43 protein-coding genes and 1 pseudogene are annotated in these 45,979 nt (G+C 69.8%); 37 read left to right on the top strand and 7 right to left on the bottom strand.

Going from position 1 to position 45,979, the window contains the following annotated elements:
- Positions 1-56: 56 nt before the first annotated feature.
- The 9 genes and pseudogenes from ACK4TH_RS08275 to ACK4TH_RS08235 all read left to right on the top strand — a co-directional run.
- Positions 57-1,034 (top strand): annotated as a pseudogene (locus tag ACK4TH_RS08275) (glutamine synthetase family protein); the annotation flags it as partial.
- Between the two features lie 29 nt (positions 1,035-1,063).
- Positions 1,064-2,479 (top strand): aspartate aminotransferase family protein, encoded by a 1,416-nt coding sequence (locus ACK4TH_RS08270; protein WP_409624944.1) that lies wholly within the window; start codon positions 1,064-1,066, stop codon positions 2,477-2,479.
- 128 nt (positions 2,480-2,607) lie between these two features.
- A complete protein-coding gene (locus ACK4TH_RS08265) occupies positions 2,608-3,774 on the top strand; it encodes an extracellular solute-binding protein (RefSeq protein WP_409624941.1) in 1,167 nt (388 codons plus the stop codon).
- A 117-nt stretch (positions 3,775-3,891) separates the two neighbouring features.
- Positions 3,892-5,007 carry an ABC transporter ATP-binding protein gene (locus tag ACK4TH_RS08260; RefSeq protein ID WP_409624938.1) on the top strand — a complete coding sequence of 372 codons (1,116 nt, stop codon included), beginning with the start codon at positions 3,892-3,894 and terminating at the stop codon, positions 5,005-5,007.
- A gap of 23 nt (positions 5,008-5,030) precedes the next feature.
- Positions 5,031-5,960: an ABC transporter permease gene (locus tag ACK4TH_RS08255; protein WP_409624935.1), complete on the top strand. Its 930-nt coding sequence runs from the start codon at positions 5,031-5,033 to the stop codon at positions 5,958-5,960.
- Positions 5,961-5,978: 18 nt separating this feature from the next.
- Entirely contained in the window at positions 5,979-6,815 is an 837-nt protein-coding gene (locus ACK4TH_RS08250) for an ABC transporter permease (protein WP_409624932.1), read from the top strand.
- A 50-nt stretch (positions 6,816-6,865) separates the two neighbouring features.
- Positions 6,866-8,545, top strand: a complete 1,680-nt coding sequence (locus tag ACK4TH_RS08245) for a protein adenylyltransferase SelO (protein WP_409624929.1) — start codon at positions 6,866-6,868, stop codon at positions 8,543-8,545.
- Positions 8,546-8,711: 166 nt separating this feature from the next.
- Complete coding sequence (locus ACK4TH_RS08240; protein WP_409624925.1) at positions 8,712-10,193, top strand: aldehyde dehydrogenase; 1,482 nt, start codon at positions 8,712-8,714, stop codon at positions 10,191-10,193.
- 2 nt (positions 10,194-10,195) lie between these two features.
- Positions 10,196-11,536 (top strand): type III glutamate--ammonia ligase, encoded by a 1,341-nt coding sequence (locus ACK4TH_RS08235; RefSeq protein ID WP_409624922.1) that lies wholly within the window; start codon positions 10,196-10,198, stop codon positions 11,534-11,536.
- Between the two features lie 19 nt (positions 11,537-11,555).
- On the opposite strand, the gene ACK4TH_RS08230 is transcribed toward ACK4TH_RS08235, so the two are convergent.
- Positions 11,556-12,707, bottom strand: a complete 1,152-nt coding sequence (locus tag ACK4TH_RS08230) for an alkene reductase (RefSeq protein WP_409624919.1) — start codon at positions 12,705-12,707, stop codon at positions 11,556-11,558.
- 112 nt (positions 12,708-12,819) lie between these two features.
- Here ACK4TH_RS08230 and ACK4TH_RS08225 point away from each other — a divergent pair, with 112 nt between their 5' ends.
- The gene (locus tag ACK4TH_RS08225) at positions 12,820-13,713 is read left to right on the top strand and encodes a lysophospholipid acyltransferase family protein (protein ID WP_409624916.1); all 894 of its coding nucleotides are present in this window, start codon (positions 12,820-12,822) and stop codon (positions 13,711-13,713) included.
- Positions 13,714-13,841: 128 nt separating this feature from the next.
- Here the strand turns inward: ACK4TH_RS08225 and ACK4TH_RS08220 are convergent, their stop codons facing one another.
- Positions 13,842-15,338, bottom strand: coding sequence for an IS5 family transposase (locus tag ACK4TH_RS08220; RefSeq protein WP_409624913.1), 1,497 nt, complete (start codon positions 15,336-15,338; stop codon positions 13,842-13,844).
- A gap of 147 nt (positions 15,339-15,485) precedes the next feature.
- Here ACK4TH_RS08220 and ACK4TH_RS08215 point away from each other — a divergent pair, with 147 nt between their 5' ends.
- On the top strand, positions 15,486-17,057 hold the full coding sequence (locus ACK4TH_RS08215) for a methyl-accepting chemotaxis protein (protein WP_409624911.1): 1,572 nt from the start codon (positions 15,486-15,488) through the stop codon (positions 17,055-17,057).
- A gap of 27 nt (positions 17,058-17,084) precedes the next feature.
- A complete protein-coding gene (locus ACK4TH_RS08210; protein WP_409624908.1) occupies positions 17,085-18,866 on the top strand; it encodes a putative bifunctional diguanylate cyclase/phosphodiesterase in 1,782 nt (593 codons plus the stop codon).
- A 43-nt stretch (positions 18,867-18,909) separates the two neighbouring features.
- Here ACK4TH_RS08210 and ACK4TH_RS08205 read toward each other — a convergent pair whose 3' ends face one another.
- Positions 18,910-19,107 (bottom strand): DUF2892 domain-containing protein, encoded by a 198-nt coding sequence (locus ACK4TH_RS08205; RefSeq protein WP_409624905.1) that lies wholly within the window; start codon positions 19,105-19,107, stop codon positions 18,910-18,912.
- Positions 19,108-19,352: 245 nt separating this feature from the next.
- Here ACK4TH_RS08205 and vapB point away from each other — a divergent pair, with 245 nt between their 5' ends.
- Positions 19,353-19,586, top strand: a complete 234-nt coding sequence (vapB, locus tag ACK4TH_RS08200) for a type II toxin-antitoxin system VapB family antitoxin (RefSeq protein ID WP_409624902.1) — start codon at positions 19,353-19,355, stop codon at positions 19,584-19,586.
- A 17-nt stretch (positions 19,587-19,603) separates the two neighbouring features.
- Entirely contained in the window at positions 19,604-20,017 is a 414-nt protein-coding gene (gene vapC, locus ACK4TH_RS08195; RefSeq protein WP_068608044.1) for a type II toxin-antitoxin system tRNA(fMet)-specific endonuclease VapC, read from the top strand.
- Positions 20,018-20,028: 11 nt separating this feature from the next.
- Here vapC and ACK4TH_RS08190 read toward each other — a convergent pair whose 3' ends face one another.
- Positions 20,029-20,322 carry a YkgJ family cysteine cluster protein gene (locus tag ACK4TH_RS08190; protein ID WP_409624898.1) on the bottom strand — a complete coding sequence of 98 codons (294 nt, stop codon included), beginning with the start codon at positions 20,320-20,322 and terminating at the stop codon, positions 20,029-20,031.
- A gap of 106 nt (positions 20,323-20,428) precedes the next feature.
- Between ACK4TH_RS08190 and mnmG the strand changes: the two genes are divergently transcribed.
- The 7 genes from mnmG to ACK4TH_RS08155 all read left to right on the top strand — a co-directional run bounded on the left by mnmG (position 20,429) and on the right by ACK4TH_RS08155 (position 26,963).
- The gene (gene mnmG, locus ACK4TH_RS08185; protein ID WP_409624895.1) at positions 20,429-22,435 is read left to right on the top strand and encodes a tRNA uridine-5-carboxymethylaminomethyl(34) synthesis enzyme MnmG; all 2,007 of its coding nucleotides are present in this window, start codon (positions 20,429-20,431) and stop codon (positions 22,433-22,435) included.
- The gene (rsmG, locus tag ACK4TH_RS08180) at positions 22,432-23,130 is read left to right on the top strand and encodes a 16S rRNA (guanine(527)-N(7))-methyltransferase RsmG (RefSeq protein ID WP_409624892.1); all 699 of its coding nucleotides are present in this window, start codon (positions 22,432-22,434) and stop codon (positions 23,128-23,130) included. Before mnmG ends, rsmG begins: the two co-directional genes overlap by 4 nt.
- Before the next feature lie 66 nt (positions 23,131-23,196).
- Complete coding sequence (locus tag ACK4TH_RS08175; protein ID WP_409624889.1) at positions 23,197-23,811, top strand: LysE family transporter; 615 nt, start codon at positions 23,197-23,199, stop codon at positions 23,809-23,811.
- Positions 23,812-23,842: 31 nt separating this feature from the next.
- The gene (locus tag ACK4TH_RS08170; RefSeq protein WP_409624886.1) at positions 23,843-24,613 is read left to right on the top strand and encodes a ParA family protein; all 771 of its coding nucleotides are present in this window, start codon (positions 23,843-23,845) and stop codon (positions 24,611-24,613) included.
- 12 nt (positions 24,614-24,625) lie between these two features.
- Positions 24,626-25,174: an RBBP9/YdeN family alpha/beta hydrolase gene (locus tag ACK4TH_RS08165; RefSeq protein ID WP_409624883.1), complete on the top strand. Its 549-nt coding sequence runs from the start codon at positions 24,626-24,628 to the stop codon at positions 25,172-25,174.
- A 26-nt stretch (positions 25,175-25,200) separates the two neighbouring features.
- Positions 25,201-26,184 carry a ParB/RepB/Spo0J family partition protein gene (locus tag ACK4TH_RS08160; protein ID WP_409624880.1) on the top strand — a complete coding sequence of 328 codons (984 nt, stop codon included), beginning with the start codon at positions 25,201-25,203 and terminating at the stop codon, positions 26,182-26,184.
- The gene (locus ACK4TH_RS08155) at positions 26,181-26,963 is read left to right on the top strand and encodes a class I SAM-dependent methyltransferase (protein ID WP_409624877.1); all 783 of its coding nucleotides are present in this window, start codon (positions 26,181-26,183) and stop codon (positions 26,961-26,963) included. Before ACK4TH_RS08160 ends, ACK4TH_RS08155 begins: the two co-directional genes overlap by 4 nt.
- On the opposite strand, the gene ACK4TH_RS08150 is transcribed toward ACK4TH_RS08155, so the two are convergent.
- Genes ACK4TH_RS08150 through ACK4TH_RS08140 form a run of 3 tightly spaced genes read right to left on the bottom strand, consistent with a single transcriptional unit; the run spans position 26,921 to position 31,615 of the window.
- A complete protein-coding gene (locus tag ACK4TH_RS08150; RefSeq protein ID WP_409624874.1) occupies positions 26,921-29,779 on the bottom strand; it encodes a putative bifunctional diguanylate cyclase/phosphodiesterase in 2,859 nt (952 codons plus the stop codon). The two genes, ACK4TH_RS08155 and ACK4TH_RS08150, sit on opposite strands and share 43 nt — an antisense overlap.
- A 45-nt stretch (positions 29,780-29,824) precedes the next feature.
- Positions 29,825-30,175: a hypothetical protein gene (locus tag ACK4TH_RS08145; RefSeq protein WP_409624871.1), complete on the bottom strand. Its 351-nt coding sequence runs from the start codon at positions 30,173-30,175 to the stop codon at positions 29,825-29,827.
- A gap of 15 nt (positions 30,176-30,190) precedes the next feature.
- Complete coding sequence (locus ACK4TH_RS08140; RefSeq protein ID WP_409624868.1) at positions 30,191-31,615, bottom strand: FAD-binding oxidoreductase; 1,425 nt, start codon at positions 31,613-31,615, stop codon at positions 30,191-30,193.
- Positions 31,616-31,705: 90 nt separating this feature from the next.
- Here ACK4TH_RS08140 and ACK4TH_RS08135 point away from each other — a divergent pair, with 90 nt between their 5' ends.
- From ACK4TH_RS08135 to ACK4TH_RS08060, 16 genes are all read left to right on the top strand, one after another.
- Positions 31,706-32,272: a cob(I)yrinic acid a,c-diamide adenosyltransferase gene (locus tag ACK4TH_RS08135; protein ID WP_409624865.1), complete on the top strand. Its 567-nt coding sequence runs from the start codon at positions 31,706-31,708 to the stop codon at positions 32,270-32,272.
- Between the two features lie 302 nt (positions 32,273-32,574).
- Positions 32,575-32,928 (top strand): flagellar transcriptional regulator FlhD, encoded by a 354-nt coding sequence (gene flhD, locus ACK4TH_RS08130; protein WP_068608075.1) that lies wholly within the window; start codon positions 32,575-32,577, stop codon positions 32,926-32,928.
- Between the two features lie 47 nt (positions 32,929-32,975).
- Positions 32,976-33,539 carry a flagellar transcriptional regulator FlhC gene (gene flhC, locus ACK4TH_RS08125; protein ID WP_409624861.1) on the top strand — a complete coding sequence of 188 codons (564 nt, stop codon included), beginning with the start codon at positions 32,976-32,978 and terminating at the stop codon, positions 33,537-33,539.
- Between the two features lie 31 nt (positions 33,540-33,570).
- Positions 33,571-34,581: a phenylacetic acid degradation operon negative regulatory protein PaaX gene (gene paaX, locus ACK4TH_RS08120; protein ID WP_409624858.1), complete on the top strand. Its 1,011-nt coding sequence runs from the start codon at positions 33,571-33,573 to the stop codon at positions 34,579-34,581.
- A gap of 114 nt (positions 34,582-34,695) precedes the next feature.
- Complete coding sequence (gene paaI, locus ACK4TH_RS08115) at positions 34,696-35,187, top strand: hydroxyphenylacetyl-CoA thioesterase PaaI (protein WP_409624855.1); 492 nt, start codon at positions 34,696-34,698, stop codon at positions 35,185-35,187.
- Positions 35,188-35,230: 43 nt separating this feature from the next.
- Entirely contained in the window at positions 35,231-36,556 is a 1,326-nt protein-coding gene (paaK, locus tag ACK4TH_RS08110) for a phenylacetate--CoA ligase PaaK (protein WP_409624853.1), read from the top strand.
- A 33-nt stretch (positions 36,557-36,589) separates the two neighbouring features.
- Positions 36,590-37,600, top strand: coding sequence for a 1,2-phenylacetyl-CoA epoxidase subunit PaaA (gene paaA, locus ACK4TH_RS08105; RefSeq protein ID WP_409624850.1), 1,011 nt, complete (start codon positions 36,590-36,592; stop codon positions 37,598-37,600).
- A 46-nt stretch (positions 37,601-37,646) separates the two neighbouring features.
- Entirely contained in the window at positions 37,647-37,985 is a 339-nt protein-coding gene (paaB, locus tag ACK4TH_RS08100; protein WP_409624847.1) for a 1,2-phenylacetyl-CoA epoxidase subunit PaaB, read from the top strand.
- Complete coding sequence (paaC, locus tag ACK4TH_RS08095) at positions 37,985-38,788, top strand: 1,2-phenylacetyl-CoA epoxidase subunit PaaC (RefSeq protein ID WP_409624845.1); 804 nt, start codon at positions 37,985-37,987, stop codon at positions 38,786-38,788. The genes paaB and paaC overlap by 1 nt, the downstream gene beginning before the upstream one ends.
- Positions 38,789-38,802: 14 nt before the next feature.
- Complete coding sequence (paaD, locus tag ACK4TH_RS08090; RefSeq protein ID WP_409624842.1) at positions 38,803-39,345, top strand: 1,2-phenylacetyl-CoA epoxidase subunit PaaD; 543 nt, start codon at positions 38,803-38,805, stop codon at positions 39,343-39,345.
- Between the two features lie 25 nt (positions 39,346-39,370).
- Positions 39,371-40,468, top strand: coding sequence for a 1,2-phenylacetyl-CoA epoxidase subunit PaaE (gene paaE, locus ACK4TH_RS08085; protein ID WP_409624839.1), 1,098 nt, complete (start codon positions 39,371-39,373; stop codon positions 40,466-40,468).
- Positions 40,469-40,551: 83 nt separating this feature from the next.
- Positions 40,552-41,700, top strand: a complete 1,149-nt coding sequence (locus ACK4TH_RS08080) for an ABC transporter substrate-binding protein (RefSeq protein WP_409624836.1) — start codon at positions 40,552-40,554, stop codon at positions 41,698-41,700.
- A 99-nt stretch (positions 41,701-41,799) separates the two neighbouring features.
- The gene (locus ACK4TH_RS08075; protein ID WP_409624833.1) at positions 41,800-42,825 is read left to right on the top strand and encodes a branched-chain amino acid ABC transporter permease; all 1,026 of its coding nucleotides are present in this window, start codon (positions 41,800-41,802) and stop codon (positions 42,823-42,825) included.
- Positions 42,822-44,702 (top strand): ABC transporter permease subunit, encoded by a 1,881-nt coding sequence (locus ACK4TH_RS08070; protein WP_409624830.1) that lies wholly within the window; start codon positions 42,822-42,824, stop codon positions 44,700-44,702. Before ACK4TH_RS08075 ends, ACK4TH_RS08070 begins: the two co-directional genes overlap by 4 nt.
- Positions 44,699-45,478 (top strand): ABC transporter ATP-binding protein, encoded by a 780-nt coding sequence (locus ACK4TH_RS08065; RefSeq protein ID WP_409624827.1) that lies wholly within the window; start codon positions 44,699-44,701, stop codon positions 45,476-45,478. Before ACK4TH_RS08070 ends, ACK4TH_RS08065 begins: the two co-directional genes overlap by 4 nt.
- 78 nt (positions 45,479-45,556) lie before the next feature.
- Positions 45,557-45,979 (top strand): aldehyde dehydrogenase family protein (locus ACK4TH_RS08060; RefSeq protein WP_409624824.1); only part of this gene is annotated, 423 nt, incomplete at its 3' end.

Raw genomic sequence — 45,979 nt, 5'->3', positions numbered from 1 at the left:
CACCGAGCCGATGCCGCCGATCACCACCACGACGAAGCACATGATCAGCACCGGGCCTGTACGAGGCGATGGGCCTGGAGCCGGTCGTCGCGCCCGAGCTGGAGTTCTACCTCACCGCGCGCAACACCGACCCCAACACCCTGCTGCACCCGCCCATCGGCCGCAGCGGACGCGCCGAAACCTCGCGCCAGGCCTACTCCATCGACGCGGTCAACGAGTTCGATCCCCTGTTCGAGGAGATCTACGACTACTGCGACAAGATGGAGCTCAACGTCGACACCCTGATCCACGAGGTCGGCGCCGGGCAGATGGAGATCAACTTCTTCCACTCCCACCCGCTGGCGCTGGCGGACGAGGTGTTCCTGTTCAAGCGCACCGTGCGCGAGGCCGCCCTGCGCCACGACATGTACGCCACCTTCATGGCCAAGCCGATCGCGGGCGAGCCGGGCAGCGCGATGCACATCCACCAAAGCATCGTGGACAAGGCCACCGGGCGCAACATTTTCAGCAACGAGGACGGCTCGCCGTCCGAGGCCTTCGGACACTACATCGGCGGGCTGCAGCGCTACATCCCGGCCGCGATGGCGCTGGTGGCCCCCTACGTCAACAGCTACCGGCGGCTGGCGCGCCACACCGCCGCGCCGATCAACATCGAGTGGGGCCACGACAACCGCACGGTCGGCATCCGCTCGCCGATCGCGCCGCCGCAGGCGCGCCGCATCGAAAACCGCGTCATCGGCGCCGACGCCAACCCCTACGTCGCCATGGCCATGACGCTGGCCTGCGGCTACCTCGGCCTCGTCAACAAGATCAAGCCCAAGCCCGAGATGCGCGGCGATGCCTACCTCTCGGCCTATGCGCTGCCGCGCAGTTTGGGCGAGGCGCTGGACTGGCTGCGCCGCGAGCCCGACCTGCACCATGTGCTCGGCGAGGAGTTCATCACGATTTACACCGAGATCAAGGAACTCGAGTTCGAGGAGTTCATGAAAGTGATCTCGCCCTGGGAGCGTGAGCACCTGCTGCTGCACGTCTGACCGCACCGACCGTCCCGAGGAGTCCACCCATGAACGCCCCCGCCGACCGCCTGCCCCAGCCCAGCGCGCACACCCGCGAGCTGCAGGCGCTGGACAGCGCGCACTTTTTGCACCCCTTCACCGACCACCAGGCGCTGGCGGCCAAGGGCGCGCGCGTGATCACCCGCGCCGAGGGCATCTACATCTGGGACTCCGAGGGCCACCGCATCCTGGACGGCATGAGCGGCCTGTGGTGCGTCAACGCGGGCTACGGCCGGCGCCCGCTGGCCGAGGCCGCCTACCGCCAGATGCTGGAGCTGCCCTTCTACAACACCTTTTTCCAGACCACCACCGAGCCGGCGGTGCGGCTGGCGGCGCGGCTGTCCGAACTGGCCCCGCCGGTGGACGGGCGGCGGTTTTCGCATGTCTTTTTCACCAGCAGCGGCTCGGAAGCCAACGACACCAATGTGCGTCTGGTGCGCCGCTACTGGGATCTGATGGGCCAGCCGCAGCGCAAGGTCATCATCAGCCGCTGGAACGCCTACCACGGCTCCACCGTCGCTGCGGCGTCGCTCGGCGGCATGGGGGGCATGCACGAACAGGGCGACCTGCCCATCCCCGGCATCGTCCACATCCAGCAGCCTTACTACTGGGATCTGCGCGAGCCGGGCGAGACGCCCGCCGAGTTTGGCGTGCGCGCCGCCCGCTGGCTGGAGGACAAGATCCTCGAGGTCGGCCCGGACAAGGTCGCGGCCTTCATCGCCGAGCCGGTGCAAGGCGCCGGCGGCGTCATCATCCCGCCCGAGACCTACTGGCCCGAAATCCAGCGCATCGTCGACCGCTACGGCATCCTGCTCATCTCCGACGAGGTGATCTGCGCCTTTGGCCGCTTGGGTCACTGGTTTGCCTATGAGCGTTTTGGCAGCAAACCCGACCTCGTGACGTTTGCCAAGGCGGTGACCAGCGGCTACATCCCGCTGGGGGGGGTGCTGGTCAACGAGCGCATCGCCCGCGTGCTGCACAGCGGCGGCGAGTTCACCCACGGCTACACCTACAGCGGCCACCCGGTCGCGTGCGCGGTGGCGCTGGCCAATCTGGACCTCATGGCCGCCGAGGCGCTGCCGCAGCGCGTGCGCGAGGACACCGGCCCGTACCTGGCGCAGCGCTTTGCCGAGCTGACCGACCATCCGCTGGTGGGCGTGGCCGAGACCTGCGGCCTGGTGGCGGGGCTCATTTTGGTGCGGGACAAGGCGACGTTGGCGCGCTTCCCCGAGGAGTGGGCCGTGGGCATGACCTGCCGCGGCCACTGCTTCGACAGCGGTGTCGTCATGCGCGCCGTCGGTGACCGCATGATCATCGCCCCGCCGCTGGTCATGACCCGTGCCGATATCGACGAGATGATCCGCCTCATTCGCACCGCGCTCGACGCCACGCTGGCAGATTTGCGACGGCAGGGCAAAACCTGAGCGGGGGGTGCCCTAGAATCCCACGCGAGCATTCAGGGGCGTCGTGGTGGGCCAAGTCCGCACCGGCCTGTTTGTTGCTTGGCAATCGTTCTCCGTTTACCCCTCAAACTCTCGACAGGAGTGTGGACATGAAGAAGCGCTTGTTGGCCTTGGCCCTGGCCGCCGCGTTCGTCGCCGGCTGCGGCAAGAAGGAAGAACCCGTCGCCCAACCCGCCCCCGCACCGGCCCCTGCCTTCGCCCAGGCCCCCGCCGGCCCGGTGCTGGACGACGAGAAGGTGCTCAACATCTACAACTGGCCCGACTACATCCCCGAGGGCATGCTGGAGGCCTTCGAGAAGGAAACCGGCATCAAGGTCAACTACGACACCTTCGAAACCAACGAAGCCTTGCACGCCAAGCTGGTGGCCGGCAACACCGGCTACGACATCGTCGTGCCGGGCAGCGTGTTCGCCAAGCCGCAAATCGAGGCTGGCCTGTTCCAGCCGCTGGACAAGGCCAAGATCCCCAATTACGGCAACCTCGACGCCGGCGTCATGAAAGTGCTGGACAAGGTGGATCCGGGCAATCAGCACCTCGTGCCCTGGGCGTGGAGCTTCACCACCGTCGGCATCAACAAGACCAAACTCACCAAGGCGCTGGGCAACATGCCCATGCCCGACAACGCCTGGGACCTGGTGTTCGACCCCAAGTACACCGCCAAGGTCAAGAGCTGCGGCATCGCCTACCTCGATTCGCCGACCGAGATCATCCCCGTGGCGCTGCACTACACCGGCAAGGACGCCTACTCCAACGACCCGGCCGACTACAAGGCGGCGGTGGACATGCTGCTGAAGGTGCGCAAAGACATCCGCATCTTCAGCTCGACGATGATCGATGACGTCGCCAGCGGCAAGGCCTGCGCGGTCATCGGCTGGGCTGGCGACATCAACATTGCCGCCGCTCGCGCCGCCGAGACCGGCTCCAAGGACGAAATCGTCGCGCTGCTGCCCTCCACCGGCGCGCTGGCGTTCTTCGACACGATGGCGATCCTGAAGGACGCCAAGCACCCGAACAACGCGCACGCGTTCATCAACTTCTTCCTCAAGCCGGAGAACGCCGCCGCGATGGCCAACGAGATGGGCTACAACGCCGGCAACACCCAGGGCAAGGACCAGATCAAGCCCGAGGTGGTCAACAACCCGTCGATCTTCCCGCCGGCCGACTACATGCCCAAGCTGATCCAGCCGAGCAGCTACACCAACGAGGCGCGCGAGGCCATGGCTTCGGCCTACAACGCGTTCAAGCGCGGCAAGTGATGCCAGGCGGTGTCCTCCCGCACCGCCGATGAGCCCGGGCTGTTCGTGCCACCGTGTATGAACAGCCCGTTTTATTTGTCCGTCGGCCCCGGCCGACCTGCAGGAGTGTGATCCGTCATGGCTGAAGCTCCCCGTGCTCCAGGCGAGCAGGAGAACTATCTGGTCACCGAGAAACTCGTCAAACGCTTTGACGAGGCGGTGGCGGTCGACGAGGTGTCGCTGTCGGTGCGCAAGGGCGAGATTTTTGCCCTGTTGGGCAGCTCGGGGTGTGGCAAGTCCACCCTGTTGCGCATGCTGGCGGGTTTCGAGACGCCGACCTCGGGCCGCATCCTGCTCGGCGGGCAGGACGTGGCGGGCCTGCCGCCGTACGAGCGGCCGGTCAACATGATGTTCCAGAGCTATGCGCTCTTTCCGCACCTGGACATCTGGGAGAACATCGCGTTTGGTCTCAAGCGCGAGGGCCTGCCCAAGGCCGAGATCGCCAAGCGCGTGGACGACATGCTGGCGCTGGTGCAGCTCACGCCGTACGCGCGGCGCAAGCCGCACCAACTCTCGGGCGGGCAGCAGCAGCGCGTGGCGCTGGCGCGCAGCCTGGCCAAGCGGCCCAAACTGCTGCTGCTGGACGAGCCGCTGGGCGCGCTGGACAAGAAGCTGCGCGAGCAGACGCAGTTCGAGCTGGTCAACATCATCGAGCAGGTCGGCGTGACCTGCGTGATGGTGACGCACGACCAGGAAGAGGCGATGACCATGGCCAGCCGCATCGCCGTCATGAGCAAGGGCCGCGTGCTGCAGGTCGGCACGCCGCAAGAGATGTACGAATTCCCGGCCAACCGGTTCGTGGCGGACTTCATCGGCAGTGTCAATCTGTTCGACGGCACCCTCAGCGTCGACGAGCCGGACCACTGCGCCGTCACCACGCCGCTGGGCGACATCCATGTCGGCCACGGCACCACGGGCACCGTCGGCATGCCGCTGTGCGTGGCCGTGCGGCCGGAGAAGATCGAGATCGCCAAGCAGCGCCCCGACGACGTGCCGTGCAACCTGTTCCAAGGTCGGGTCAAGGAGATCGCCTACTTCGGCTCCTACAACAGCTACATCGTCGTCACGGCCGCGGGCAAGAAGGTGCGCATCACCGAGGCCAACACCTCGCGCCACGACCTGTCGGACATCACCTGGGACGACGAAGTCTGGTTCTGGTGGAGCGACACCGCCGGTGTCGTGCTGCGCGACTGAGGGCACCCGCCCGGAGAACCGCCATGGCCCGAAACCCCGCCTCGTCGCTGCTGTCCGTGCCGGGACGCCGCTTCGTCATCGCCGTGCCGTTCGGTTGGCTGACGGTGTTCTTCTTCCTGCCCTTCCTGATTCTGCTGTACATCAGCTTCGTGGACATGGGCACGGGGATCGATCCGTTCCAGCCCTTGTGGGATGCCACGGCCGGCGTGCTGCGCCTGAAGTACGAGAACTACTGGACCATTTTCAAGGCCGAGTGGGACGGCCCGCTGTTCCAGACGCTCTACATCGAGGCCTATGTCCGCTCGCTGCTGTATGCGGCCATCACCGCCACGCTGTGCCTGGTCATCGGCTATCCGTTCGCCTACTTCATCGCGCGCAGCCCGGCCTCGGTGCGCCCGGCGCTGCTGCTGATGGTGATGCTGCCGTTTTGGACCTCGTTTTTGCTGCGCGTTTACGCGTGGAAGGGGATACTCGCCGACGCCGGCATCCTCAACCGCCTGTTGATGGCGCTCGGCGTCATCGACGAGCCGCTGCACCTGCTCTACACCAACGTCTCGATGCTGGTGGGGATGACCTACGTCTATCTGCCGTTCATGGTGCTGCCGCTGTACGCCAACCTGGTCAAGCTCGACTGGCGGCTGCTCGAGGCGGCCTACGACCTCGGCGCTACACCCTGGCGCGCCTTCTGGCTGGTGACGGTGCCGCTGTCCAAGGCCGGCATCATCGCTGGCTTCATGCTGGTGTTCATCCCTTCGGTGGGCGAGTTCGTCATCCCTTCGCTGCTGGGCGGCCCGGAAAACCTCATGATCGGCCGCGTGGTGTGGGACGAGATGTTTGCCGCCAACAACTGGCCGCGCGCCGCGGCCCTCGCCGTGGTCATGATCGGGCTGATCGTCGTGCCGCTGGCCATCTACTACCGCTACAGCGGCGAGCGCGCCGCGGCGCAGTCCTGAGGACCGGAGGGCCGCACCATGGGCAACATCCTCACCCGCCACTTCGGCAAGGGCTGGCTGCTGCTGGTCTACGTGTTCCTGTACGCGCCGCTCGTGTTCATGATCGTGTTCTCGTTCAACAGCACGCGGCAGGACGCGGTGTTCACCGGCTTTTCGCTGCGCTGGTACCAGGCGCTGCTGGACGACACCAAGATCGTCAACGGCTTTTTCGTGTCGTTGAAGGTCGCGCTGACCACCGGCGTGCTGTCGGCGGTGCTGGGCACGTTCGCCGCCTTCGTGCTGGTGCGCTACCGGCGCTTCTGGGGGCGCACCGTGTTCTCGGGCATGGTCAACGCGCCGCTGGTGATGCCGGAGGTCATCATCGGCCTGTCGCTGCTGCTGCTGATGGTGGGGGCGCAAAACGTCTTCGGCTGGCCGCAGCGTGGGATGCTGACGATCATCCTCGGCCACACGCTGATGGGCATGGCCTACGCGATGGTGGTGGTGCAGTCGCGCCTGCTGGAGATGGACCGCCGCATCGAGGAGGCGGCGATGGACCTCGGCGCGCGGCCGCACCAGGTGTTTTTCCTGGTGACGCTGCCCAACATCGCGCAGGCGGTGCTGGCGGCGTTTTTGCTGTCGTTCACGCTGTCGTTCGACGACGTGGTGATCTCCGAATTCCTCTCCGGCCCCGGCGTCAACACGCTGCCGCAGGTGATCTTTACCTACGCGCGCCGCGGCATCAACCCCACCATCTACGCCGCCGCGACCATCCTGATCGTCGTCGTCACCACCGTCATCGTCAGCTACGCCGTGTGGGTGGCGCGCGCCACGCGCCGGCGCGAGCGCGAAATGGCCGCGGCCCTCAAGGGGTGAAGCACGGCGGCGTCGGCGCAGCGGCGCGCGCGCCGCTACGCTGACGCACCATGAACGATCCGCGTCCCGCCCCCGCGCTGCTGGCCACCCGCGACGCCGGCCCCGACCCGCGTCCGAGCGTCCCGCCGTCGCTGGGCGCCGACTTCGCCACCGCGCTGCCGGAGTTGGCCGTCCCGTGGTCCGCGCGGCGCTGGTCGGCCGCCGCGCTGCTGACGCTCGACGAGCCGCTGGCGCAGGCGCTGGGCTGGTCGCCGGCGTGGCTGCGCGGCGCGGACGGCCTGGCGTTCCTTGCCGGGCAGGCCCTGCCACCGGGCGCGCGGCCGGTGGCGCAGAGGTACGCCGGGCATCAGTTCGGCGGCTGGGCGCCGCAGTTGGGCGACGGGCGCGCGCTGCTGCTCGGCGAGGCCGAGCTGGCCACGCCCGCCGGGCCGCGTCGGGTGGACGTGGCGCTCAAGGGCAGCGGGCCGACGCCGCTGGCGCGCGGCGGCGACGGGCTTGCGGCGCTCGGGCCGATGCTGCGCGAGGCGCTCGTCAGCGCGGCGATGCACGCGCTGGGCATCCCGACCACGCGCGCGCTGGCGGTGCTGGCCACCGGCCAGACCGTCTGGCGCGACGGCGAGCCGCTGCCCGGCGCGCTGCTGGTGCGCGTGGCCGCGAGCCACCTGCGCGTCGGCACCTTCCAGTGGGTGGCGGCGCACGGCGACGGCGCGCTGCAGCGCCGGCTGCTGGCGTTCGCGCTGCGGCGCCACGACCCCGATCTGGCCGCGGCGCTGCCGCCGGTGCCCGATGGCGGGGTGCCCGAGGTGCCCGCCGACGTGGCGCTGGCGTGGCTGCGCGCGGTGGTGGCGCGGCAGGCGCGCCTGGTGGCGCAGTGGATGGCGGTGGGCTTCATCCACGGTGTCATGAACACCGACAACATGGCCCTCGGCGGCGAGACGATCGACTACGGCCCGTGCGCGTTCATGGAGGGGTTCGATCCCGCCACCGTGCACAGTTCGATCGATCACGGCGGGCGCTACGCCTGGGGCAACCAGCCGCGCATCGCGGCGTGGAACCTGGCGCGGCTGGCCGAGACGGTGCTTCCGCTGCTGCACGCCGACGACGAACAGGCCGTGGTACTGGCCACCGAGGCGGTGCGCGGCTTCACGCCGGCATGGCAGCGCGCCTGGCGCGCGGCCATGCGCGCCAAGCTGGGGCTGGCGCCGCCCGGGGCGGCCCCCGCCGAGGGCCCGTGGGCGTGGCTGGTGGACGGGGGGCCGGACGACGCCTGGGCGGCCGAGGATGACGCGCTGATCGCCGACTGGCAGGCGTGGCTGCAGGCGCAGGAGGCGGACTGGACGCTGGCGCACCGGCGGCTCGCGGAGGTGGCCGCCGCCGTGGACGAGGGCGATGCGGCGGTGCAGGCCGCGGCCCGCGCGGGACTGGCGCCGCTGCTGCGCGAGCCGGCGGCGCTGGACGGGTGGCTGACCCGCTGGCGTGAGCGGCTGGCGCGCACGGGGGTGCCGGCGCAGCAGCTGGCCGCCGCGCTGCGCCGCGCCAACCCGGTGGTGATCCCGCGCAACCTGCGCGTGGAAGAGGCGCTGGCCGCCGCGCACCAGGGTGACCTGGGCCCGTGGCGCGCGCTGCACGCCGCGCTGCAGCGTCCCTTCGACGAGCCCGCCGACCCGCGTCTGGCCGAGCCGGCCCCGCGCGAGTGGGCCAGGCGCTACGTCACCTTCTGCGGCACTTGAGAAAGGGGCCGACCGTGCGCCGCGGCATGCGGCGCCAACTGGCCCCCCGAGCCGGTGAACCAGTGGACGCACGACGGCCGGTGTCGTGGGGCTAAGATGGTTGCCGAACAGGGCGGTGTGTGCGGTGTGTGTCCGTGGCCGGCGCCCCCCAAGGAGATCCGTGACCATGAGCCTTGTCGACATGCAGCTCTCTTTCGACGGCCGCGCCTTCATCGACGGTCGCCGCGTCGAGGCGGCCGATGGCCGCACCTTCGACTGCCACTCGCCCGTGGATGGCCGGCTGCTGACGGCCGTGGCGCGCGGCGGGCCCGCCGACATCGACGCCGCGGTGGCCGCCGCGCGCGCCGCGTTCGAGGACCGGCGCTGGGCGGGCAAGCCCCCGGCGGCGCGCAAGCGCGTGCTCATCCGCTTCGCGGAGCTGATCCTGGCCCACGGCGACGAGCTGGCGCTGACCGAGACGCTGGACATGGGCAAGCCCCTGCGCTACGCCAAGGGCGTGGACGTCAACAGCGCCGCCAACTGCATCCGCTGGTATGGCGAGGCGGTGGACAAGGTGTACGACGAGATCGCGCCGACGCCCGACACGGCCCTGGCGCTGATCACGCGCGAGCCGGTCGGCGTGGTGGGGGTCATCGTGCCGTGGAACTACCCCATGATCATGGCGGCGTGGAAGATCGCGCCCGCCCTGGCCGCGGGCAATTCGGTCGTGCTCAAGCCCAGCGAAAAGTCGCCGCTGACGGCGCTGCGGCTGGCCGAGCTGGCGCTGGAAGCGGGCATTCCGCCGGGCGTGTTCAACGTCGTGCCGGGCTACGGGCCGGAGGCGGGCAGCGCGCTGGCGCTGCACATGGACGTGGACTGCATTGCGTTTACCGGCAGCACGCGCGTGGGCAAGCAGATCCACGTGATGGCCGGGCAGAGCAACCTCAAGCGCGCCTGGACCGAGCTGGGCGGCAAGTCCCCCAACATCGTGTTCGCCGACTGCCCGGATCTGGACCGCGCGGTCGAGGTGGCCGTGGGCAGCATCTTTTTCAACCAGGGCGAGAGCTGCAATGCCCCCTCGCGTCTGTTTGTCGAGGCGTCGATCAAGGACGCCTTCCTGGAAAAAGCCCTGGCCCTGGTGCCGCGCTACCAGCCCGCCAATCCGCTGGACAAGAACACCGTCATGGGCGCGATCGTGGACCGCATCCAGCTCGACACCGTGCTGCGCTACATCGAGCAGGGCCAGGCCGAGGGCGCCCGGCTGCTCGTCGGCGGGCAGGCCGTGGAGCCGGTGCCCGGCGGCTGCTATGTGCAGCCGACCATCTTCGACGGCGTGACCAACGACATGACCATCGCGCGCGAGGAGATCTTCGGCCCGGTGCTGTCGGTGATCACCTTCACCGATGCGGCGGATGCGGTCCGCCAAGCCAACGCCAATGTTTACGGCCTGCAGGCGGCGGTGTGGACGCGCGACCTGAACAAGGCGCACGGCGTGGCGCGGGCCCTGCGCGCGGGCACGGTGCACGTCAATCAGTACGACGAGGACGACATCACCGTGCCGTTTGGCGGCTTCAAGCAAAGCGGGGTGGGGCGCGACAAGTCGCTGCACGCCTTCGACAAATACACCGAGCTCAAGACGACCTGGATTCGCATCGACAGCCCGGTGTGATCGTGGACCGCGACGCTGCCCTGCATGCCACGGTCGAGCGGCTGTCCGCCCAGGGCATCCACTCGATCCTGGCCACGTTCACCGACCTGTTGGGGGCGCCCAAGGGCAAACTCGTGCCGCTGGCGGCATTGCCCAAATGGGTGCGCGAGGGGGCCGGTTTTGCCGGCCCCAGCATCTGGGGAACGGGCCTGCCGCGCCTGGGGGCGCGCAGCGAGTATTTTGGCCGCGTGCAGCCCGACAGCCTGCGCCCGCTGCCCTTCATGCCCGGGGTGGCGCATGCCGTTTGCGACGGCTATGCGGGGGGCGAGCCGCTGGCGACCTGCTCGCGTCAGGTGCTGCGCCGGCAGTTGGACCGGCTGCGCGCGCGGGGTTGGACGGCGTGGGTGGGCATCGAGCCCGAGTTTTTTCTGCTCCAGCGCCGCCCGGACGGCGGCTGGCGCGCGGGCGATGGCCTCGACCGACTCGACAAGCCGTCCTACGACCTGCAGGCCATCCATCGCCAGCGGGGGTTTCTGGACGACATGCGCACGGCGTTGGGCGCGCTGGGTTTCGAGATCGAGCAGATCGACCACGAGGACGCCAACGGCCAGTACGAGATCAACTACCGCCACGACGAGGCGCTGCTGGCGGCCGACCGCTATCAGCTCTTCAAGCTCACCGCGCATGCGGTGGCGGACCGGCACGGCTTCGTCTTCAGCACCATGCCCAAGCCGCTGGCCAATGCCCCCGGCAGCGGGCTGCACTTTCACTTGAGTCTGACGGATGCCGAAGGGCGGGCGCTGATGGCCGATCCCACGGCGCCGCTGGGTCTGAGCCCGCTGGGGGCGCACTTTGCGGCCGGCTTGCTGCACCACGCCGATGCGTTGGCGGCGTGGTGTGCGCCCACCGTCAACAGCTACAAGCGGTTGGCGGCCGGGCGCAGCGCCTCGGGCACCACCTGGGCCCCGGTGTGGAAGGCGATCGGCGACAACAACCGCACCTGCCTGCTGCGTGCCGTGGCCGGGCGGCTGGAGTGGCGCTTGCCGGACCCCGCTTGCAATGTGTATCTGGCGCTGGCCGCAACGCTTGCCGCCGGCCTGTCCGGCATCGACCAGGCGCTGCCGGCCCCGACTCCGTGCGCGGACGATTTGTACGACCGCCACCGCGCGGGCGTGCCGCTGCCCGACCGCCTGCCGCGCGACCTGGCCACCGCGCTGGAGGCGCTGACGCTCGACGCCCCGCTGCGCCGCGCCGTGGGCGAGGCGGTGTGCGAGCAGTGGTTGGCCCTGAAGTGGGCCGAGTGGGACGCCTGGGCCGCTGCCGTGACCGACTGGGAATGGGCGCGCTACGCCGAGGCGCCCTGACCGTGGCATCGTCCGCGGCTCACGCGGCGAACGGGTAGTCCGTGTAGCCCTCGGCCCCGCCGCCGTACAGCGTGGCGCGCTGCAGGGGGTTCAGCGGCAGGCCCTCGGGCAGGCGGCGCGTGAGGTCCGGGTTGGCGATGAACGGCCGGCCAAAGGCCACCAGATCGGCGCCCTGGGCCAGGGCCTGTTCGGCCAGGGCGCGGTCGTAGCCGTTGTTGACCATCCAGGCCCCCCTTCCCCCCGCGTCGCGGTAGGCGCGGCGCAGCGCGGCGTAGTCGAAGGGCTGAGGCCCTTGCTGGTAGTCGCGCGCGCCCCCGGTCTGGCCTTCGATCACATGCACATACGCCAGACCCAGCGGGGCGAGCTGGCGCACCACGTACTCGAACAGCGGCTGCGGATCGTCGTCCTGGGCGTCGTTGGCCGGCGTCACCGGCGACAGGCGGATGCCCACCCGCTCGCCGCCGATGGCCTGCGTCACGGCGGTCATCACCTCCCCCAGCAGCCGCGCCCGGTGCTCGATGGGGCCGCCGTAGGCGTCGGTGCGGTGGTTGCTGCCCCGGCGCAAAAACTGGTCCAGCAGGTAGCCGTTGGCAGCGTGGATTTCGATGCCGTCGAAGCCGGCCTCGATGGCGTTGAGGGCGGCCTGGCGGTAGGCGGCGACGATGCCGGGCAGCTCGTCCAGCCGCAGCGCCCGCGGCTCGGAGACGTCGACGAAGCCGCCCACGCGCCGGCCGTCCACGTCCTGCACCAGATACGTCTTGGCGGCGGCGCGGATGGCCGAAGGCGCCACCGGCGGCTGGCCACCCGGCTGCAGCGCCACGTGCGAAATGCGTCCCACGTGCCAGAGCTGCACCACGATGTGCCCGCCCTCGGCATGCACGGCGTCGGTGACGGCGCGCCAGGCGCGCACCTGTTCCGGCGTGTGCAGCCCCGGTGTGTCGGCATAGCCGTGCCCTTCCGGGCAGACCGGCGTGGCCTCGGCGATGATCAGGCCCGCGCCGGTGTCGGGCCGGGCCCGCTGGGCGTAGTAGGTGGCCATCAGCGCGGTGGGCACTTGGCCTGGGGCGCGGTTGCGGGTCAGCGGCGCCATCACGACGCGGTTGGGCAGCGTCCAGGCGCCGACGCGGATCGGGTCGAACAAAGAGGGGGACAAAGAGGCGGTCGGTTCCATGCCCGCCATGGTACTGGCGAGGGCCGCGTCTGTCGCGCGGCCGCTGTCGCCGCCGTGGCAGGGCGCGGCCGCGCCGGTCGAAGCTGCCGGGGCGGCTATCATGCGCCCGCGCATGAACACCCCGCCCACCCCCTCTGGTATCGAGACGGCCCCCGGCCCCTGGTGGTTGCGCTGGGTGGCGCGGCTGCCCCTGCCGTGGTTGCGCGCGGCGGGCGCGGCGCTGGGCGCCGTGTTGTATTTGGGGGCCGTGCGGCGGCGTGCGGTGGTGCGCCGCAATCTGGCGCTGTGCTTTCCCCAGGCCAGCCCGGCGCAGCGCCGCCGTTGGGCGTGGCAGACGTTTTGTCACTTTGGCCAGGCTTTCGTGGACCGGGTGTGGCTGTGGCATGCCCCGCCCGCGGTTATTACCCGGCGCGTGCGGCTGGAGGGCGCTTGGGCCGCGCTGTCCGAGCCCGGCCCCCGGCTGCTGTTCGTGCCGCATTTCGTGGGGCTGGACGCGGCCTGGTCCCGGATGACGCTGGCATTCGATCGCCCGTGGGCCACGCTGTACGCCCCCCAGTCCCACCCCGCACTGGACGCCTGGGCCCGCCGTGGGCGCGGGCGGTTTGGGGCCCCGCGGATCGTGTCGCGGCGCGACGGGGTGCGTGGCGTGGTGCGTGCGCTGCGCGAAGGGGCGGCGGTCTGCCTGCTGCCCGACATGGACCTGGGCGCCGCGCAGTCGGTGTTCGTACCGTTTTTTGGGGTGCCGGCGGCCACGGTCACCTCGCTGCCCCGGCTGGCGGCGGCCGCGCATGCGCCGGTCATCCCGGTGGTGGCGCGGCTGGATGCCCAGGGGTATCGGGTCTGGGTGGGCCCCGCCTGGGCGGACTATCCCAGCGGCAACGACGAGGCCGACGCCGCCCGCATGAATGCGGAGCTGCAGCGCTGGATTGCCGAAACCCCGGGCCAGTACCACTGGCTGCATCGGCGCTTCAAGACCCGGCCGCCGGGGCACGCGGGGTTGTATTGACCTGGGTTTGACGCGACCGGGCTCGAGGTGCCATCCAGCGTGATAAATGTCACGCAAAATATCAATTCCCCCCCCCACTTTTTCTAGAGCTATTACATGTTATATAGTCGTCCCTGAAAAATTCATTTTCACGCCGCCCTTAGCCGCAGCTGGGCAGGGTTGGCGCCACTGGACTCGGTTGGCCGCCGCTGGGCGAGCCACCGGCCGATGAGGCGCACGGCCGCAATGAGGCGCAAAAAGACTCTCCTCAAGAAGGGCACGCCCTTGTTGGCGATCATGCGCAGCAGCCAGCGGATGTTGTAGCCCGCCGCGCACAGCACCGCGTGCAGCCGGTCACCCTGCTCGCCCTTGAGATGGCACCTGTCCATGCGGTGATCCTGCTTCAAGTGCCCGATGACCGGCTCGATGGCCTGGCGGCGCTTGAGCAGCTTGCGCTCCTGCTGCGTGAGGCGCTTGATCTTGCCGCGGTGCACCAGGCGCACATCCGCAATGTCGGCCTCCACCCCGCGGTAGCCCAAGTCGGCATAGGCCGTGTTGGGCTTGATGCCGCTGTCCTGCATCAGGATCGTGGCCTGCTCCAGCTGCGCTTGCAGCGTGTGCCCGTCGTAGGGGTTGCCATGGAAGGCCCGGGCTCCGACGATGAGGCTGTGCTTCAGGGTGCTGGCAATGCCGACCTTGACGCCGAACTCGTAAGGGCAGCGGGCCTTGCCCTTGTTGATGCACTCCACCTCCGGCGCGTGCCAGGCGTAGAGCTTTCGAGTCCCGTCGGCGGTCTTTCGGTTGGCAGTCTGCGCCACCAGACGCGCTGCCTTGTTGAGGGTGTGGCCAAGAGCGCTCTGGATGGCCTGCCCCAGGCGGCTGGCCTTGCGCTCGATCTCCCGCTGCAGCCTGGCCACGATGGTGCGCTGACGCTTGATGACCCGGCGCATGCGCGCAAACTGCCGCGCGTGCGCATAGCGCCCAGCCTTGCGGGCCAGCTCCTTGCCTTCCTTGGCAAAGGTCTGCTTCAAGGCGATGCCGGCGGCCTTGGCCGCCTCCACCAGCTTGGTGCGTGCCGTCTCCAGCAGCCGGCTGTCGGTCGGATGGGCCACCGCCTTGGGTTGTACGGTGGTGTCCACCACCACGCGCTTGAGTTCCTGCGGCTTGATGAGTCCGGTTTCCACCGCCACGTTGATCGTCTGCGCCAGGAGTTCTTCCACCCCCTCCTCGCCCAGCAGCCGGCGAAACTTCACCAGCGTCGTGGCGTCGCACGGCCGGCGATGTTCAAAGTACGCCCGCCCCGAGAAGAACTGCCATGTGGGGGTTTCGCCCCAGCGCTCGACCACCCCTTCGTCCGACTCGTTGAAGGCGTGCTTCAGATACAGCAGCGCGATCATCACGCGCAGCGGCACGCGGGGTCGGCCTGCGTTGGACGCCCGAGCTGCGCGCACCGGAGATTCGCCAAAGAGGTCCAGATCGGGCATGGCCACCCCAGAGCGGGCTTTGCGCATGAACAGGTGCGACAGCCTTGCTTCCAACTCCTGCCACGGCATGCGTGAGGACAACACCGCCAGCGGATGGCGCAGGTCGATCATCTGATCGAGCCGGGCGCGGAAGAAGTCCTCGGTGGCGGGGCAGGCAAACATCGCAAAACTCCCAGAAAACGGCGCATCAGACCATCAAATCTGGGGGAAATTGTACTCGCAAACAGACAATAACACAAGAAAAATCATGCGGTTATGAATATTTCAGGGGCGACTATATATTTGGGTATTTCAAACCGGGGGGGTTCCATGCGCCAAAATCTGCCTGTCACCCAACGTGAATACAGCTTCGACGGCCGTCAGACCCTGCTGTCCACCACCGACCCGAAGGGCCGCATCACCTACGCCAACAGCGCGTTCGTGGCGGTCAGTGGTTTCACGGCCGAGGAGCTGCAGGGCCAGCCGCACAACCTGGTGCGGCACCCCGACATGCCGCCCGAGGCCTTTGCCGACATGTGGAAGACCATCCAGTCTGGCGTGTCCTGGACGGCGTTGGTCAAAAACCGCCGCAAAAATGGCGACCACTACTGGGTGCGGGCCAACGCCGCGCCCATGGTGCGCGACGGACAACTGGTGGGCTATCTGTCGGTGCGCACCGCGCCCGAGCGGGCCGAGATCGACGCCGCCGAGCGCCTGTACGCCGCGTTCCGTGAGGGGCGCGCGCGCGGCTGGGCCTTCCACCGCGGGTTGGTGGTGCGCACCGGCTGGTTCGCTGCGGGGCGCCGGCTGTTGCAGTGTGCCAGCACGGCCACCCGCGTGCGGCTAGCCGTCTGGGGCGCGGCGCTGCTGCCTGCGGGGGGTGCCGTCGCCTGGGCGGCCCTGGGGGCGGGCGGCTGGCCGGCGTGGGCGCTGGGCGCCGCCGCGGTGGTCGGCGCGGCGCTGGCCGATGCTTTCCTGTCGTGGCAGATGGTGCATCCGCTGCACGCCATCCGGACCCACGCGCAAGCGGTGGCGGCCGGCAACCTCTACACCGAGCCGCCCCTCGACCGGGTGGACGACATCGGCTTGCTCGCGCGTTCCATCAACCAGGCCGGCCTCAATCTGCGCGCGCTGGTGGACGACGTCGCCGCCCAGGTGGCCGGGGTCAGTGCGGCCAGCGAGCAGATTGCCCAAGGCAACGACGACCTGTCTCAGCGCACCGAGCAGTCCGCCGCCAGCCTGGAGGAGACGGCCGCCTCCATGGAGCAAATCACTTCCACCGTCCAGCAAAACGCCGACAACGCCCAGTCCGCCAGCGACCTGGCCCGCCGCACCATGGCCGCGGCCGAGGCCGGCGGGCGCGAGATGAACGACGTGGCGCAGACCATGGACCGCATAGCCGCCGGCTCGCAGCGCATTGCGGACATCACCTCCGTCATCGACTCCATTGCGTTCCAGACCAACATCCTGGCGCTCAACGCCGCGGTGGAGGCGGCTCGCGCCGGCGAGGCCGGGCGGGGCTTTGCCGTGGTCGCGGGCGAGGTGCGCGCGCTCGCCCAGCGCAGCGCCGAGGCCGCCAAGGAGATCAAAACCGTCATTCAGGGCAGCGTGGAGCAGGTGGGGGCCGGAGTCGCGCAGGCCCAGCAGGCGGGCGCGCGCATTGCCGCCATCGTGGAGCAGATCAAGGGGGTGGCGCAGCTCATCAACGACATCTCGGCCGCCAGTGGCGAGCAGTCGGCAGGCGTCGGCCAGATCGGCGAAGCCGTGGCCATGCTGGACCAGGGCACGCAGCAGAATGCCGCGCTGGTAGAGGAGCTCTCCGGCGCCGCGCGCAGCCTGCATGCGCAGGCCGAGCGGCTGGCCGGTGCCGTGTCCGTCTGGCGCACCGGCGCCCGCGGCTGATTGGAGCGCCGCACCATGCCGATGTCGATGCCCGTATCCGCGAACTCGGCGCACGATCCGGGCATCCCCGCTGTGCTGATCGAGCAGGCCGAACACGCCCTGCAACAGGAGTTTGGCCCCCTGGAGCGGGCCGTGTTCGATGCCGCGCCGGATGGCATTCTGGTCGTCGATCACCTGGGCATCATCGTTGGCGCCAACCCGGCCCTGCTGCGCCTGACCGGTTATGCCGAGTCCAGCTTGTTGGAGCGGCCGCTCGACATCCTGCTGCCCGATTCGGCGCGCAGCAGCCACGGTCGGCAGGTGCAGCGGTTTTTCGCGCATCCCCATGAGCGGCCGATGGGCCGGATCGACGATTTGGCGCTGCGCCGTGCCGACGGCACCCTGGTGCCGGTGGACATCGCGCTGGGCCTGGGCACGTGGCGTGACGGGCCCTGCGTGGTGGCTTTCGTGCGCGATGTGACCGAGACGCGCCGTCTGACCGAGCGGCTGCGCCACCTGGCCGCGCACGACGTGCTGACCGGGCTGGCCAACCGCGGGCACCTGATGCTGCAGCTGCGTCAAGCGGTGGCGGCCGCGGTGCGCCACGGCCACACGGCGGCGCTGCTGCTGTTGGATCTGGACGACTTCAAGGGCATCAACGACACCCATGGCCACCCGGTCGGCGACCGCGTGTTGCAGCAGGTGGCGCAGCGCCTGCGCGAGACCGTGCGCACCGACGACGTGGTCGCGCGGCTGGGGGGCGACGAATTTGCCGTGCTGCTGCCGCGCGTGGATTCGCCGCCCGACGCGCTGCGCGTGGCGGACAAGCTGCTGCTGGCGCTGGCACGGCCGATGCACATCGACGGCCTGCAGTTGGCTGTCGGCGGATCGATCGGGGTGGCTTGCAGCCCGCAGGACGCCCGGGACGCCGATGCGTTGATGCGCGACGCCGATCTGGCCTTGTACGCCGCCAAGGCCGATGGGCGCCAGCAGCCCGCGCGCTATGCGCCGGCGCTCTCCCACGCCATGGACGAGCGCGCGCGGTTGACGGACCGCCTGCAGCACGCCCTGCGCCATGGCGGGCTGGCGCTGCATTACCAGCCCCAAGTGGATGTGCGCAACGGCGCGGTGGTGGGGGTGGAGGCCCTGCTGCGCTGGACCGATCCCGAGTTGGGGGCCGTCCCGCCGGCGCGCTTCATCCCCGTGGCCGAGGCCACCGGCCTGATCCTGCCGCTGGGGGATTGGGTGTTGCACGAGGCCTGCCGCCAACTGCGCGTCTGGGTCGATCAGGGCCTGCACCTGCGCGTGGCGGTCAATCTGTCGCCGCAGCAGTTTCGCCAGCCGGGTTTGGCGGCGCAGGTGCGCGATGTGCTGCGCGGGCACGGGGTGCCCCCCGCGTTGCTGGAGCTGGAAATCACCGAATCCCAGGCCATGACCGACCCCACCCAGGCGCGCCGCACGCTCACCGCGCTCGCCGACGAAGGGGTGACCATCGCACTGGACGATTTCGGCACCGGGCATTCGTCGTTGGCGGTGCTCAAGCAATTGCCGGTGCAGCGGCTCAAGATCGACCGCGCCTTCTTGCAGCACATCCCCGAGGACACCACCGACGGCGTGCTGGTGCGCGGCGTGTTGGCGCTGGCGCGCACCCTGCGGCGGGACGTGGTCGCCGAAGGGGTGGAAAACCCCGCGCAACTGGACTTTCTGCGCCGCTGCCGCTGCCCCGCGTATCAGGGCTGGCTGTTTGCCCCGGCGCTGCCGCCGGAGGCGCTGGCCGCCCGGTTGTCAGGCGAGGCGGCGGCCGGGGCGATGGGCTGCCATTCGGCGTAGCGGGTGCGCCCAACGGGCCGCCTATCGGCTACCCGGGAAAGGGTCACCGATCCTGCGGCGCCTTGCAGGTGTTGATGCCGAAGATGGCATAGGGCGGGCACCAGCCGATCAGGCCGGTGGCCAGCGGCACCACGCCGATCCAGCCCCAAAGACCGACGGTGCCCGTGGCCGCCAGTGCGATGAGCACCAGGCCAAGCGCGATGCGCAGGACGCGGTCGATACCGCCAACGTTACGGGTCATGGTGAAACCTCCTGTGGGATTGACGAAATCACCAACGATACCCCCGACTGTACGACGGCGGCTTGACAAATGGCAAGCATTGCAGGGGCGCTGACCGGTTCTGTTGCCGGAGCGTTCCACGTGAAACCCGGTATCCAATGAGGGGCGGGTGCGGATTGGGTTGCTCACCCACCTCTGTTGACCTTCTTGACAAGCCTGCGGGTGGTGCGATATACAATGAAGATATGGCACACAGGGGGCTTTCTATGTCGATCGGGACCGTTTTCGTGACCAATCGTAGCCAGGCGGTTCGCATTCCGCTGGACGTGCGGCTGCCTGAAGGGGTCCATAAGGTGAGTGTTCGGGCCAACGGGCTGGAGCGCATCATTGCGCCCGTGGGGCACACGTGGGACAGTTTCTTCCTCGACGGACTGCCCGTCAGCGAGGATTTTCTGGCCGATCGACCCGACCAACATCAGGCACAGCGGGAAGCGCTCTGACGGCGAGGGGCTGCCTGATGCTGCGTTATCTGTTGGATACCAATATCGTCATCTATGTATTGAAACGCCGCCCCCGCGGGCTGCTGCCCATCTTCAACGCCAACGCGGGCCGCATGGCCATCTCTGCCATTACTTTGGCGGAGCTGCTGCATGGTGCAGAGAAAAGCCAACGCGTGCACGAAAACCTGTTGGCCATCGAGGACTTCTGCAGTCGCTTGCAGGTTTTGCCCTATGGCTTCAAGGCCGCCCAGCATTACGGCGCGATCCGGGCAGCACTCGAAAAGAATGGTACGCCCATCGGGGTCAACGACTTGCACATCGCCGGACATGCCCGCAGCGAGGGCTTGGTGCTCGTCACGAACAACGTGGCGGAATTCGAGCGCGTGCCAGCGCTGGAAGTACAAAACTGGCTGCCCGCGGACGCGGCCTGACGGTGTCCACGCTAGCCGCACGACCGCTCGGCGCCGGGCCGGGTGGCGTGTTCCAGCCGGGTCAGCCAGGCCAGCGCGTGCTGCGGCCCGTCGCCACACATATCGGTGCTGGGTTGCAGTCCCTGGCAGACGGCGGGCCGTTCCGGTCGGCCGAACAGCCGGCAGCGGCGGGCGTCGTCCAGATGCGGGCAGGGCACACCGGCCGGTTTGCCGCGCGGCAGGCCAGGCATCGGGCTGCTGATCGACGGCGCGATGCAGCAGGCGCCGCAGCCTGGGCGGCAGGCAATCGGGGTGTCGGAGCGCATGATGTGTGCAGGGTTGGGGTGAACATGGGACAATTTCACCCTTTGCCGATTCTAGGGGCCGGGCCTGTGGTGGGTCGCGGCCCGCTGTCGCTGGAGCCTTCGGTCCATGCTGTATCCCCAAGAGTTCGATGTCATCGTCGTCGGCGGCGGCCACGCCGGGACCGAGGCCGCGCTGGCCGCGGCCCGCATGGGCTGCCGCACGCTGCTGCTGACCCACAACATCGAGACGTTGGGGCAAATGAGCTGCAACCCCAGCATCGGCGGCATCGGCAAGGGGCACTTGGTCAAGGAGGTGGACGCCCTGGGCGGCGCGATGGCCATCGCGACCGACGAGGGGGGCATCCAGTTTCGCATCCTCAACGCCAGCAAAGGCCCGGCCGTGCGCGCCACCCGGGCGCAGGCCGACCGCAAGCTGTATAAGGCCGCGATCCGACGCCGGCTGGAAAACCAGCCCAATCTGTGGCTGTTCCAGCAGGCCGTGGACGACCTGATGGTGGAAGGCGACCGGGTGGTCGGGGCGGTGACGCAGATCGGATTGCGCTTTCGCGCCCGCGCCGTCGTGTTGACCGCCGGCACCTTTCTGGATGGCAAGATTCACGTCGGTTTGCAGCACTACAGCGCGGGCCGCGCGGGCGATCCGCCGGCGATCAGCCTGTCCGCGCGCCTCAAGGAGCTGCAACTGCCCCAGGGGCGGCTCAAGACGGGCACGCCGCCCCGGCTGGATGGCCGCACCATCGACTGGTCGCGCTGCACGGTGCAGCCCGGCGACGGCATGCCGGGTTCCGACACCGAGGACCAACCGGTGCCGGTGTTCAGCTTTCTGGGGCGACCCGAGATGCACCCCGCGCAGGTGCCGTGCTGGGTCACGCACACCAATGCCCGCACGCACGAGATCATTCGCAGCGGGTTTGATCGCAGCCCGATGTTCACCGGCAAGATCGAGGGCGTCGGGCCGCGCTATTGCCCCAGCGTGGAGGACAAGATCAACCGCTTTGCGGACAAGGACAGCCACCAGATCTTTCTGGAGCCGGAGGGGCTGGACACGCACGAGGTGTACCCCAACGGCATTTCCACCAGCCTGCCTTTCGATATTCAGTATGCGCTCGTGCGCTCCATCGCGGGGCTGGAGAACGCGCACATCCTGCGCCCCGGCTACGCGATCGAGTACGACTACTTCGACCCGCGGGCGCTGCGCTCGACCTTCGAGACCAAGGCCATCCGGGGGTTGTTTTTTGCCGGGCAGATCAACGGCACCACCGGTTACGAGGAGGCCGCCGCGCAGGGTCTGTTTGCTGGCGTGAACGCCGCGCTGCAAGTGCTGGAGCGCGAGCCGTGGGTGCCGGGGCGCGACGAGGCCTACCTGGGCGTGCTGGTGGACGACCTGATCACCAAGGGCGTGACCGAGCCGTACCGCATGTTCACCAGCCGGGCCGAGTTCCGGCTGCAACTGCGCGAAGACAACGCCGACCTGCGCCTGACGGAGACGGGGCGCCGCCTGGGGTTGGTGGACGATGCCCGCTGGGACGCTTTTTGCCGCAAGCGCGATGCGGTTTCACGTGAAACCGAGCGGCTGAAGTCCACCTGGATCAACCCGCGCATCGTCTCGGCGGCGGAGGCCGAGCGCGTGCTGGGCAAAGGCATCGACCACGAGTACAACTTGTTCGACCTGCTGCGCCGACCCGGCGTGAGCTACGCGGCGCTGATGTCGCTGGGAGGCGGGCGCTTTGCCGGCGGAGATGTTTCACGTGAAACGCTGGCCGATCTGTATCCCGCGGTGGTCGAGCAGGTGGAGATCGGCGCCAAGTACGCTGGCTACATCGAGCGCCAGCGCGACGAGGTGCAGCGCACCGCCGCCTACGAGCATCTGAAGCTGCCCGCTGACCTGGACTACATGCAGGTGACGGCGCTGAGCATCGAGGTGCGGCAAAAGCTGCAGAAGCATCGGCCGGAAACCCTGGGGCAGGCGGCGCGCATTTCAGGCATTACACCGGCAGCGATTTCGCTGCTCTTGATCCATTTGAAGCGCGGTCGCTTCAAGGGCTTTGAGGGGGCGTTCGCTGCCGGGCCGCAGGACGCGCCCGAGGTGGCGTCCGGCGAGGCGCGCGCCGCATGACGTCGGATGCGCTGGAATCCGCCCTGCGGGAGGGGTTGGCGGCTTTGGGCCTGGTCCTGCCGGATGCGGCTGTGCGCCAGTTGCTGGACTACATGGAGGCTTTGGCGCGGTGGAACCGGGTGTACAACCTGACTGCCGTGCGCGCGCCGGCCGAGATGCTGACCCACCACCTGCTGGACAGCTTGGCGGTGGTCGCGCCGTTGCGGCGCCGGCTGAGCCTGCCGCCGGTGCCTGATCAGGCACCGGCAGGGGCGCAGGCGGCGCCGGTTCGCGTCCTCGACGTCGGGTCCGGTGGCGGGTTGCCCGGTGTCGTGCTGGCCATTGCCTGCCCCGATCTGCAGGTGACCTGCGTGGACGCCGTGGCCAAAAAGGCGGCGTTCGTCAGCCAGGTGGCGGCCAGTCTGCGCCTGTCCCACTTGCGCGGGGTGCATGCCCGCGTGGAGTCGTTGACAGGGCCGTTCGACCTGATCTGCTCGCGCGCTTTCGCGTCGCTGGCCGATTTCGCGGCCTGGTCGCGCGCGGCGCTGGCCCCGCGAGGGGTCTGGATGGCGATGAAGGGGCGCGTCCCCCGCGACGAGATGGCTGCTCTGCCGGCCGATGTCGAGGTGTTTCACGTGGAACCGCTGATCGTGCCGGGGCTGGATGCCGAGCGCTGCCTGGTCTGGATGCGGCCCGTGCGCACAGAATCCCCGTAAACTCCGACCCTCCGGCGCGGTGCGTGTGGCATCGCCGCCTTGCCTGTTCAGCCTGCGGGATCAGCCATGTTCGGTATTGCCGATTACGGTGCCTTCGTCGTCGCCATTTTGGTGTTTCTGGCCATCCCGGGACCGGGCAATCTGGCGCTCGTCACCGCCACCGGCAAAGGGGGCGTTCGGGGTGGGCTGGCCGCCACGCTTGGTGTCATCGCCGGGGACCAGGTGCTGATGTGGCTGGCCGTGGCCGGTGTGGCGGCGCTGTTGCTGGCCTATCCGGCAGCTTTTGAGGCCGTGCAGTGGCTGGGGGCGGCCTATCTGGCCTGGTTGGGGGTGCGCATGCTGCGCGCGCGGCCGGGTGCGGCGCCGGTGCTGCACCTGCGCGCTGGGCAGTACTTTCGGCAAAGCCTGATGATCACCCTGCTCAACCCCAAGGCGATCGTGTTCTACATGGCTTTTTTTCCGCTGTTCGTCGATCCCGCGCGGCACCAGGGGCTGGTGACCTTTGGCGTCATGGCGGCCACGATCGCGGCGCTGACGTTCGCCTATGGGGTGGTCGTCGTGGGCTTGACGCACCGGCTGGCCGAGCGGTTGCGCGCCAGTCCGCGGCTGTCCTCGTGGCTCAATCGGGTGGCGGGCACGCTGCTCGTGGGTTTTGGTTTGAAGCTGGCGCTGTCCAAATGAGCGGTGACCGGAAGGGGGAGGAGGGCTGAGCATGGCGCGTGTGTTCTGCATTGCCAACCAGAAAGGCGGGGTCGGCAAGACGACGACCACGGTCAATCTGGCGGCCGGGCTGGCCCAGGTGGGCCAGCGGGTGCTGATGGTGGATCTGGATCCCCAGGGCAACGCCACCATGGGTTCGGGCGTGGACAAGCGCACCCTGGCGCCGACCGTGTACGAGGTGCTGCTGGGCACCGCCACCGTGCGCGATGCCGCACGCCGCAGCGAGGCGGCCGGCTACGACGTGCTGGGCGCCAACCGCGAACTGGCCGGCGCCGAGGTCGAGCTGGTGGCGCTGGAACAGCGCGAACACCGCCTGCGCGACGCCCTGGCCGCGGTGCAAGGCGACTACGACTTCGTGCTCATCGACTGTCCGCCGTCGCTGAGCCTGCTCACCCTCAACGGCCTGTGCGCGGCGCACGGCGTCATCGTGCCCATGCAGTGCGAATACTTCGCGCTGGAGGGCTTGTCCGATCTGGTCAACAGCATCAAGCAGGTGCATGCCAACCTGAACCGCGACCTCAAGCTGATCGGTCTGCTGCGGGTGATGTTCGATGCGCGCATCACGCTGCAGCAGCAGGTCAGCGAGCAGCTCAAGGGGCACTTTGGCGACAAGGTGTTCGACACCGTCATTCCGCGCAATGTGCGGCTGGCCGAGGCGCCGAGCTACGGCATGCCCGGCGTGGTGTTCGACCCGTCGGCCCGTGGCTCCAAGGCCTTCGTCGACTTTGCCCGCGAGATGGTGGCGCGGGTCGAACGGTTCTGACCCGGGGCGAACATGGCAGTGCAGGTGTTGACCCTGCCGGGATGGCTGAGCAGCGGCCCGCAACACTGGCAGACCCTCTGGGAGCAGCGGCACGGCTTTGTGCGCGTGCAGCAGCACGATTGGCGGACGCCCCGGCGCGGCGACTGGATGGCGCGGCTGGAAGATGTGGTGGGCGATGCGCCCGGGCCGGTGGTGCTGGTGGCGCATAGCCTGGGCTGCATTCTGACGGCGGCGTGGGCGGCGCACTCGCGCCATACCGGCCGCGTGCGCGGTGCGCTGCTGGTGGCGCCGGGGGACGTGGAGCAGCCCGATTTGGCCGCGCACCTGCCCGGCTGGGCGCCGATCGTGCGCCGGGCGTTGCCGTTTCCCAGCGTGTTGGTGGCCAGCCGCGACGATCCCTATTGCCGCTTCGCGCGCGCGCAGGCCCTGGCCGCGGATTGGGGCAGCCGTTTCATCGACGCCGGCGCGCGCGGCCACCTGAACGCCGAATCCGGCCTGGGCGACTGGTCCGAGGCCCTGGACTGGATCGCCCCGTGGCGCAATGCCGCGCCCGGGGCCTGACACCCTGTATGACACGGACACGAACCATGGTGAATAAAAAACCCAAAGGACTGGGTCGCGGCCTGGAGGCGCTGCTCGGCCCCACGGTCGAGGCCGAGGCTCCGCGCGCCGACACCCCGCGCCAGTTGCGCTTGAGCGATCTGGTGCCCGGCGCGTACCAACCCCGCACGCGCATGGACGAGGGCGCGCTGTACGAACTGGCCGAAAGCATCCGCGCCCAGGGGGTGATGCAGCCGGTGCTGGTGCGCCGACTCGCCGACGATGTGGGGGCGCAGCGGCTGGCGGCCTGGCATGCCAGCGTGGCCGGGCAGCCCTTCGCGGAGGACGGCACGCGCGGCGCGCGCCCGGTGTACGAAATCATCGCCGGCGAGCGGCGCTTTCGGGCCGCGCGACTGGCGGGGCTGGAGGAGGTGCCCGTCCTGGTGCGCGAGGTGCCCGACGAGGCGGCCGCGGCGATGGCGCTCATCGAAAACATCCAGCGCGAGGACCTCAACCCGCTGGAGGAGGCGCAGGGCCTGCAGCGCCTGATCAAGGAGTTTGGCCTGACCCACGAGCAGGCGGCGCAGGCCGTCGGCCGCTCGCGCAGCGCGGCGACCAACCTGCTGAGACTGCTGCAGTTGACCGAGCCGGTGCAGACCATGCTGATGGCCGGCGACCTGGACATGGGCCATGCGCGCGCCCTCCTGAGCCTGGACCGCGCGACGCAGATCACGGCAGCGCACCAAATCGCCGCCAAGGGCCTGTCGGTGCGCGAGGCCGAGTCGCTGGTCAAGCGCCTGGCGGCCGAGTTTGCGCTCACGCCTCCGCGCCCCAAGGCCGAAAAATCGCGCGACGTGCGCCGGGTGGAGGAGGAGCTGTCCGAACTGCTGGCCGCCGAGGTCGAGGTCCGGGTGAAAAAGCGCGTCAAGCGCGGCGGCCGCGTGCAGGAGCAGGGCGAGCTGGCGATCGCCTTCAGCTCGCTCGATGAGCTCAATGGCCTGATCGAGCGGCTGCGCGGGCTGCACGGGTGAAGCCGCGCCGCGCCACGCCCGCGTCCGACCGCTGGCCCCTGCCGGCGCTGGCGCTGTGGCTGGCCGCCTGGGCCGGATACGCCGCCCTGCGCATGGGCTTGCAGCGCCCGGTGGCCGAAGCCTTCGGCATCGCCGCCCTGCTGGCCATGCTGTGGGCGGTGCGCCACGGGGGCACGCCGATGCGGCGGATGGTCATGGCGCTGGGGTTTCCGCTGTCGTGGGTGCTGGCGGCCGGCGTGCTGCCGCTGCCGCCGGCCTGGGTGTGGGCGTTGCTGCTGCTGGCGGCACTGGCGCTCTACCCCTGGCGGGCGTGGCGCGATGCGCCCCTGTACCCGACCCCGTTGGGGGCCCTGGACGGGCTGCGCGAGGCCATCTGGCTGCCCCCGCGCGCCCATATCCTGGATGCCGGCTGCGGCCTGGGCGACGGCCTGCTGGCGCTGGAGCGCGCCTATCCGGACGCGCGCCTGACCGGCATCGAGCGCGCCTGGGTGCTGCGCCTGCTGGCCGGCATGCGCTGCCCTGCCGCGCAGGTGCGCCATGGCGATTTTTGGGCGGCGGACTGGTCGGCCTACGACATGGTGTACCTGTTCCAGCGCCCGGAGACCATGCCGCGCGCGGCGGCCAAGGCCTTGGCCGAGTTGAAGCCCGGCGCCTGGCTGGTGAGCCTGGAGTTCGACGTGCCGGGCTGGACGCCGGCGGTGTGTTGGCGCTGCCCGGACGGCCGTCCGGTGTGGGGCTACGCCATGCCTCCCGAGTCGGCCGCCGTTTCGTCCGCCTGAGCTGCACGCCAGCGCGCCAACACCGACTCGGCCGCCTCGGGCCGGCCGTGCAGATAGCCCTGCTGCAGGACATGCGGCCAGCGGCCAAAAAACGCCGCCTGCTCGGCCGTCTCCACCCCCTCGGCCACCACCCGCAGCCGCAGTCGCTCGGCCACGGCGACGATGGCTTCGACCAGCGCGGCGTCGTCCGGATCGTTCGGGGCGTCGTGCACGAAGCTGCGGTCGATTTTGATTTCCTGGATCGGCAGCCGCTTCAGGTAGGACAGTGACGAGTAGCCGGTGCCAAAGTCGTCGATCGAGAAGCGCACCCCCTCCCGCGTCAGGGCCAGCATGCGCTCGATGACGGCGTCGATGTCTTCCACGACCACGCCCTCGGTCACCTCCAGCACCAGATCGGTCGCCGCGGCGCCGTGGGTGCGCAGCGCGTCCAGCACCTCCTGCACGAAGTGCGGCCGGTGGAACTGGCGCGGGCTGACGTTGACCGCGATGGGCAGGCGGGTGCCCGCGCGGGCCAGTTGACCCAGGTGCGTGCAGGCGGCCTGCAGCACCCAATGGCCCAGGGGCTCGATCAGGTCGCAGCCTTCGGCCACGGGCACGAACTCGGCCGGCGGCACCAACCCGCGCACCGGATGCTGCCAACGCACCAGGGCCTCGGCCGCGCGCCAGTGGCCCTGGGCATCGGCCTGCGGCTGCAGGTACAGCCGCAGTTCGTCGGCGGCCAGGGCGCGGCGCAGCTCTTGCTCGATGGTGAAGCGCCGCGCCACCGCCGCCCCCATGGCATCGTCGAAAAACACGCTCTGGTGGCCGCCGCGTTCCTTGGCGCGGCGCAGGGCCGTGTCGGCGCGCCGCAGCACATCCAGCGGGGTGTCGTCGCCATCGGCGGGCAGTACGGCGATCCCGATGCTGAGCGTGATGTTGACCGGCGCGGTATCCCCTGCAGACCCGGCATCGGCCCAGGCCTGCGCGCAGTCCAGGGTGAAGGCGTCCTGCAGCGCGGTGTGGATGCGCTCGGAAACATCCTGCGCGGCGCGCGACGCGGCCAGGGGCCCGCCGTCCACGCCCGGGGTGAGCAGGGCGAACTCGTCCCCGCCCAGGCGGGCCAGCAGATCGGCGCGCGGAGCTGCCGCCCGCAGCCGCTGGGCCAGTTGCTGCAGCAGCACATCGCCGCTGGCGTGGCCCAGGGCTTCGTTGAACGTCTTGAAGCGGTCGATGTTGAGCAGCAGCAGGGCACGATGCCGCTGGTGCCGGCGATCCCCGGCCAACACCTGCTCCAGCCGGTCCAGCGTGCGGGCGCGGTTGGGCAGCCCCGTCAGCGGGTCGAACCACGCGAGCTGGTGGGCCTTGGCCTCGGCGTCGCGCTGGGCCGAGATGTCCAGTTGCCACGTCTCGGCCGGCATGCGGCCCGACGACAGCAGGCGCGGGTTGTGCCCGCGCACTTGGGCCAGCGTGTAGCCGCTGATGCGCTCGAACGCCGGATTGACGTACTCGATGCGCGCCTGCGCATCGGTGATCAGCACCGCGGCCGGGCTTTGCTCGACGGCCTGCGACAGCAGGCGGATGTAGGTTTCGGCCTCGCGCCGCGCGGTCAGGTCGCGCGTGACGCCCTGCAACTGGACCGCGCGGCCATCCGGTCCGGTGATCAGGGTCGACACCGTCTCGGTGTACACCGGGTGGCCGTCCAGGTGCAGCAGATCCAGCTCGGTGGTCTCGATCAGGGCCGAGGTCTGTCCGCGGGCCAGCTCGCCGAGCCGCTGGGGCAGGCGCTCGCGCACGTGGGCCAGCGATGCTGGCGTCAGCACGGTGTCGAACGAGCGGCCAACGATGTCCTGGGCACCGTGGCCGATCAGCCGCTGCACCGAGGGGCTGACGTACAGAAAACGATCCTGCTGCAGGTCATAGAGCCACACCACGTCGGCGCTGTGCTCGGCCAGCAGACGATAGCGCCGCTCGCTGTCGGCGAGTCGGTCGCTCACCTCGCGCAGCGCCGCGGCATGGGTCTGCACCTGAGCGAGCCGTGCGCGTTCGTCGAACAGGCGCACGCCCACCACCGTGCCAAAGATGGCCAGCAGCGCGGCCAGCAGCGTCGTCTCGGCCCCCCGCAGGGCTGCGGCGCGGATCTGCGCCACCGGCTGCCAGATCAGCAAGTGCCACGTGCCGTCCAGCACGGGTTGTCCGACGACTGCCACTTCGCCCGCGACGGGGTCCCGGGCCGACAGCGGCCGCTCGGGCGGGGCCGTGCGCAACACCATGCGCACGGCGGGGTGGTCGCCTGCCTCCAGCGGGATGACGGCGCTCGCCTTGGGCCGTGTCACGTCCAGCACCAGCACGCGGTCGCCATCGCGCCGCGCCAAGGCAGTGGCGATGTCGCCGGTGGGGGCATCCTGCCACGGCTGCAAGGCGGGCAGGGTGCTGACGTCGTCGAAGGCCAGCACCAGCGCGGCCGGATGGGTCATGCCCGCCAGGTTGATCACGAAAATCCACTGCCAGCGGCCGTCCGCATCGATCCAGGCGCGCGCCGTCGAACCGGTATCGAGCACGCGCGTGGCCGCCTGGGGGATGAGGCCCTGCGGATCGGGCGGGGCGGCACCGACCCAGAGGGCGTGGCCCTGTCCGTCGACGATCCCCGCGGCGCGGTAGCGGCCATGCTCCAGCACCTGCTCGAGCGCATGCCGCATCGCCAGGGGTGGGGGGGCATCAGGCGCTTCGCGCCAGCTGTCCCAGCCTTCCCGCAGCACCCGGCGCTGCGACAGCAGCCGGGCATCGTTGAGGCGCTCCTCGTGCCAATCGGTCAACTGCGTCTGCTTGGCCTGCAGCATCAGCCCCAGGTGGACGGCTGCCTGGTGCTGCGCCTGCTGGTAGCGCTACGCCAGCGTGATGCCGGTGACGCCGAGCACCGTGCCGATCAGCAGTCCCACGCCCCAGCGGGGGATGACGCGCGCCAGCGGTTCGCCGTTCGACCGGTCTTCCGTGCTGGCGGTGGACCAGCGGTACAACAGCGCATACAGGGCCACCGAAGTCAGCGCGACGAACGCCCACCCCTTGAGCAGATTGGCCCGCGCCAGGGTCTCGGGGTCGGGAAACCACCACGACAGCAGGGTGTCCGACAGCGTGATCCACAGGGCGGCGAGCGTGGCGTACAGCGCCACCACCCACAGCGCCAGCCGTTGCCGGCGCACGGTGCCGTCGGGCGAGGAAGGGGGCGGGGGCCGCATGGTAGGGGCGCGCCGTCAGCGCGCGACGATCTTGCCGGGGTTGAGGATGTCGTGCGGGTCCAGCGCCGCCTTGATCGCGCGCATCAGCGCCAGCGCGCCGTCACCGGCCTCGGCCCGCAGGAAGCCCATCTTGTGCAGACCCACGCCATGCTCGCCCGTGCAGGTACCGCCGCTGGCCAGCGCGCGCTCGACCAGCGCCTGGTTCAACCGCTCGGCGGCGGCGCGCTCGGCCATGTCATCCGGGTCGATCAGATAGCCCATGTGGAAGTTGCCGTCCCCCACATGTCCGACCATGAAATAGGGGATGCCGGCCGCGTCCGCTTCGGCCACGGCGGCCAGCACATTGTCGGCCAGCCGGCTGATCGGCACACAGGCGTCGGTGGTGATGGCGCGGCAGCCCGGGCGGCTTTGCACGCCGGCAAAGTAGGCGTTGTGGCGCGCCGTCCACAGGCGCGTGCGCTCCTCGGGCGTGGTGGCCCACTCGAAGGCCTGGCCGCCGTGCTCGTCGGCGATGGCCTGCACCATCTCGGCCTGCTCCTGCACGCCGCTGGGCGAGCCGTGGAACTCCATCAGCAGCATGGGCTCTTCGCGCAGGCCCACCTTGCTGTGGGCGTTGACGGCACGCACGGTGCGCGCATCCAACAGCTCGCAGCGCGCGATGGGGATGCCCATCTGGATGATGGCGATGGTGGTGCGCACCGCCGCCTCCACGCTGGGGAAGGAGCAAATGGCGGCCGAAATCGCCTCGGGCAGCGGGTACAGGCGCACGGTGATTTCGGTCATCACGCCCAGCGTCCCCTCGCTGCCCACGAACAGGCGCGTCAAGTCGTAGCCGGCGCTGCTCTTGCGCGCGTGCGTGCCCGTGCGCAGCACCTCGCCGCCGGCGGTCACCACCTCCAGGGCCAGCACGTTCTCGCGCATGGTGCCGTAGCGCACGGCGTTGGTGCCGCTGGCGCGCGTGGCGGCCATGCCGCCGATGGACGCATCCGCACCCGGATCGATGGGGAAGAACAGCCCCAGGTGTTTGATGGCCTCGTTGAGCTGCTTGCGCGTCACCCCAGGCTGTACGGTGGCGGTCAGGTCCTCCGGGCGCACGGCCAGCACCTGGTTCATGCGGCTGACGTCCAGGCTGATGCCGCCTTGTACGGCCAGCAGGTGCCCCTCCAGCGATGAGCCCACGCCAAACGGGATGACCGGCACGCGCCACTGCGCCGCGATGCGCAGCGCATCGGCCACGTCCGCGGTCGACTCGGCAAACACCACCGCCGCCGGAGGCGGGATGTGGGTGTAGGCCGACTCGTCGCGGCCGTGCTGCTCGCGCACGGCCAGCGCCGTCGAGCAGCGCGCCTGAAACCGGGCCTGCAACGCGGCCAGGGCGTCGGCCGGCAGCGGCCGCGGCTGCACGTCGGGCAGCAGGGGGGCGGACAAAGGGGCGTTCATGGGCTCTCCAGCGGCGGTGGGACGGTGCCAGGCGGGTTTCCGATAATGCCGGGATTATCGGCTTGGACCGTGCACGAAGGGGCAACAGTCATGGGCAATCGACTCACGCAAATCGCCACCCGCACCGGCGACGGGGGCACCACGGGGCTGGGCAACAACCAGCGCGTCAGCAAAAACAGCCTGCGGGTGCATGCCATGGGGGATGTGGACGAGCTCAACTCCCACATCGGCCTGCTGCTGTGCGAGGACATGCCGGCCGATGTGCGCGCGGTGCTGGTGGAGATCCAGCACCAGCTCTTCAACCTGGGCGGCGAGCTGAGCGTGCCGGGCTTCGAGCTGCTCAAACCCGAGGCGGTGCTGGCCCTGGACGAGGCGCTGGAGTGCTACAACGCCCAATTGCCGCGCTTGCGGGAGTTCATCCTGCCCGCGGGGACCCGCGCCGCCGCGCAGGCGCACGTGTGCCGCACCGTCGCCCGCCGCGCCGAGCGCAGCGTGGTCGCCCTGGGGCAGGAGGAGGCCATCCACGATGCGCCGCGGCAGTACCTCAACCGCCTGAGCGATCTGATGTTCGTGCTGGCGCGGGTGCTCAACCGCATGCATGGGGGCGACGACGTGTACTGGAAGAGCGAGCGCATGCAGCGCGGGGAACCGGGCTGACCGGTCGTGTTCACACCCGCATCATGGTCTGGTTGAACACGCGCAGCACCTGACCGAACACCGCGTCGAAACCATAGAACCAATCCCAGGGGTGTCAAGCGCCCATGTCCGTCAGCGGAAGGGCGCGTGTCGGAATTTTTCCGACAAGGGGCCTGACGGAGGCCGACACGGCGAACAGACACCTTCCGATTCAAGCAAAGGAGGCGGGTTTTCACAATCCTTTTCAACGAACCGACGCTTTTCGGGCTGTGTTAAACCCCCCCCGGCCCGGGGCGTGCCAACCGACGAAAAGGAGTGCTGCCATGACCGCCACCGCCGCCCTGAACGAGACCGACCGCGAGCAACTGCTGGCCGAGATCCGCGAGGCCAATCTGACCTACCTGATGCTCGCGCAGCGCCTGATCCGCGCCGACAAAGCCGAGGCCACCTTCCGCCTGGGCCTGAGCGAGGAGTCGGCCGATCTGCTCGCCGCCCTGTCGCCGGCGCAGATCGTCAAGCTGGCCAGCCACAACACGCTGCTGTGCCGCTTCCAGGCGGACGACGACATGGTCTGGAAGCTGCTGACCAGCAGCCACGCCCCCCAACGTTCGGTGGGCGAGGCCGCGCAGCGCCTGCACGCCAGCATCCTGATGGCCGGCCGCCTCGCCAACGTCTGACCGCCGCCCGCTCACCCCCTGCCCCCTCGTTCGCCCGGAGCCCCGCCATGACCACCGCCGCCGTCCGCAAGTCGCCCGCCCGCAGCATCGTCCACGAAAGCCGCGACATCGAGCGCGCCGTCGCCCTCATCGGTCTGGGCGCGCGCCTGCAGGTGCTGGAGAGCGAGACCAACCTGTCGTACGAGAAGCTGCTGCGGCTGTACAAAGAGGTCACCGGCCGCTCGCCGAGCAAAGGGCAACTGCCGTTTTCCACGGACTGGTTTTTGGCCTGGCAGCCCAACATCCACGCCTCGCTGTTCGAGAACATCCGCCAGTCGCTGCTCAAGACCGTGGCGCTGGACGACATCGACGCCATCATGAAGGCCTACCGCCTGTACGAGGAGCAGATGCAGGTCTGCGGCATCGAGCCGCTGCTGAGCTTCACCCGCGCTTGGCGGCTGAGCCGCTTCATGGACGCCGGCATGCTGGTGCGCACGCGCTGCACCTGCTGCGGCGGGCACTTCGTCGCCGACCCCTACGTCAACGCCCGCCACTACGTGTGCGGTTTGTGCAAGCCGCCGGCGCGTGCCGGCAAGGGCCGCGCCGAAGGGGCGCTGCGCGTCGACGCCTGACGCCCTGCGGGCCGGCGCTACCATCGCGGGCATGTCCCGCTCCCGTTCCGTGGCGGCGCCGGCCGCGCCCGCTTCGCCCGCCCCCGATGCGCTGCAGGCGCGCATCGAGTCCTTCACCCATCTGGACCGTGTTCACGCGGGCTCGCTGATCATCTCGGTGTTTGGCGACGCCGTGCTGCCGCGCGGCGCGCGCCTGTGGTTGGGCAGCCTGATCCAGTTGCTGGAGCCGCTGGGCATCAACGAGCGCCTGGTGCGCACGGCCGTCTACCGGCTGGTGCAGGACGGCTGGCTGGTCAACCAGGCCTGCGGCCGGCGCACCGACTACATGCTCACCGCCGCGGGGCGTGCCCGCTTCGAGGAAGCGTCGCGCCAGATTTATGCCGCGCGCGCCCCGCGCTGGGACTTGCACTGGCGGCTGCTGCTGGTCACCGGCGCGCTGTCGCCGCGCGACCGTGAGCGCTTGCGCCGGTCGCTGTTTTGGCAGGGCTATGGCGAGCTGCCCGGGGGTATCTTCGTGCACCCCAGCGCGGACGTGGGCGCGACCTTCGAGGCCTTGCAGGCCGACGGGCTGGGCGAGCGCCGCGCCGACCTGCTGCCCCTGCGTGCCGAGCGCCTGCCCCTGCGCGGCACCGCCCCCGACCGCGACCTGGTGCGCCAGGCGTGGAACCTGGAGGCGCTGGCAGGCGACTACGCGGCCTTCGTGGCGCGGTATGCCCCGCTCGTGGCGCAGTTGGAGGCGCACGGCCCCCCCGCACCCGCGCCGGCCTTTCTGGGGCGCACGCTGCTCATCCACGACTGGCGGCGTTTGTTGCTGCGCGACCCCCAGTTGCCCGAGGAATTGCTGCCGCGTGACTGGCCCGGCGAGCGTGCGCGCCACGTCTGCCGGCGCCTGTACCGGCTGCTGCTCGCCCCGGCCGAACAACACCTGGACGAGCGGCTGCACCTGGCCGACGGCCACGTGCCGGGCGCGGCCAACTGGCTGTGGCAGCGCTTCGAGCCCACGGAGGACGAATGCTCCCTGGGCGCGCCGCGTCTGGCGTGAGGGCGTGATCGCGCCGCTGGGACCGCCGCAGGGTTTCGGGTAAACCCTGATGCGCACAGGGTCGACTTTCATTGATACTGAATTGTAAATTCGCGCCACGATTTTTGTATCACGATGAGCGTCGACGCCGCCTCTCCCGCCACCGACCCGCAGGCCCTGGCCGAAGCGGTCGGGGCCGCCATGTGGTCCCGCGACCACGCCACCCAGGCGCTGGGCATGCGCCTCGACGCCATCGCACCGGGCCGGGCCGTGCTGTCCATGCCCGTGCGGCGCGACATGGTCAACGGCCACGCCATCTGCCACGGCGGTCTGATCTTCACGCTGGCCGACAGCGCCTTTGCCTATGCCTGCAACAGCTACAACCACAACACGGTGGCGTCGGCCTGCCACATCGACTTTCTGGCGCCGGCGCGTGAGGGCGACGTGCTGGAGGCCGAGGCCGTCGAGCGCTCGCTGGCGGGGCGCACGGGGGTGTACGACATCACCGTGCGCGTGCGGGGCGGGCGCACCGTGGCCCTGTTTCGCGGCAAAAGCTACCGGCTCAGCGGCGAGGTGATCGCCGGGCTGGCCCAGGCGGCCGACGGTGCCGCATCCTGCTCGCGCTGATGCGGCGCGGCCTTTTTCCGAGACTTCCCCCCTGGAGACCCCGATGCCCGTCCAAGCCCCGCGCCCCGGCGATCTGGAGCCGATCGAGACCGCCAGCCGCGACGAGATCGCGGCGCTGCAGCTCGAGCGCCTGAAGTGGAGCGTGCGCCACGCCTACGAGAACGTGCCGCACTACCGCGCCAAGTTCGACGCCGCCGGCGTCCATCCGGACGACCTCAAGACGCTGGCGGACCTGGCCAAGTTTCCGTTCACCACCAAGGCCGACCTGCGCGACAACTACCCGTTCGGGATGTTCGCCGTGCCGCGGGGGCAGGTGGTGCGCATCCACGCCTCGTCCGGCACCACCGGCAAGCCCACCGTCGTCGGCTACACCCAGCGCGACATCGACACCTGGGCCAACCTCGTGGCGCGCTCGATCCGCGCCGCCGGCGGTCGCGCCGGCGACATCGTGCACGTCGCCTACGGCTACGGCCTGTTCACCGGCGGGCTGGGGGCGCACTACGGCGCCGAGCGGCTGGGCTGCACCGTCATTCCGATGTCGGGCGGGCAGACCGAGCGCCAGGTGCAGCTGATCATGGACTTCAAGCCCGACATCATCATGGTCACGCCCTCCTACTCCCTGGTGATCGCCGAGGAGTTCGAGCGGCTGGGCATCGCGCCGGAGCAGATTCCGCTGAAGGTCGGCATCTTCGGCGCCGAGCCGTGGGGCGAGGGCATGCGCGCCGAGATCGAGCGCAAGCTCGGGCTGGACGCGGTGGACATCTACGGCCTGTCCGAGGTGATGGGCCCAGGTGTGGCCAACGAGTGCATCGAGACCAAGGACGGGCCGGTGATCTGGGAGGACCACTTCTACCCCGAGATCATCGACCCCGACACCGGCGAGGTCCTGCCCGACGGCGAGGAGGGCGAGCTGGTCTTCACCTCGCTGACCAAGGAGGCGATGCCCATCATCCGCTACCGCACGCGCGACCGCACGCGGCTGCTGCCGCCCACCGCGCGCAGCTTCCGCCGCATGGACCGCATCACCGGCCGCACCGACGACATGATCATCCTGCGCGGCGTCAACGTGTTTCCGACGCAGATCGAGGAGCAGATCCTGCGCGACGCGCAGTTGTCGGGCAACTACCTGCTGGTGCTGACGCGCGACGGCCATCTGGATCAATTGGAAGTGCGCTGCGAGCTGCAGCGCCATCTGAGCGGACGCCTCTCGGACGCCGAGCGCGTGGCGATCGGCCGCGAGCTGCAGCACCGCATCAAGACCTTCATCGGTGTCAGCACCCGCGTCACGGTGCTGGATGCCGACGCACTGCCGCGCACCCAGACCGGCAAGGCCAAGCGGGTGCAGGACGACCGCCCCCGCACCGCCTGACGCCGCCGCCCCTTCCGCCACCGGAGACCCACCATGTACACCCAAGCGCTGAGCATCCCCGACCCGGCCTCGGCCAAGGTCCAGCCGATCCAGCCCGACGAGCCGGCCGACAAGCTGGACGCCTTCCAGGCGCGCATCGACGCCGACGGCCGCATCGAGCCGCAGGACTGGATGCCCGAGGCCTACCGCAAGACCCTGGTGCGCCAGATCAGCCAGCACGCCCACAGCGAGGTGGTGGGCATGCTGCCGGAGGGCAACTGGATCACGCGCGCGCCCAGCCTCAAGCGCAAGGCCATCCTGCTGGCCAAGGTGCAGGACGAGGGTGGCCACGGCCTGTATCTCTACTCGGCGGCCGAGACGCTGGGCGTCAGCCGCGCCGAGCTGATCGAGCAACTGCTCACCGGCCGCGCCAAGTACAGCTCGATCTTCAACTACCCGACCCTCAACTGGGCCGACGTCGGCGTCATCGGCTGGCTGGTGGACGGTGCGGCGATCATGAACCAGATCCCGCTGTGCCGCTGCAGCTACGGGCCGTATGCGCGCGCGATGATCCGCATCTGCAAGGAGGAGAGCTTCCACCAGCGCCAGGGCTACGAGCTGCTGCTGACGATGATGCGTGGCACCGAGGCGCAGCGCCGCATGGTGCAGGACGCCGTCGACCGCTGGTGGTGGAAGTGCCTGGCGATGTTCGGCCCGCCCGACAGCGCCAGCGTGCACAGCGAGCAGAGCATGCGCTGGGGCATCAAGCGCATCAGCAACGACGAGCTGCGCCAGAAGTTCGTCGACGCCACCGTGCCGCAGGCCGAGGTGCTGGGCGTGACGCTGCCGGACCCGAAGCTGAAGTGGAACCCCGAGCGCGGCCACTACGACTTCGGCGAGATCGACTGGGACGAGTTCTGGCGCACCGTCAACGGCCACGGCCCCTGCAACAAGGAGCGCCTGGCCACCCGTGTCAAGGCGCACGAGGACGGTGCCTGGGTGCGCGAAGGCGCCTTGGCCCATGCCCGCAAGCGCCGCGAGCGCGATCTGAAGGCCGCCGCCTGAGCGCCGGCGCCCCGTCATCGACCCGAGCGACCCAAGGAGTCCCCCGATGAGCCAACCCGTCACCCCCGCGGGCGCGGATGCGTCTGCCAAAGCCACCCCGGCCCTCAAAGACTGGCCGCTGTGGGAAGTCTTCGTGCGCAGCAAGCAGGGCCTGGAGCACAAGCACTGCGGCAGCCTGCACGCCGCCGACGCCGAGCACGCGCTGCAAATGGCGCGCGACATCTACACCCGCCGCCAGGAAGGCGTCAGCATCTGGGTCGTGCCCTCGGCGGCGATCGTCGCCAGCCGACCCAACGACAAGGGTGAGTTCTTCGAGCCGGCGGCCGACAAGATCTACCGCCACCCGACCTTCTACGACATCCCCGAAGAAGTGGGGCACATGTGATGGACGCCGTGGCCACCGACACGACCGTGCTGGTCGACTACCTGCTGCACCTGGGCGACAACGCCCTGGTGCTGGGTCAACGCAACAGCCAGTGGTGTGGCGTCGGGCCCGTTCTGGAGGAAGATCTGGCGCTGGCCAACCAGACGCTGGACCTGATCGGCCAGGCGCGCCTGCTGTACCAGGAGGTCGCCCGTCTGCAGGGGGGCGATGTCACCGAGGACACGCTGGCCTATTTCCGCGACGCGCCGGCGTTTCGCAACTACGTGCTGTTGGAGCTGCCGGCCAGCCTGGCACGCGTCGGCTACGCGCAGGGCGACATGGACTGGGGCGTGACGCTGGCGCGCAACTTCCTGTACAGCGCGCTGATGGTGCCGCTGTGGGACGCGCTGCAGGCCAGCCGCCACGAGCCGCTGTCCGCCATCGCCGCCAAGTCGCTCAAGGAGGCGCGCTACCACCTGCGCCACGCCAGCGAATGGGTGGTGCGCCTGGGCGACGGCACGCAGGAGTCGCACGCGCGCATGCAGGCGGCCTTCGACCACCTGATGCCCTATACGCAGGAGTTCTGGACGGCGAGCGACTTCGAGCGCGCGGCGGTGGAGGCCGGCGTCGGCGTCGAGGTGGCCGGGCTGCGGGACGTCTGGCGTGCCACCGTCGCCGACACCCTGCAAGAGGCCACGCTGCGCATCCCGTCCGATCAGGGGTATGTGCCCCAGGGCAAGAACGGCCTGCACTCCGAGCACCTGAGCTACCTGCTGGGCGAGATGCAGTCGGTGGCGCGTGCCCATCCCGGTGCGGTTTGGTGAATCCCGCTCCGGCCATGTCGACCGCCGCCCTGCCCGTGAACGCCGAGTCGATCGAGCGCGTGCGCGCCGCCCTCGATGGTCTGACGGACCCCGAGATTCCCGTCGTCACGTTGGCGGAGATGGGCATTCTGCGCGATGTGCGTCCCGCCGCCGACGATCCGGCGCTGGTCGAAGTGGTCATCACGCCCACCTACAGCGGCTGCCCGGCCATGGGGCAGATCGAGGACGACGTGCGCGCCACCCTGCAGCGGCTGGGCGTGCCGGCCCGCGTGACCACGCAGCTCGCCCCCGCCTGGACGACGGACTGGATGACCGAGGCGGCGCGCGACAAGCTGCGCGCCTACGGCATCGCCCCGCCGGGCCGCTGCAGCGCCGAGGGGACCGGCCCGGGCGAGCGCATCGTGCGTTTCGTGCCGCGCGCGCCCGATCCGGTCGCCTGCCCGCGCTGCGGCTCCACCCACACCCGCGAGGTGTCGCACTTCGGCTCCACCGCCTGCAAAGCGCTGTGGCAGTGCCTGGACTGCCGCGAGCCGTTCGACCACTTCAAGCCCCATTGACCACCCACCGACCGTCGAGGGTTCCATGAGCGTTCCCCATTTCCACGAACTCACCGTCAAGCGCGTCAGCCCCGAGGCCGCCGGCTCCGTGGCCGTCACCTTCGACATCCCGGGCCCGCTGCGCGACACCTTCCGCTTCGAGCCCGGGCAGTACCTGACCCTGCGCACCCGCCTGGACGGGCAGGAGCTGCGCCGCAACTACTCCATCTGCAGCCCGCGCTCGCGCCTGGAACGCCAGGGCGAGCTGGAGGTCGGCATCCGGCCCGTCCAGGGTGGGCGCTTTTCCAACTGGGCGGCCACGGCGCTGCGGCCGGGACAGCGGCTGGAGGTGATGCCGCCGGAGGGGCGCTTCACGGTGCAGCGCCCGCGCGCGCTGCACCGCGTGGGCTTTGCCGCCGGCTCGGGCATCACGCCCATCCTGTCCATTGCCGCCAGCACGCTGGAGGAGCAACCCGAGTCCAAGTTCACCCTGGTCTACGGCAACCGGCGCACGGCGACCATCATGTTCAACGAGGCGCTGCAGGACCTCAAGGACCGCTATCCCGACCGCTTCACCATGATCCACGTGCTGTCGCGTCAGGCGCAGGAGGTGGACTTGCTGCAGGGCCGGCTGGACGAGGCCAAGGTGCGCGCCATCATGGACGCGCTGCTGCCACCGGCCAGCATGGACGAGGTCTTCATCTGCGGCCCGGAGGCGATGATCCAGGCCACCGAGCAGGCGCTGCTGGCCGCGGGCGTGCCCCCACAGCGCATCCGCACCGAGCGCTTCACCACCGGTGCGGCGCACGCCGCCAAGGTGCAGGCCGATGTCGATGCCGCGGGGGGGCGCCGGCCGGCGCAGGCCGCCGCCCAGGCCATCGTGGTGCTGGACGGCAAGCAGCACGAGGTGCCCATCGGTGCCGGCGAGGCGGTGCTGGATGCCGCGCTGGAGGCCGGGCTGGACCTGCCCTACTCCTGCAAAGGCGGGGTGTGCAGCACCTGCCGCGCCAAGGTGCTGGAAGGCCGCGTGACGATGGAGCGCAACTTCGGCCTGACCGACGACGAGGTGGCGCGCGGCTTCGTGCTCACCTGCCAATCGCACCCGGTGACCGAGCGCCTGGTGCTCAGTTTCGACGAGCGTTGACATGCACGATAGTGCATGTTACAAGCATTGCTGACCGGCCCGCACCGCCGGCCGATTTCCCCACCCACCCGAGGAGACTTTTCATGACCCTGCGCAAACGCTTGCTCGCTTTGGTCGCCGCCGCTGGCCTGACCGGCGCCGCCTGGGCCGACATCACGGTCGGCGTCACCGTCTCGGCCACCGGGCCCGCGGCCTCGCTCGGCATCCCGGAGAAGAACACCATCTCTCTCATGCCCAAAACCATCGGCGGCGAGAAGGTCAACTACATCGTGCTCGACGACGCCAGCGACACCACCGCGGCCGTCACCAACACGCGCAAGCTGATCAGCGAAAACAAGGTCGATGTCGTCATCGGTTCCACCATCACGCCCAATTCGCTGGCCATGATCGACGTCGTGGCCGAGGCGCAGGTGCCCATGATCTCCATGGCCGCCTCGGCGCGCATCGTCGAGCCGGTGGATGCCAAGAAGCGCTGGGTGTTCAAGACGCCGCAGAACGACATTCTGATGGCCATGGCGATTGCCACCCACATGGCCGACAACGGGGTGCGCAATGTGGCCTTCATCGGCTTTGCCGACGCCTACGGCGAAGGCTGGTATCAGGAGTTCGTCAAGGCCGCTGGCGTCAAGAAGCTGCAAATCGTGGCCAATGAGCGCTACAACCGCGCCGACACCTCGGTGACCGGACAGGTGCTCAAGATCGTCGCGGCGCGGCCCGATGCGGTGCTGATCGCGGGCTCCGGCACCCCCGCTGCCCTGCCGCAAAAGACCCTCAAGGAGCGCGGCTTCAACGGCAAGATCTACCAGACCCACGGCGTGGCCAACAACGACTTCCTGCGTGTCTGCGGGAAGGACTGCGAAGGCACGCTGCTGCCCGCGGGCCCGATGCTGGTGGCCAGTCAGTTGCCCAACGACCACCCGGTCAAGAAGTCGGCGCAGGCCTATGTGCAGGCCTATGAAGGCGCCTACGGCCAGGGTTCGGTGAGCACCTTCGGCGGCCACGCCTGGGATGCCGGCCTGCTGCTCGCCGCCGCGGCGCCCGAGGCGCTCAAGAAGGCCAAGCCGGGCACGCCGGCGTTCCGCGCCGCGCTGCGCGATGCGCTGGAAGGCCTGAAGAACGTGGCCGGTGCGCACGGCATCTTCACCATGTCGCCCACCGACCATGCCGGCCTGGACCAGCGCGCCCGCGTGATGGTCAAAGTCGAAAACGGCACCTGGAAGTACCAGCCCTGAGCCCTCGCCCCGGGCGCGCCGCCATCGCGGATGCCGTGCGCACGGGTGTTCCGTTGACCTTGCCGGCGGCGCCAGCCGCCGGTGCTGTGGTGTGACCCCATGGATCTGCAAATCGCCCTGTTCCTGGGCCAGGACGGGATCATCAACGGTGCCATTTATGCCCTGATGGCACTGGCGCTCGTGCTCGTGTTCTCCGTGACGCGGGTGATTTTCGTCCCGCAGGGCGAGCTGGTGGCCTATGGCGCGCTCACGATGGCGGTGTTGCAGGCCGGCGGCACCCCCGCGACCCTGTGGCTGCTGCTGGCCATGGCGGCTGCGACGCTGGCCGTGGAGGCGTGGCGCCAGCGGCGCGGCGGGCAGGTGGACTGGTGGTCCACCGGTCTGTGGTGCGGCGTGCTGCCGGCGCTGGCGGCGCTGGCCGTCTGGTGGCAGCCGACCACGCTGGTGGGCAAGGCGCTGACCGTGCTGCTGTTGGTGACGCCCTTGGGGCCGTTGACCTATCGGCTGGCGTTTCGGCCGCTGTCGCACGCCACGGTGCTGGTGCTGCTGATCGTCTCGGTCGCGCTGCATGGCGTGCTCATGGGACTGGGGCTGTGGTTCTTTGGCGCCGAGGGCTCGCGCACGCCGCCGTTTTCCGAGGCGCGGTTCGACCTCGGCAGCGTGCCCGTCAGCGGACAGTCGTTGGTGGTGCTGGGCGTGACCGGGCTGCTGGTGGTGGCGATGTTCGTGTTCTTCGAGCGCACGCTGCTCGGCAAAGCGCTGCGTGCCACGGCGATCAACCGCGTCGGCGCGCGCCTGATGGGCATTCCCACCGAGCTGTCCGGCGATCTGAGTTTTGCCCTGGCGGCGCTGATCGGGGCGGTGTCCGGGTTGCTCATCGCGCCCATCACGACCATTTACTACGACACGGGCTTCTTGATCGGCCTCAAGGGCTTCGTCGCCGCGATCATCGGTGGTTTGGCCAGCTACCCGGCTGCCCTGCTGGGCGCGGTGCTGGTGGGGCAGCTCGAGGCCTTCGCGTCGTTTTGGGCCAGCGCCTTCAAGGAGGTGCTGGTGTTCACACTGATCATCCCCGTGCTGCTGTGGCGCTCGCTGCGCAGCCACCATGTGGAGGACGAGGAATGAGCGCCGAAACCCGCGCCCCCCACGTCGCCGCCGCCGCGCCCGCGACCACCGGCGTTGGGGTATCGCCCCGCTGGGTGACGCTCGGCCTGGTGTTGGCGCTGGCCGCCGCTTGGGGTTTCCTGCCCGATTTCACCATCACCCTGCTCAACTACATCGGGCTGCACGCCCTGGTGGCGCTGGGGCTGGTCATGCTGACCGGTGTGGGGGGCATGACCTCGTTTGGTCAGGCCGCCTTCGTGGGCCTGGGGGCCTATGCGACGGCCTGGGTCTGCACATCGCCCGACGTGGCTGCCGCCCTGTCCGGCCTGCCCCCGCAGGCTTTGCCGTGGGTGGGGCTGGTCCTTGGGGTGGTGCTGACCTTCGGGGTGGCCTGGGGGCTGGGTGCGGTGACGCTGCGCCTGGGGGGGCACTACCTGCCGTTGGCCACCATCGCCTGGGGGCTGAGCCTGTATTTCCTGTTCGGCAATTTGGGCTTTCTGGGCGGGCACACCGGAGTCACTGGCATCGCCCCGCTGACGCTGTTGGGCGTGTCGCTGGCCGATCCGCGCGCGCTGGGCATCCTGATCTGGGCGATTCTGCTGCTGGCGGTGTGGGCGCTGCACAACCTGCTCGATTCGCGCGAGGGGCGCGCCATCCGCGCGCTCAAGACCGGCCGCGTCATGGCCGAGTCCATGGGCGTGGACACGGCGCGCCAGCGCATCAAGGTGTTCGTGTTGGCGGCGCTGCTGGCGGCGGTGTCGGGCTGGTTGTATGCGCACCTGCAGCGCTTCGTCAACCCCACGCCGTTCAATCTGAACATCGGGATCGAGTATTTGTTCATGGCGGTGGTGGGCGGCAGCGGGCACCTGTGGGGGGCGCTGCTCGGCGCAACGCTGATCGCCTTGCTCAAGGAGCAGTTGCAAGACTGGCTGCCCAAGCTGTTTGGCATGAGCGGCAATTTCGAGGTGATCGTCTTTGGCCTGCTGATGATGCTGGTGCTGCAGCGCTACGCGGACGGGCTGTGGCCCACGCTGGCCGGCTGGGCGCGCCGGGCGGGCGTGGTGGCTCCGCCGCGCAAGCTGCCGGCGCCGGCTGCCTTGCCGGGCCGTGCCTTGCCCGCCGTCGGTACGGTGCTGATCGAGGCACGCGACGTCACCAAGCGCTTTGGCGGCCTGGTGGCCAACAGCCAGGTGTCGCTGGACGTGCGTGCCGGCGAAGTGCACGCGCTGATCGGCCCCAACGGCGCCGGCAAGAGCACCTTCTTCAACATGATCTCCGGCGTGGACGACCCCACCGAGGGGGAGGTGCGGCTGCTGGGGCAGCCCATGGTCGGGCGACCCTCTCGGGACTTCGCCGCCCTGGGGCTGGGGAGGACCTTCCAGCACGTGCGGCTGCTGGGGCAGCGCAGCGTGCTGGACAACGTCGCGCTGGGCGCGCACCTGCGCGGGCGGCGCGGCTGGCTGGCCAGCATGCTGCGGCTCGACCGCCATGAGGAGGCGGCGCTGCTCGCGGAGGCGATGCGCCAGATCGAGCGCTGCGGGCTGGCCGAGCACGCGCACACGCCGGCGGGCTCGCTCGCTTTAGGGCAGCAGCGCGTCGTTGAGATCGCCCGGGCGCTGGCGGGCCAGCCGGCGCTGCTGCTGCTGGACGAGCCGGCCGCCGGCCTGCGCCATCTGGAAAAACAGGCGCTCGCCCGACTGCTGGATCAGCTGCGCCGCGAGGGGCTGGGCATCCTGATCGTGGAGCACGACATGGAATTCGTGATGAACCTGGCCGACCGCATCACGGTGCTGGACTTTGGCACCGTGATCGCGCGCGGCACACCGGCCGAGGTGCAGCGCGATCCGCGCGTGCTGGCGGCCTACCTGGGCGACGACGGGCTGGGGAGCGTGGCATGAGCGCCGCCGAACGTCCGCCACTGCTGCGCCTGCGTGGCTTTTCCGTCTCCTACGGGCCGGTGGAGGCGCTGCACCAGGTCGACCTCGACGTGCACGAGGGCGAAATCGTCACCGTCATCGGCCCCAACGGCGCGGGCAAGACCACGCTGCTCAACGCCGCGATGGGGTTGCTGCCGTCGCGCGGCGAGCTGGCCGTGGCCGGCGAGGTGGTGCCGCGTCCGAGCGTGGAGCGCATGGTGGCGCGGCAGGTGGCGCTGGTGCCGGAGAAGCGCGAGCTGTTCGGCGAGATGTCGGTGGAGGACAACCTGCTGCTGGGCGGCTTTGCGCGCTGGCGCCGCGGCGACCGCACGCAGCGCGAGCGGATGGAGGAGGTGTTCGCGATCTTTCCGCGCCTGCGCGAGCGCCGGGCCCAGATGGCGGCGACGCTGTCCGGCGGCGAGCGCCAGATGCTGGCGATCGGCCGCGCGCTGATGGCCAAGCCGCGCCTGCTGATGCTGGACGAGCCCTCGCTGGGCCTGGCCCCCCTGATCGTGCGCGAGGTGCTGCAGACCGTGGCGCGGCTGCGCGAGGTCGGCGTGTCGGTGCTGCTGATCGAGCAGAACGCCCGCGCCGCGCTGCAGATCGCCGACCGCGGCTACGTGCTGGAGATGGGCGCCATCGCCCTGCACGGCGCTGCCGAGGACCTGCTGCACGACCGCCGCATCGTCGAGACCTACCTGGGCCTGGGCGGCCACCGTGCCGCCGAGCCGGCCGCCCCGTCCACGCCTGCCGCCTGACACCCCACCCGCTGTGTCCGCGCCGGGCCCGGCGCGGCGCCCCGCATGTTTCTGTTTTCGAGTGAGAGCACGACCCCGATGAACGACACCCCCGTCCTGCAGAGCTACATCGCCGGCCGCTGGTTCGGCCACACCCCGGCGCAGAGGCTGGCCAGCGCCGTCAACGGCCGCCCGGTGGCGGCCACGCACGCCGAGCCGATCGACTTCGCCGAGGCGCTGGCGCACGCGCGCCGGGCGCAGGCGGCGCTGCTGCGGCTGGACTTCCAGCAGCGCGCCGCGCGCCTGAAGGCGCTGGCCAAGTTTCTGATCGAGCGCAAGGAAGCGCTGTACGCCGTCTCGGCCCACACCGGCGCGACGCGCCAGGACGGCTGGATCGACATCGAAGGCGGCATCGGCACGCTGTTCGCCTACGCCAGCCTGGGCAGCAACGAACTGCCGAGCGGCAACCTGCTGCACGAGGGGCCGCCGGTGCCGCTGGGCAAGCAGGGGCACTTCACCGGT

The sequence above is a fragment of the Tepidimonas sp. genome (assembly GCF_046292505.1).
GTDB lineage: Bacteria > Pseudomonadota > Gammaproteobacteria > Burkholderiales > Burkholderiaceae_C > Tepidimonas.
The sequence above is the reverse complement of the archived record's forward strand: the minus strand, read 5'-3'. Positions and strand labels throughout refer to the sequence as shown.

Bases quoted from the DNA above. Each gene is read 5' to 3' on its own strand.
- ACK4TH_RS08210 (WP_409624908.1), top strand. From the start codon at position 17,085: ATGCCCGTATCCGCGAACTCGGCGCACGATCCGGGCATCCCCGCTGTG.
- ACK4TH_RS08205 (WP_409624905.1), bottom strand. From the start codon at position 19,107: ATGACCCGTAACGTTGGCGGTATCGACCGCGTCCTGCGCATCGCGCTT.
- rsmG (WP_409624892.1), top strand. From the start codon at position 22,432: ATGACGTCGGATGCGCTGGAATCCGCCCTGCGGGAGGGGTTGGCGGCT.
- flhC (WP_409624861.1), top strand. From the start codon at position 32,976: ATGACCACCGCCGCCGTCCGCAAGTCGCCCGCCCGCAGCATCGTCCAC.
- ACK4TH_RS08260 (WP_409624938.1), top strand. From the start codon at position 3,892: ATGGCTGAAGCTCCCCGTGCTCCAGGCGAGCAGGAGAACTATCTGGTC.
- ACK4TH_RS08135 (WP_409624865.1), top strand. From the start codon at position 31,706: ATGGGCAATCGACTCACGCAAATCGCCACCCGCACCGGCGACGGGGGC.
- paaA (WP_409624850.1), top strand. From the start codon at position 36,590: ATGTACACCCAAGCGCTGAGCATCCCCGACCCGGCCTCGGCCAAGGTC.
- ACK4TH_RS08140 (WP_409624868.1), bottom strand. From the start codon at position 31,615: ATGAACGCCCCTTTGTCCGCCCCCCTGCTGCCCGACGTGCAGCCGCGG.
- paaC (WP_409624845.1), top strand. From the start codon at position 37,985: ATGGACGCCGTGGCCACCGACACGACCGTGCTGGTCGACTACCTGCTG.
- ACK4TH_RS08230 (WP_409624919.1), bottom strand. From the start codon at position 12,707: ATGGAACCGACCGCCTCTTTGTCCCCCTCTTTGTTCGACCCGATCCGC.
- paaD (WP_409624842.1), top strand. From the start codon at position 38,803: ATGTCGACCGCCGCCCTGCCCGTGAACGCCGAGTCGATCGAGCGCGTG.
- paaI (WP_409624855.1), top strand. From the start codon at position 34,696: ATGAGCGTCGACGCCGCCTCTCCCGCCACCGACCCGCAGGCCCTGGCC.
- paaK (WP_409624853.1), top strand. From the start codon at position 35,231: ATGCCCGTCCAAGCCCCGCGCCCCGGCGATCTGGAGCCGATCGAGACC.
- ACK4TH_RS08150 (WP_409624874.1), bottom strand. From the start codon at position 29,779: ATGCTGCAGGCCAAGCAGACGCAGTTGACCGATTGGCACGAGGAGCGC.
- ACK4TH_RS08265 (WP_409624941.1), top strand. From the start codon at position 2,608: ATGAAGAAGCGCTTGTTGGCCTTGGCCCTGGCCGCCGCGTTCGTCGCC.
- paaE (WP_409624839.1), top strand. From the start codon at position 39,371: ATGAGCGTTCCCCATTTCCACGAACTCACCGTCAAGCGCGTCAGCCCC.
- ACK4TH_RS08145 (WP_409624871.1), bottom strand. From the start codon at position 30,175: ATGCGGCCCCCGCCCCCTTCCTCGCCCGACGGCACCGTGCGCCGGCAA.
- ACK4TH_RS08220 (WP_409624913.1), bottom strand. From the start codon at position 15,338: ATGTTTGCCTGCCCCGCCACCGAGGACTTCTTCCGCGCCCGGCTCGAT.
- flhD (WP_068608075.1), top strand. From the start codon at position 32,575: ATGACCGCCACCGCCGCCCTGAACGAGACCGACCGCGAGCAACTGCTG.
- ACK4TH_RS08080 (WP_409624836.1), top strand. From the start codon at position 40,552: ATGACCCTGCGCAAACGCTTGCTCGCTTTGGTCGCCGCCGCTGGCCTG.
- mnmG (WP_409624895.1), top strand. From the start codon at position 20,429: ATGCTGTATCCCCAAGAGTTCGATGTCATCGTCGTCGGCGGCGGCCAC.
- ACK4TH_RS08170 (WP_409624886.1), top strand. From the start codon at position 23,843: ATGGCGCGTGTGTTCTGCATTGCCAACCAGAAAGGCGGGGTCGGCAAG.
- ACK4TH_RS08070 (WP_409624830.1), top strand. From the start codon at position 42,822: ATGAGCGCCGAAACCCGCGCCCCCCACGTCGCCGCCGCCGCGCCCGCG.
- ACK4TH_RS08190 (WP_409624898.1), bottom strand. From the start codon at position 20,322: ATGCGCTCCGACACCCCGATTGCCTGCCGCCCAGGCTGCGGCGCCTGC.
- paaX (WP_409624858.1), top strand. From the start codon at position 33,571: ATGTCCCGCTCCCGTTCCGTGGCGGCGCCGGCCGCGCCCGCTTCGCCC.
- ACK4TH_RS08270 (WP_409624944.1), top strand. From the start codon at position 1,064: ATGAACGCCCCCGCCGACCGCCTGCCCCAGCCCAGCGCGCACACCCGC.
- vapC (WP_068608044.1), top strand. From the start codon at position 19,604: ATGCTGCGTTATCTGTTGGATACCAATATCGTCATCTATGTATTGAAA.
- ACK4TH_RS08175 (WP_409624889.1), top strand. From the start codon at position 23,197: ATGTTCGGTATTGCCGATTACGGTGCCTTCGTCGTCGCCATTTTGGTG.
- ACK4TH_RS08160 (WP_409624880.1), top strand. From the start codon at position 25,201: ATGGTGAATAAAAAACCCAAAGGACTGGGTCGCGGCCTGGAGGCGCTG.
- ACK4TH_RS08075 (WP_409624833.1), top strand. From the start codon at position 41,800: ATGGATCTGCAAATCGCCCTGTTCCTGGGCCAGGACGGGATCATCAAC.
- ACK4TH_RS08245 (WP_409624929.1), top strand. From the start codon at position 6,866: ATGAACGATCCGCGTCCCGCCCCCGCGCTGCTGGCCACCCGCGACGCC.
- ACK4TH_RS08165 (WP_409624883.1), top strand. From the start codon at position 24,626: ATGGCAGTGCAGGTGTTGACCCTGCCGGGATGGCTGAGCAGCGGCCCG.
- ACK4TH_RS08225 (WP_409624916.1), top strand. From the start codon at position 12,820: ATGAACACCCCGCCCACCCCCTCTGGTATCGAGACGGCCCCCGGCCCC.
- ACK4TH_RS08215 (WP_409624911.1), top strand. From the start codon at position 15,486: ATGCGCCAAAATCTGCCTGTCACCCAACGTGAATACAGCTTCGACGGC.
- ACK4TH_RS08250 (WP_409624932.1), top strand. From the start codon at position 5,979: ATGGGCAACATCCTCACCCGCCACTTCGGCAAGGGCTGGCTGCTGCTG.
- vapB (WP_409624902.1), top strand. From the start codon at position 19,353: ATGTCGATCGGGACCGTTTTCGTGACCAATCGTAGCCAGGCGGTTCGC.
- ACK4TH_RS08255 (WP_409624935.1), top strand. From the start codon at position 5,031: ATGGCCCGAAACCCCGCCTCGTCGCTGCTGTCCGTGCCGGGACGCCGC.
- paaB (WP_409624847.1), top strand. From the start codon at position 37,647: ATGAGCCAACCCGTCACCCCCGCGGGCGCGGATGCGTCTGCCAAAGCC.
- ACK4TH_RS08065 (WP_409624827.1), top strand. From the start codon at position 44,699: ATGAGCGCCGCCGAACGTCCGCCACTGCTGCGCCTGCGTGGCTTTTCC.
- ACK4TH_RS08240 (WP_409624925.1), top strand. From the start codon at position 8,712: ATGAGCCTTGTCGACATGCAGCTCTCTTTCGACGGCCGCGCCTTCATC.